Annotated in this window: 52 protein-coding genes and 6 tRNA genes (1 of these 58 cut by a window edge); 26 read left to right on the forward strand and 32 right to left on the reverse strand. The window is 66.2% G+C overall.

Going from position 1 to position 48,818, the window contains the following annotated elements:
• Window positions 1–1,453, reverse strand: partial view of a TonB-dependent receptor gene (locus tag AC07M7_RS06410; RefSeq protein WP_046985303.1) — the 5' portion only. It extends 878 nt beyond the left edge of the window; the window shows 1,453 of its 2,331 coding nt (coding positions 1–1,453); its start codon is at window positions 1,451–1,453; its stop codon lies beyond the left edge, outside the window.
• Window positions 1,454–1,633: 180 nt separating this feature from the next.
• A complete protein-coding gene (locus tag AC07M7_RS06415) occupies window positions 1,634–2,215 on the reverse strand; it encodes a TetR/AcrR family transcriptional regulator (RefSeq protein WP_253078198.1) in 582 nt (193 codons plus the stop codon).
• A gap of 101 nt (window positions 2,216–2,316) precedes the next feature.
• Here AC07M7_RS06415 and AC07M7_RS06420 point away from each other — a divergent pair, with 101 nt between their 5' ends.
• The 4 genes from AC07M7_RS06420 (at window position 2,317) to AC07M7_RS06435 (ending at window position 5,366) form a co-directional block, all read left to right on the forward strand.
• Entirely contained in the window at window positions 2,317–3,372 is a 1,056-nt protein-coding gene (locus AC07M7_RS06420) for a sugar phosphate isomerase/epimerase family protein (protein WP_495206972.1), read from the forward strand.
• Between the two features lie 20 nt (window positions 3,373–3,392).
• Complete coding sequence (locus AC07M7_RS06425; RefSeq protein ID WP_478473758.1) at window positions 3,393–4,286, forward strand: alpha/beta fold hydrolase; 894 nt, start codon at window positions 3,393–3,395, stop codon at window positions 4,284–4,286.
• Window positions 4,276–5,202, forward strand: a complete 927-nt coding sequence (locus AC07M7_RS06430) for an alpha/beta hydrolase (RefSeq protein ID WP_136639753.1) — start codon at window positions 4,276–4,278, stop codon at window positions 5,200–5,202. The genes AC07M7_RS06425 and AC07M7_RS06430 overlap by 11 nt, the downstream gene beginning before the upstream one ends.
• Before the next feature lie 88 nt (window positions 5,203–5,290).
• Window positions 5,291–5,366, forward strand: a tRNA-Ala gene (locus AC07M7_RS06435).
• Between the two features lie 61 nt (window positions 5,367–5,427).
• Here AC07M7_RS06435 and AC07M7_RS06440 read toward each other — a convergent pair.
• The gene (locus AC07M7_RS06440) at window positions 5,428–5,601 is read right to left on the reverse strand and encodes a hypothetical protein (protein ID WP_495206973.1); all 174 of its coding nucleotides are present in this window, start codon (window positions 5,599–5,601) and stop codon (window positions 5,428–5,430) included.
• A 160-nt stretch (window positions 5,602–5,761) separates the two neighbouring features.
• Here AC07M7_RS06440 and AC07M7_RS06445 point away from each other — a divergent pair, with 160 nt between their 5' ends.
• Window positions 5,762–6,247, forward strand: a complete 486-nt coding sequence (locus tag AC07M7_RS06445) for a hypothetical protein (protein ID WP_495206974.1) — start codon at window positions 5,762–5,764, stop codon at window positions 6,245–6,247.
• Between the two features lie 6 nt (window positions 6,248–6,253).
• Here AC07M7_RS06445 and AC07M7_RS06450 read toward each other — a convergent pair whose 3' ends face one another.
• Entirely contained in the window at window positions 6,254–7,015 is a 762-nt protein-coding gene (locus AC07M7_RS06450) for an SDR family oxidoreductase (RefSeq protein WP_495206975.1), read from the reverse strand.
• Between the two features lie 132 nt (window positions 7,016–7,147).
• Here AC07M7_RS06450 and AC07M7_RS06455 point away from each other — a divergent pair, with 132 nt between their 5' ends.
• On the forward strand, window positions 7,148–7,990 hold the full coding sequence (locus AC07M7_RS06455) for a bifunctional transcriptional activator/DNA repair enzyme AdaA (protein WP_495206976.1): 843 nt from the start codon (window positions 7,148–7,150) through the stop codon (window positions 7,988–7,990).
• A 71-nt stretch (window positions 7,991–8,061) separates the two neighbouring features.
• Here the strand turns inward: AC07M7_RS06455 and curA are convergent, their stop codons facing one another.
• A complete protein-coding gene (gene curA, locus AC07M7_RS06460; protein WP_495206977.1) occupies window positions 8,062–9,087 on the reverse strand; it encodes an NADPH-dependent curcumin/dihydrocurcumin reductase in 1,026 nt (341 codons plus the stop codon).
• Window positions 9,088–9,422: 335 nt separating this feature from the next.
• Between curA and AC07M7_RS06465 the strand changes: the two genes are divergently transcribed.
• The 7 genes from AC07M7_RS06465 to dxs all read left to right on the forward strand — a co-directional run bounded on the left by AC07M7_RS06465 (window position 9,423) and on the right by dxs (window position 15,921).
• Window positions 9,423–9,498, forward strand: a tRNA-Phe gene (locus tag AC07M7_RS06465).
• A gap of 73 nt (window positions 9,499–9,571) precedes the next feature.
• Window positions 9,572–9,647, forward strand: a tRNA-Phe gene (locus AC07M7_RS06470).
• A gap of 159 nt (window positions 9,648–9,806) precedes the next feature.
• A complete protein-coding gene (locus AC07M7_RS06475; RefSeq protein ID WP_495206978.1) occupies window positions 9,807–10,358 on the forward strand; it encodes a lipocalin family protein in 552 nt (183 codons plus the stop codon).
• 162 nt (window positions 10,359–10,520) lie between these two features.
• On the forward strand, window positions 10,521–10,997 hold the full coding sequence (locus AC07M7_RS06480) for an LEA/WHy family protein (RefSeq protein ID WP_006380397.1): 477 nt from the start codon (window positions 10,521–10,523) through the stop codon (window positions 10,995–10,997).
• Window positions 10,998–11,057: 60 nt separating this feature from the next.
• Window positions 11,058–12,848 carry an acyl-CoA dehydrogenase C-terminal domain-containing protein gene (locus tag AC07M7_RS06485; RefSeq protein WP_495206979.1) on the forward strand — a complete coding sequence of 597 codons (1,791 nt, stop codon included), beginning with the start codon at window positions 11,058–11,060 and terminating at the stop codon, window positions 12,846–12,848.
• Window positions 12,849–13,242: 394 nt separating this feature from the next.
• Window positions 13,243–13,908, forward strand: coding sequence for an HNH endonuclease (locus AC07M7_RS06490; protein ID WP_046985953.1), 666 nt, complete (start codon window positions 13,243–13,245; stop codon window positions 13,906–13,908).
• A gap of 105 nt (window positions 13,909–14,013) precedes the next feature.
• Window positions 14,014–15,921: a 1-deoxy-D-xylulose-5-phosphate synthase gene (dxs, locus tag AC07M7_RS06495; RefSeq protein WP_046985954.1), complete on the forward strand. Its 1,908-nt coding sequence runs from the start codon at window positions 14,014–14,016 to the stop codon at window positions 15,919–15,921.
• A gap of 109 nt (window positions 15,922–16,030) precedes the next feature.
• Here the strand turns inward: dxs and AC07M7_RS06500 are convergent, their stop codons facing one another.
• The 3 genes from AC07M7_RS06500 to AC07M7_RS06510 all read right to left on the reverse strand — a co-directional run bounded on the left by AC07M7_RS06500 (window position 16,031) and on the right by AC07M7_RS06510 (window position 17,292).
• Window positions 16,031–16,234, reverse strand: a complete 204-nt coding sequence (locus AC07M7_RS06500; protein WP_005417823.1) for a hypothetical protein — start codon at window positions 16,232–16,234, stop codon at window positions 16,031–16,033.
• A gap of 166 nt (window positions 16,235–16,400) precedes the next feature.
• Window positions 16,401–16,955, reverse strand: a complete 555-nt coding sequence (locus tag AC07M7_RS06505) for a DUF3011 domain-containing protein (protein ID WP_136639968.1) — start codon at window positions 16,953–16,955, stop codon at window positions 16,401–16,403.
• A gap of 133 nt (window positions 16,956–17,088) precedes the next feature.
• Entirely contained in the window at window positions 17,089–17,292 is a 204-nt protein-coding gene (locus AC07M7_RS06510; RefSeq protein ID WP_046983951.1) for a hypothetical protein, read from the reverse strand.
• A gap of 395 nt (window positions 17,293–17,687) precedes the next feature.
• Here AC07M7_RS06510 and AC07M7_RS06515 point away from each other — a divergent pair, with 395 nt between their 5' ends.
• From AC07M7_RS06515 to AC07M7_RS06530, 4 genes are all read left to right on the forward strand, one after another.
• Window positions 17,688–17,972, forward strand: a complete 285-nt coding sequence (locus AC07M7_RS06515; protein WP_430765901.1) for a hypothetical protein — start codon at window positions 17,688–17,690, stop codon at window positions 17,970–17,972.
• Window positions 17,973–17,984: 12 nt separating this feature from the next.
• The gene (locus tag AC07M7_RS06520; protein ID WP_046983954.1) at window positions 17,985–18,218 is read left to right on the forward strand and encodes a DUF1653 domain-containing protein; all 234 of its coding nucleotides are present in this window, start codon (window positions 17,985–17,987) and stop codon (window positions 18,216–18,218) included.
• 90 nt (window positions 18,219–18,308) lie between these two features.
• On the forward strand, window positions 18,309–18,881 hold the full coding sequence (locus AC07M7_RS06525) for a TetR/AcrR family transcriptional regulator (protein ID WP_046983955.1): 573 nt from the start codon (window positions 18,309–18,311) through the stop codon (window positions 18,879–18,881).
• A gap of 13 nt (window positions 18,882–18,894) precedes the next feature.
• Entirely contained in the window at window positions 18,895–19,227 is a 333-nt protein-coding gene (locus AC07M7_RS06530) for an SMR family transporter (RefSeq protein ID WP_136639966.1), read from the forward strand.
• A 22-nt stretch (window positions 19,228–19,249) separates the two neighbouring features.
• Here the strand turns inward: AC07M7_RS06530 and AC07M7_RS06535 are convergent, their stop codons facing one another.
• On the reverse strand, window positions 19,250–19,423 hold the full coding sequence (locus AC07M7_RS06535; protein WP_006380555.1) for a DUF1328 domain-containing protein: 174 nt from the start codon (window positions 19,421–19,423) through the stop codon (window positions 19,250–19,252).
• A 94-nt stretch (window positions 19,424–19,517) separates the two neighbouring features.
• On the reverse strand, window positions 19,518–20,159 hold the full coding sequence (locus AC07M7_RS06540; RefSeq protein WP_136639965.1) for a LysE family translocator: 642 nt from the start codon (window positions 20,157–20,159) through the stop codon (window positions 19,518–19,520).
• Window positions 20,160–20,301: 142 nt separating this feature from the next.
• Here AC07M7_RS06540 and AC07M7_RS06545 point away from each other — a divergent pair, with 142 nt between their 5' ends.
• Window positions 20,302–21,006, forward strand: coding sequence for an aspartate/glutamate racemase family protein (locus AC07M7_RS06545; RefSeq protein WP_308518121.1), 705 nt, complete (start codon window positions 20,302–20,304; stop codon window positions 21,004–21,006).
• A 24-nt stretch (window positions 21,007–21,030) separates the two neighbouring features.
• On the opposite strand, the gene AC07M7_RS06550 is transcribed toward AC07M7_RS06545, so the two are convergent.
• Entirely contained in the window at window positions 21,031–21,426 is a 396-nt protein-coding gene (locus AC07M7_RS06550; protein ID WP_046983958.1) for a hypothetical protein, read from the reverse strand.
• Window positions 21,427–21,667: 241 nt separating this feature from the next.
• On the opposite strand from AC07M7_RS06550, the gene AC07M7_RS06555 reads away from it, so the two are divergent.
• From AC07M7_RS06555 to AC07M7_RS06565, 3 genes are all read left to right on the forward strand, one after another.
• Window positions 21,668–22,177 carry a DUF3011 domain-containing protein gene (locus AC07M7_RS06555; protein ID WP_495206980.1) on the forward strand — a complete coding sequence of 170 codons (510 nt, stop codon included), beginning with the start codon at window positions 21,668–21,670 and terminating at the stop codon, window positions 22,175–22,177.
• Window positions 22,178–22,265: 88 nt separating this feature from the next.
• Window positions 22,266–22,619, forward strand: coding sequence for a DUF6713 family protein (locus tag AC07M7_RS06560; RefSeq protein ID WP_428709614.1), 354 nt, complete (start codon window positions 22,266–22,268; stop codon window positions 22,617–22,619).
• A complete protein-coding gene (locus tag AC07M7_RS06565; protein ID WP_495206981.1) occupies window positions 22,616–23,056 on the forward strand; it encodes a GNAT family N-acetyltransferase in 441 nt (146 codons plus the stop codon). The genes AC07M7_RS06560 and AC07M7_RS06565 overlap by 4 nt, the downstream gene beginning before the upstream one ends.
• 65 nt (window positions 23,057–23,121) lie before the next feature.
• Here AC07M7_RS06565 and AC07M7_RS06570 read toward each other — a convergent pair.
• The 9 genes from AC07M7_RS06570 to thrS all read right to left on the reverse strand — a co-directional run bounded on the left by AC07M7_RS06570 (window position 23,122) and on the right by thrS (window position 30,930).
• Window positions 23,122–23,198 (reverse strand) — tRNA-Pro (locus AC07M7_RS06570).
• Window positions 23,199–23,266: 68 nt separating this feature from the next.
• Window positions 23,267–23,623 (reverse strand): MerR family transcriptional regulator, encoded by a 357-nt coding sequence (locus AC07M7_RS06575; protein ID WP_005410431.1) that lies wholly within the window; start codon window positions 23,621–23,623, stop codon window positions 23,267–23,269.
• Entirely contained in the window at window positions 23,604–23,903 is a 300-nt protein-coding gene (locus AC07M7_RS06580) for an integration host factor subunit alpha (protein WP_005410432.1), read from the reverse strand. Before AC07M7_RS06580 ends, AC07M7_RS06575 begins: the two co-directional genes overlap by 20 nt.
• A 27-nt stretch (window positions 23,904–23,930) precedes the next feature.
• Entirely contained in the window at window positions 23,931–26,312 is a 2,382-nt protein-coding gene (pheT, locus tag AC07M7_RS06585; protein ID WP_495206982.1) for a phenylalanine--tRNA ligase subunit beta, read from the reverse strand.
• Between the two features lie 83 nt (window positions 26,313–26,395).
• Entirely contained in the window at window positions 26,396–27,391 is a 996-nt protein-coding gene (locus AC07M7_RS06590) for a phenylalanine--tRNA ligase subunit alpha (protein WP_012511694.1), read from the reverse strand.
• Window positions 27,392–27,583: 192 nt separating this feature from the next.
• The gene (gene rplT, locus AC07M7_RS06595; RefSeq protein WP_006380762.1) at window positions 27,584–27,943 is read right to left on the reverse strand and encodes a 50S ribosomal protein L20; all 360 of its coding nucleotides are present in this window, start codon (window positions 27,941–27,943) and stop codon (window positions 27,584–27,586) included.
• 11 nt (window positions 27,944–27,954) lie between these two features.
• Window positions 27,955–28,152, reverse strand: a complete 198-nt coding sequence (rpmI, locus tag AC07M7_RS06600; protein WP_005410436.1) for a 50S ribosomal protein L35 — start codon at window positions 28,150–28,152, stop codon at window positions 27,955–27,957.
• Window positions 28,153–28,436: 284 nt separating this feature from the next.
• On the reverse strand, window positions 28,437–28,979 hold the full coding sequence (infC, locus tag AC07M7_RS06605; RefSeq protein WP_136639961.1) for a translation initiation factor IF-3: 543 nt from the start codon (window positions 28,977–28,979) through the stop codon (window positions 28,437–28,439).
• 49 nt (window positions 28,980–29,028) lie between these two features.
• Window positions 29,029–30,930: a threonine--tRNA ligase gene (gene thrS / locus AC07M7_RS06610; protein WP_046983963.1), complete on the reverse strand. Its 1,902-nt coding sequence runs from the start codon at window positions 30,928–30,930 to the stop codon at window positions 29,029–29,031.
• A 428-nt stretch (window positions 30,931–31,358) separates the two neighbouring features.
• On the opposite strand from thrS, the gene AC07M7_RS06615 reads away from it, so the two are divergent.
• From AC07M7_RS06615 to AC07M7_RS06625, 3 genes are read left to right on the forward strand one after another with little or no spacing between them, the layout of a single operon-like run.
• A complete protein-coding gene (locus AC07M7_RS06615) occupies window positions 31,359–31,655 on the forward strand; it encodes a hypothetical protein (RefSeq protein WP_046983964.1) in 297 nt (98 codons plus the stop codon).
• Complete coding sequence (locus AC07M7_RS06620; protein ID WP_046983965.1) at window positions 31,655–31,918, forward strand: hypothetical protein; 264 nt, start codon at window positions 31,655–31,657, stop codon at window positions 31,916–31,918. Before AC07M7_RS06615 ends, AC07M7_RS06620 begins: the two co-directional genes overlap by 1 nt.
• A 10-nt stretch (window positions 31,919–31,928) precedes the next feature.
• Window positions 31,929–33,488, forward strand: a complete 1,560-nt coding sequence (locus tag AC07M7_RS06625) for a PepSY-associated TM helix domain-containing protein (protein ID WP_495206983.1) — start codon at window positions 31,929–31,931, stop codon at window positions 33,486–33,488.
• 24 nt (window positions 33,489–33,512) lie between these two features.
• On the opposite strand, the gene AC07M7_RS06630 is transcribed toward AC07M7_RS06625, so the two are convergent.
• Both AC07M7_RS06630 and AC07M7_RS06635 read right to left on the reverse strand, forming a co-directional pair.
• Complete coding sequence (locus tag AC07M7_RS06630; RefSeq protein ID WP_482997752.1) at window positions 33,513–33,914, reverse strand: VOC family protein; 402 nt, start codon at window positions 33,912–33,914, stop codon at window positions 33,513–33,515.
• Window positions 33,915–34,004: 90 nt separating this feature from the next.
• Window positions 34,005–35,195, reverse strand: a complete 1,191-nt coding sequence (locus tag AC07M7_RS06635) for a glycoside hydrolase family 18 protein (protein WP_495206984.1) — start codon at window positions 35,193–35,195, stop codon at window positions 34,005–34,007.
• 215 nt (window positions 35,196–35,410) lie between these two features.
• Between AC07M7_RS06635 and AC07M7_RS06640 the strand changes: the two genes are divergently transcribed.
• Together AC07M7_RS06640 and AC07M7_RS06645 are read left to right on the forward strand one after the other, a co-directional pair.
• Entirely contained in the window at window positions 35,411–36,397 is a 987-nt protein-coding gene (locus AC07M7_RS06640) for a tetratricopeptide repeat protein (RefSeq protein WP_495206985.1), read from the forward strand.
• Window positions 36,398–36,508: 111 nt separating this feature from the next.
• Window positions 36,509–37,573: a serine hydrolase domain-containing protein gene (locus AC07M7_RS06645; RefSeq protein WP_482997751.1), complete on the forward strand. Its 1,065-nt coding sequence runs from the start codon at window positions 36,509–36,511 to the stop codon at window positions 37,571–37,573.
• Here the strand turns inward: AC07M7_RS06645 and AC07M7_RS06650 are convergent.
• The 10 genes from AC07M7_RS06650 to AC07M7_RS06695 all read right to left on the reverse strand — a co-directional run bounded on the left by AC07M7_RS06650 (window position 37,542) and on the right by AC07M7_RS06695 (window position 48,818).
• Window positions 37,542–39,092, reverse strand: coding sequence for a winged helix-turn-helix domain-containing protein (locus tag AC07M7_RS06650; protein ID WP_495206986.1), 1,551 nt, complete (start codon window positions 39,090–39,092; stop codon window positions 37,542–37,544). The genes AC07M7_RS06645 and AC07M7_RS06650 overlap by 32 nt on opposite strands.
• Before the next feature lie 137 nt (window positions 39,093–39,229).
• The gene (gene pnp, locus AC07M7_RS06655; protein WP_046983968.1) at window positions 39,230–41,338 is read right to left on the reverse strand and encodes a polyribonucleotide nucleotidyltransferase; all 2,109 of its coding nucleotides are present in this window, start codon (window positions 41,336–41,338) and stop codon (window positions 39,230–39,232) included.
• A 151-nt stretch (window positions 41,339–41,489) separates the two neighbouring features.
• Window positions 41,490–41,750, reverse strand: coding sequence for a 30S ribosomal protein S15 (gene rpsO, locus AC07M7_RS06660; protein WP_005410445.1), 261 nt, complete (start codon window positions 41,748–41,750; stop codon window positions 41,490–41,492).
• 173 nt (window positions 41,751–41,923) lie between these two features.
• A complete protein-coding gene (gene truB / locus AC07M7_RS06665) occupies window positions 41,924–42,832 on the reverse strand; it encodes a tRNA pseudouridine(55) synthase TruB (protein ID WP_495206987.1) in 909 nt (302 codons plus the stop codon).
• A 42-nt stretch (window positions 42,833–42,874) separates the two neighbouring features.
• A complete protein-coding gene (gene rbfA, locus AC07M7_RS06670; protein WP_012511702.1) occupies window positions 42,875–43,258 on the reverse strand; it encodes a 30S ribosome-binding factor RbfA in 384 nt (127 codons plus the stop codon).
• A 124-nt stretch (window positions 43,259–43,382) separates the two neighbouring features.
• A complete protein-coding gene (infB, locus tag AC07M7_RS06675; RefSeq protein WP_046983970.1) occupies window positions 43,383–46,028 on the reverse strand; it encodes a translation initiation factor IF-2 in 2,646 nt (881 codons plus the stop codon).
• 92 nt (window positions 46,029–46,120) lie between these two features.
• On the reverse strand, window positions 46,121–47,632 hold the full coding sequence (nusA, locus tag AC07M7_RS06680; protein WP_006381058.1) for a transcription termination factor NusA: 1,512 nt from the start codon (window positions 47,630–47,632) through the stop codon (window positions 46,121–46,123).
• Window positions 47,633–47,636: 4 nt separating this feature from the next.
• Window positions 47,637–48,227: a ribosome maturation factor RimP gene (gene rimP / locus AC07M7_RS06685; protein ID WP_006381060.1), complete on the reverse strand. Its 591-nt coding sequence runs from the start codon at window positions 48,225–48,227 to the stop codon at window positions 47,637–47,639.
• 356 nt (window positions 48,228–48,583) lie between these two features.
• Window positions 48,584–48,660 (reverse strand) — tRNA-Met (locus AC07M7_RS06690).
• 82 nt (window positions 48,661–48,742) lie between these two features.
• Window positions 48,743–48,818 (reverse strand) — tRNA-Met (locus tag AC07M7_RS06695).

Here is a 48,818-nt window from a genome sequence, read left to right on the forward strand (position 1 = left end):
CGCCGGCGGCAGTGTCAGCGGTCTTCAGCAGGCGCGTGTGCTTCTCGTCCTTGGTCTGGCGCAGGCCGGCGGTGACGGTGAACTTGTCGGTGAACGCGTAGCTGAGCTGGCCGAAACCGGCCCACGAGGTGTTCTTGTTGCGCAGGCGCACCCAGTTGTTCGGGTTGCGCGCAGCACCGTTGAGGAACCAGGCGCGCTGGTAGAAATCGGTGGTGTCGCTGCCATTGAAGTAGAACGCACCGGCCTGCCACTGCAGGGCGCTGTCGTCATGGCTGGCCAGGCGGAATTCCTGGGTCCACTGGTCCAGATCACGGATGCGGCCCATCGACTGGCCGTAACCGTTCGGTACGCCATTGACCGGGAAGTTCACCGCAGCGCCGCCGTCGGTGTCACCGCGGCTATAGCCGGAGGTGGTCTCGTAGGCGGTGATCGAGGTGAAGTCGATCGCGCCGAAATCGTAGCGTGCCTTCACCGAGCCGCCGTAGGTCTTGTAGGCCTGCGGGTTGTTGCCGGCTTCGTCGTAGGCCACCTGGTCACGCGGCACGTCGGTCTTGTTCGAGCCCTTGGTCAGCGCACCGCGCAGGAACAGGGTCGAGGTGCCTTCGTAGTCACGGGCGTGGGCCGAGGCCAGGATCGAGAACTGGTCGCTCGGGGTCAGCAGCAGCTGTGCGCGCACGTTGCGGTCATCGAAACCGCCCATGGCGTTCTTCTTCGGGCTGACCGTGCCGTCCGCACTCGGGCCCTTGTAGGTATTGTCGACGTAGTCGTCGCGGTGCTGGTACAGGGCCGACACGCGGAACGAGGCGATGTCGTTGATCGGGCCACCGAAGCCGCCGTCGATCGACACGCTGTTGTAGGTCGCGTAGCTGGCGCTGACGCGGCCGCTGTACTCCTGGGTCGGCTTCAGGGTGTCGAACTTGATGATGCCGGCGGTGGTGTTGCGGCCGAACAGCGAGCCCTGCGGGCCGCGCAGCACTTCCACCTGGTCCACGTCATAGACCGGGTTGGACTTCAGCACTACATGCTCGAGGACTACATCGTCCTGGATGATCGACACCGGCTGCGAGGCACCCAGGTAGAAGTCGATGTTGCCCAGGCCACGGATGTAGAAGCGCGGGAAGATGCGGCCGGTGGTGGTTTCCGCATACAGGCTCGGAACGCGGCCGGACAGCGCCAGCAGGGTGTCGTCACCCCCAGCGGTGAAGTCGCGCATGCGCTCGCCCTGCACCACGCCGACCGAGACCGGCACTTCCTGCAGGTTCTGCTCACGGTGTTCGGCGGTCACGGTGATGGTGTCCAGCCCGGTCGGGGTCGGCGCACTGTCCTGCGCCGAGGCGCCGAAGCTGGCAGCCAGGGCCACACCGGCACAGGCCAGCGCCAGCGGGTGGCGGCGGAAGGAAACGAAGGAAGACGACATACCCGACAGGCGGCGGGAATCGGTATGGGAGGGCATGGAATGCTCTGAGGAGGCGTCCGTGCGGCCTGCGCGGGCCGGGCGGCAAAAAGGAGGAGAACTGCGCAAGCCGCCATTATCCCCCAAATTGTTACGATTTCGTTGCGCGGCGCCCAAACACGGCGAAACAAGCGGTTTCGGCACAGTCACCGGGCATTCCGCACGCCCTGGAGGCTTGACTCAGGGCAGCGGGGTCAACGCCACATCGACCATCGCCAGCAGTCGCTCGCGGCTGATGCCGTCACGGGCCTGCACCGAAATGCCGTGCAGCACGGTGGCGAAGTGATCGCCCAACGCCTGCACCGCCACATCGTCGGCCAGCTGCCCTTCGGCCTGCGCCTGCTGCAGGCGCGCGATGATCGCCGCCGTGCGCTGGCGACGATGGCTGGCCAGCCAGTCCCGAACGCCCTCGCCATCAGGCGACACGCTGCTGGCCGAGGACACCACCAGGCAACCATGCGGGCGCCCGCGCCGGGTGTAGGTCAGCACCGCGTCACGCAGCATCGACCCGATCGCCTCGCGCAGCGTGGCCTGCTCCAGCGCGCGCGGCGCGAAGCCGCCTTCGCCTTCCTCGTACAGCGCAACGGCTTCGCGGAACAACTGCTCCTTGCTGCCGAACGCGGCATAGATGCGCGCCGATGCAATGCCCAGTGCTTCGACCAGTGCCGACATCGAGGTGCCTTCATAGCCGTGCTGCCAGAACAGCAGCATTGCCTTGCGCAATGCCTGGTCCCTGTCGAATTCGCGCGGTCGCCCTGCCATCTGCCTGCCTGCCGTTCTGAGGCGCGCAGTGTAACGCGGGTGTTGACCGCATCGATGGCCGCGCCTATTATTTGTTGATCGACAAACAATTGGAGCAACACATGCAGACCCTCAAGGGCCCCAGCCTGCACCTGGCGCAGTTCGCCGGCGACCAGGCCCCGTTTAACTCGCTTGCCAGCATTGCCGCGTGGGCGGCCGGCCACGGCTTCAAGGCGCTGCAGATTCCGGCCTGGGATGCACGCCTGTTCGACCTGGCCACCGCCGCCGACAGCCAGGACTACTGCGACGACATTCGTGGCACGCTGGCCGAGCACGGCCTGCAGGTCAGCGAGCTGACCACCCACATCCTCGGCCAGCTGGTGGCCGTGCATCCGGCCTACGATGAACTCTGCGACGGCTTCGCCCCCGCAGCACTGCGCGGCAACCCGAAGGCTCGCAGCGAATGGGCGCAGCAGCAGCTGCACCTGGCCGCCCGCGCGTCGCGCCGCTTGGGCCTGCAGGACATGGGCACCTTCTCCGGTTCGTTCGCGTGGCCTTACCTGTTCCCGTTCCCGCAGCGTCCGCCAGGCCTGATCGACGCGGCCTTCGATGAACTGGCACGACGCTGGCGGCCGATCCTCGATACCTGCGAGGACAACGGCATCAACCTCTGCTACGAGATCCATCCCAGCGAAGACCTGCACGATGGCACCAGCTTCGAGCGCTTCTTCGAGCGCGTCGGCCAGCACGAGCGCTGCCGCATCCTGTTCGATCCCAGCCACTTCGTGCTGCAGCAGCTGGACTACCTGCAGTACCTGGACATCTACCACCCACTGATCCGCATGTTCCATGTCAAGGACGCGGAATTCCGCCCCAGCGGCCGCCAGGGCATCTACGGCGGTTACGCCGACTGGACCGAGCGGGCGGGCCGCTTCCGCTCGCTGGGCGATGGCCAGGTCGACTTCAAGTCGATCTTCTCCAAGCTGGCCCAGTACGATTACCAGGGCTGGGCAACGTTGGAATGGGAGTGCTGCCTGAAGGACCAGGAGGCCGGTGCACGCGAAGGTGCCGCTTTCATCCGTGACCACATCATTCCGGTCACCGACAAGATCTTCGACGATTTCGCTGGTGCACCGATCAGCACCGCACAGATGCAGCAGATGCTCGGTATCGCCTGAGCCCCAACGGAGCAACCCCCATGAACACCCTTTCTTCCGCTGGCACTGCCGGCGACGATGCCCTGCGCCATCACTACCTGCGTATCGACGGCCAGCGCGTGCATTGCGTGTCGGCAGGCAGCGGCCAGCCCGTGCTGCTGATCCCTGGCTGGCCGCAGACCTGGTATGCCTGGCGCCATGTGCTGCATGCACTGGCAGCCGCCGGTTTCGAGGCCATCGCGGTCGACCCGCCCGGTATCGGCGAATCCGATCGCCCTGCGCACGGCTACGACACCGGCAGCGCCGCCGCGGTACTGCACCAGACCATGCAGGCACTGGGCCACGAGCGCTATCAGGTGGTCGGCCATGACATCGGCATGTGGATCGCCTATGCATTGGCCAGCGACCAGCCGCAGGCCGTGCAGCAGCTGGCCGTCACCGAAGCAGTCATCCCCGGGCTGGCGCCGGAGCCGGGCATCTTCGCTGCGCCGGCCGACAACATCTTCCTCTGGCACTTCATGTTCAACCAGGTGGCCGACCTGCCGGAAGCACTGATCACCGGACGCGAGCGCGCCTATCTGGAATTCATGTTCGACCGCTGGTCGTACCGCCGTGATGCTGTTGCCGCCGATACCTACATTGCCGCCTACAGTCGGCCCGGTGCACTGCGCGCCGGCTTCGCATGGTACCGCGCGATTCCGGAAACGATCCGCCAGAACAAGCTGCGTGCGCAGCGCCGGCTCGCAATGCCGGTGCTGGCGATCGGCGCGGAGCATGCCACCGCCGATGCACCGATGCTGACCCTGCAACCACACGCCGATGACCTGCGCGGCAGCATCGTACCGGGCTGTGGCCACTTCATCATGGAGGAAGCACCGCAGGCGTTCCTGGAACAGCTGCTGCCGTTCCTGCAGGAGGCGCGTCATGCCGCTTGAACCCGCACTGCAGCAGTTCGTCGATGCAGTCGCGGCCCATCCGCTGCCCGAGGACCTGCGCGAACTGCGTGCGATCAGCGAGACCGCACTGCCGCAACTGCAGGGTGCACCGCAACCGGTCGCACACGTGATCGAGCACAGCGTGGCCGCACGTGACGGACAGCCGCTGGAAGTGCGCCTGTATACCCCGGACGGGCTACCCGACGGACCGGCACCGGCCCTTTTGTTCGCGCATGGCGGCGGCTGGTTCCAGTGTTCGCTGGCGGTCTATGACGGTCCTTGCCGTGCGCTGGCCAATGCCAGCGGCTGCGTCGTGGTGGCGGTCGGCTACCGCTTGGCCCCGGAGCATCCGTTCCCGGTGCCGCTGCAGGATGTAGCAGACGCCTGGCAGTGGCTGCAGATCAACGCCGCTGGCCTGGGCCTGGACCCGCAACGACTGGCGATCGGGGGCGACAGTGCCGGTGGCAATCTCGCTGCCGCCTGCTGCCTGCTGCTGCGTGATCTCGGCCTGCCGCAGCCGCACCACCAGCTGCTGCTGTACCCCGCGCTGGATGCCGGCATGGGCAGCGACTCCTACCGCGAGTACGCCAGCGGCTACTACCTCAGCGCCGAACTGATGCAGCGCTGCTGGCAGGCCTATCTGGGCGACATGGATCCGCCGCCCGCACTCGCCTCGCCGGCCCACGCAACGGACCTGTCCGGCCTGGCACCGGCTTCCGTGCTCAGCTGCGAGCACGACCCGCTGCGTGATGAGGCCGAGCACTACGCGGCGCGCCTGCAGTCTGCGAACGTGGCGTGCACGCTGGAGCGGTTGCCCGGGATGATCCATGCCTGCATCCATCTGCACGGGGTGGTCACCTCCACGGACGCGGCGGTACAGCGCGCGGGCGCCCGGCTGCGTCAGGCTCTGGCCTGAACAGGTGGGCCGGTGGCGGGGCCAATACCGCCGCCCTGCCCTCCGCTTGGCAAGCCCCACAGGCAGCGCTACACTGAAAGCCTGCCGTGGGGCCATAGCTCAGCTGGGAGAGCGCGTCGTTCGCAATGACGAGGTCAGGAGTTCGATCCTCCTTGGCTCCACCACTATTCGGAAGAACCCGTAGATCCACGTGATCTGCGGGTTTTTTCTTTCCTGCATCCCGGTTCAGGCCGGCTCCTTGCCTCCGTCCTTGCGCTGCGGGCTCCGCGAGTGCGTATCGCGCACCTGTTGATCGCGCTGCCCCGGCCGCTGCTTGGCCACATCGTCCTGCTTCCTGTCCTGGCGGCTTTCCTGCACGCCCTGCTTCGGGTCGCCGTGGTCTTTATCGTGCTCGCTCATCGAAAACTCCCTCGTCGGCGGGGGCCGACGCTGCCTCCACGCTAGAGCGCATCGGGTAAGCCGCCAGTCAGTTCGGTGCGAACGCTATGTGCAGCCCGCGGCTTGCAGCCATCGGCAAGGTACATCCAGAATCCGACGCACTATGCATACCGGGTGCACCATGCCCTCTTCCGTCCAGCACGCAGCACACGCCGTGCCGATGATCCTCGATGCGACCGACGGCAGCCTCCGTCTCGGCAATCTACCGGCCTTGATCTGCCCCACCCTCTCACTGGATGAAGCGCGCGTCGCCTTTGCCGCCTTGGTAAGTGGGGAGCGTGATGTCGGCACCGGCTATCACTGGTTGAGCCTGCACCGGCTCAGCCTGGGCGGTGCGCCCGCTGGCATCGGCCTGTGCTTCCACGGGCAACAGCTCGACATGGTGACGATGAGCGTCAGTCTGCCTGGTGCGACGTTGGAAGACGGCTGGCCGACCCAGGTGGCGATCGACGCCGAGGTCGCCTTCATGCGCCGCACACTGGGCGCGGCGTTGGGTCGCAAGCTGGCCGGTGGCCACGCCCGGTTCGACTGGGGCGAGGCCTGGGCCAGCTTTGATCCGAAGGGATTCATGGCCAGCAGCGGTATCCGCTACCTGCCACGCCGATGACCCCACTCAGGTGCGTGTGATCGACACGCCGCCCTCGACGCGCATCGCGCTGCCGGTGACGAAACTGCTTTCATCGCTGGCCAGGAACAGCGCCGCGTTGGCGATCTCCTCCGGCTCGGCCATGCGCTTGAGTGCGTGCAGCGAGCGCACGAAGTCGCGGGCATCGCCAGTCGGTGCCGCCTGCCGCCCCATTTCGGTATCGGTGCCGCCGGGCAGCAGCACGTTGCTGCGTACGCCGCGCGCGCCGTATTCGGCGGCGATCACCTGGCTCAGGCCGATCAGCCCGGCCTTGCTCGACGCATAGGCCGCCATGCCTGGGAAACCGACGGTGTGCCCGACGAAGGTGCCGACGAACACCGTCGAGCCACCGCCGCGCGCCAGCATCGCCGGCAACTGCGCGCGTGCAGCATGGAAGGCGGCATCCAGGTTGGTCGCCATCACCTCGCGCCAGGCGTCCACCGGGAACTCCGCGGCCGGCACGCCCGGGCCGAGCATGCCGGCATTATTAAGGGCGATGTCGAGGCCACCGAATGACTGCTGGGCGAGATCGACCAGCGCCTGCGCCGTGCCCGGATCAGCCACATCCGCCGCATGCACTACCACCTCGCCACCAGCGGCGCGGATCTGCTCGGCCAGTTCCTGCAGCGGCTCCGGCCGCCGTGCGTTGAGCACCAGCTTTGCGCCTTCAGCGGCGAAACGCAGCGCGCTGGCGCGACCGATGCCGGCACTGGCACCGGTGATGAGAGCGATCTTGTTGTTCAGGCGCATGGTCGTGGTACCGGTTGTGAAGTGGCCGCCACGATGCCGCGCCTTCGGCCTGCCAACACTCCGTTTCCGGGCCTGACCCGTCGGTGCAGGAAACGGAGTTTCCGCAGAACCGGCACGTGCCAGAATCCAGCCATGGACAGTACCGCCACCACCGCCCTCGATGCCCGCGTAGAACGGGTCTGCCGCCACCTGCAGACCAGCCTCGACGAACCCTCGCTGCAGGAGCTGGCCGACATCGCTGGCTGCAGCCCGACGCGCCTGCATCGCCTGTTCAAGCAGGCCACCGGGCTGACCCCCAAGCAGTACGCCGCCGCGCCGCGCGCCGACCGCCTGCGCACCGGGCTGGAACAACAGCAACGCATCACCGACGCCTTCCACGATGCTGGCTTCGGTTCCAGTGGACGCTTCTATGAGAACGCACCTAAGTTGCTGGGCATGACTCCCAAGCAATGGCGCGCAGGTGGTCGCGGCGAAGTCATCCACTTCGCGCTTGCCGAAAGCTCACTGGGCAGCGTGCTGGTGGCCAGCAGCGGGACCGGCGTGGTCGCGATCCTGCTCGGCGACGATCCGGAGACCCTGCTGCAGTCGCTGCAGCAACGCTTCCGCCAAGCCGAACTGGTCGGCGCCGACCAGGGCTATGAGCAACTGGTGGCGCAGGTGGTGGGCCTGGTCGAGGATCCCTCACGCGGCGCCACGCTGCCGCTGGATATCCGCGGCACCGCATTCCAGCAGCGGGTGTGGCAGGCGCTGCAGCAGATCCCACGTGGGCAGACCGCGTCGTATGCGGATGTTGCCGCGCGCATCGGCGCGCCCCGCTCGAGCCGTGCCGTAGCACGCGCATGCGCAAGCAACCCGCTGGCGGTGGCCGTACCCTGCCACCGCGTAGTGCGTCGAGATGGCGACCTGTCCGGCTACGCCTGGGGTGTGGCCCGCAAGCGCGAACTGCTACGCCGCGAAAAGGCCTCGACTGCCTGAGGTGGGTGCCGACCTTGGTCGGCGCCCAGCTTCCGGTAGGTGCCGACCTTGGTCGGCACACCGCCAAGCCCTCAATCCAGCTTCACCACCAGCTTGCCGAAGTTGCGCCCCTGCAACAGCCCGAAGAACGCCTCCGGTGCATTCTCCAGTCCTTCCACCACATCCTCGCGGTACTGGATGCGGCCTTCGCGCAGCCACTGCGGCATCTCGCGTTCGAAGTCCGGCCACAGGTGGTTGAAGTCGTACACGATGAAACCGCGCACGGTCAGGCGCTGGCGCAGGATCTGGCTGAACAGTGCCGGCAGCCGGTCCGGACCGGGCTGCTCGACGCCGCGGTCGTTGTAGGTGGCAATGGTGCCGCATACCGGAATGCGAGCGAAGTCGTTGAGCAGTGGCAGCACCGCATCCAGTACATGGCCGCCGACGTTCTCGAAGTAGACGTCGATGCCCGCAGGCACCGCCGCGCGCAGCTGGTCCGCAAAATCAGCGGCGCGATGGTCCAGCGCCACGTCCACGCCCAGCGTCTGCAGGTAGGCACGCTTGGCCTCACCGCCGGCGATGGCGACCACGCGTGCGCCCTGCAGCTTGGCCAGCTGGGCCACGGTCGCCCCGACCGGGCCGCTCGCTGCGGCGACCACCAGCGTCTCGCCCGGCTTCAAACGGGCGATTTCATGCAGGCTGGAATAGGCAGTGAATCCGGGCATGCCGTACACGCCCAGCGCCGTGCTCAATGGCAGGCCGGCGGGATCGAGTCGACGTGCCAGCGCAGTCGCAGGCAGCACCGCGTGGGTCTGCCAGCCACCTGGCGCCAGCACCAGATCCCCCACCGCTACCCCTTCGGCGTTGGACTGCAGCACCTCGGCCACGGTCTGACCCTCCATCACCGCGCCGACCGCCACCGGCGGGGCGTAGGACGGGCCTTCGTCCATGCGTCCGCGCATGTAAGGGTCCAATGACAGGTAGCGGTTGCGCAGCAACACTTCGCCCGGCCCGGGCGCCGGCAGCGTGGCCTGCTCCAGACGGAAATTGCCGGCGGTCGGTGCGCCCTGTGGACGCGAGGCCAGCACGATGCGGGAAGTAGTCGAAGAAGCGGTCATGGCGACGGACTCTGCTGTTGCCAGCATCAGGAAAGGAGCGTCGACACTACGCCGCTGCGGGCGGCGCCAGCGGCCACGAAAACAGCGTTCCATTGCCCGTACCCGCGCGGGTCCGGCGCAACCCTTGCCCTTGCAGCTTTGGCGATCGCGGCGACCTGCTGATTTCCACCGCAGACGATGATCGATTGGCCACGCCCCGCCCCACAAAGGAGGATCAAGCACTTGCGAGCGCGCAGACGGCAATGTGAAGAAATCTTGGCAAAACGCTTGCCGAAGGCAGCCGACCTCCGTAATATACGCGTCCTTGGCAGCGACCTCGCTGCAACGAAACATGTGGCCGAGTAGCTCAGTTGGTAGAGCAGGGGATTGAAAATCCCCGTGTCGGCGGTTCGATTCCGTCTTCGGCCACCATTTTCGAAGACCTGCAGAAATGCGGGTCTTTTTTTTCCGGAAACCGGGTTTGATCACGGTTGCCGCACAATTTGGCCGAGTAGCTCAGTTGGTAGAGCAGGGGATTGAAAATCCCCGTGTCGGCGGTTCGATTCCGTCTTCGGCCACCATCTTTCGAGACCTGCAGAAATGCAGGTCTTTTTTTGTCTGCGATCTGCCATCCTCGCAAGGCGTGGATCCAGGCCCGGCCAGCGCCGCCTGGTTGACGAAACATTTACACCACCTCGCGCCGTGCCACCTACGCTCCAGACTCCTGTCTGGAGCCGCCCATGCATCTTCGCCCTGCCCTGCTCGCCTGCCTGCTGCTGGCCACCCTGCCGGTGATCGCCGCCGAGCCGGTGCGCGCGGTCGACACGCTGGACATCGATCGCTATGCCGGTCAGTGGCACGAGATCGCGCATCTTCCGGTGTCGTTCCAGAAGCAGTGCGTCGGCGAGATCACCGCCAACTACGGGCTGCGCCGCGATGGCCGCATCAGTGTCACCAATGCCTGCCGCAACGGCGACGGAGAGCGCGTTGTTGCTGAAGGCGTGGCACGCCCGGTTGCCGGCCATCCCGGCCAGTTGCAGGTGCGCTTCGTTCCCGACTGGCTGAGCTGGGTGCCCCTGGTCTGGGCCGATTACTGGGTGCTGGCACTGGACCCGGATTACCAGTGGGCGCTGGTCGGTGAACCCGACCGGAAATACCTGTGGATCCTTTCGCGCCTGCCGGAAATGGATCGCAGCCGGTTCGAAGAGTTGAAAGCGAAGGCCGAAGCAATGGGCTACGACCTCAAGCCGCTGCGCTTGATGGCCCCCCTGCGCGACACGCCTGCCGACTGAATCGCCCCGCATACGGCGCACTGCGCGCGACCGATCCGGCGCCACGCACGCCCGGCCGCCATCTTCACGCGCTACCCTCTGCGACGGGTCGCCACAGGCGATCCAAACGACCATACGCCGTAGTATGCTTATCCAACGCACCCCTTCAGAGGACCTGCGCCCATGCTCCACCGTTTCCGTATCGCCTTGATCGTCCTGTGCACCCTCGCCCTTGTTGCCTGCAACAACGGCATCGTCAAGCGTGTTTCGGAACCGGCGGCCAGCCTGCAGCAGCTGACCGTGCGCGCCGACGGCAACTGGACCGTGGCCCTGCGCCTGCAGAACTACAGCTCGATGCCGATGACCTTCGATGACGTCTCCCTGGCCCTGACCGTCGGCGACACCGAAGCCGGCACCCTGCAGGCCAAGCCCGGCATCTCCATCGGCGGCACCTCCGCCGACGTCATCAATGTCGACCTTGTGCCCAGCTCGGCCGCACGCCTGGTGGTGGCCGATGCGCTGGCTGGCAATCGCACCCTCGCTTATGGCCTGAAGGGTTCGGTGGCGGCCACGCCGCAGGAAAAGAAGCAGCGCAGCTTCGACATCAGCAGCCGCAGCACCCTCAACCAGGCCCCGGGCCTGCCGGGCGTGCTGCGCTGACTCCACTTTCCGCCGCGGCGCCTGCCGCCGCTCCCCCTGTCCCTGATCGAGACGTACCTGATGAGCAGCTACACCGCCCCGCTTTCCGACCTCCGTTTCGGCCTGCACGACGTGCTCAAGGTCGAACCCCTGTTCGCCCGCCTGGGCTTCACCGACGCCACCGCCGACGTGGTCGATGCCGTGCTGGAAGAAGCCGGCCGTTTCAGCGCCACCGTGCTGGCACCGCTCAACAGCGTCGGCGATGAGATCGGCTGCGTGCTCGACCAGGCCAGCGGCGAAGTGACCACCCCGCCCGGCTTCAAGCAGGCCTATGACCAGTTCGTGGACGGCGGCTGGACCGGCCTGACCGCCGCACCGGAACTGGGCGGACAGGGCCTCCCGCACACCCTGGGCGTGCCGCTCAACGAAATGATCAATGCCGCCAATCTCGCCTGGGGCAATTTCCCGCTGCTCTCGCACGGCGCCATCGAAGCACTGAAGCAGCACGGCGAAGCATGGCAGCACGAGGCCTTCCTGAAGCCGCTGATCGAAGGCCGCTGGACCGGCACCATGTGCCTGACCGAACCGCACTGCGGCACCGACCTGGGCCTGCTCAAGACCAAGGCCGAGCCGAACGCCGACGGCAGCTATTCGATCACCGGCACCAAGATCTTCATCACTGCCGGCGAGCACGACCTGACCGGCAACATCGTGCACCTGGTGCTGGCCAAGCTGCCTGATGCGCCCCCGGGTGCGAAGGGCATTTCGCTGTTCGTCACCCCGAAATTCAAGGTCGACCGCGATGGCGACGTCGGCGAGCGCAACGCGCTGCGCTGTGGCTCGATCGAACACAAGATGGGCATCAAGGGTTCGGTCACCTGCGTGATGAACTTCGATGGTGCACAGGGCTACCTGGTTGGCCAGCCGCACAAGGGCCTGCAGGCCATGTTCACCATGATGAACACTGCGCGCCTGGGTGTCGGCCTGCAGGGTATCGGCCTGTCCGAGCGCGCCTATCAGAACGCACTGAAGTACAGCCGCGAGCGCCTGCAGTCGCGTTCGCTCAGCGGCGCCAAATTCCCGGACAAGCCGGCCGATCCGATCCTGGTGCACCCAGATGTGCGGCGCATGCTGCTGACCATCAAGTCGCTGGTCGAAGGCAGCCGCCTGCTGGCACTGCACGCGGCCACCCTGATCGACGTCGCCCACCATGCCGACGATGCCGCCGAGCGTGAGCGCGCCGACACCCTGGTGAGCTTCCTGACCCCGATCTCCAAGGCCTGCCAGACCGAATGGGGCATCGAGAACACCTACAACGCCCTGCAGTGCTTCGGCGGCCACGGCTACATCCGCGAACACGGCATGGAGCAGCTGGCCCGCGATGCGCGCATCACCACGCTGTATGAAGGCACCACCGGCATCCAGGCGCTGGACCTGATCGGCCGCAAGACCGCGTCCAGCCAAGGCGCCGGCCTGAAGCTGATGCTGGCCGAGATCGAGGCGTTCGCCAAGGCCAACGAGGGCAACGAAGCGCTGGCCGAGTTCATCGGCCCGCTGCGCGCCAAGGCCGCCGAATGGGGCAAGCTGACCATGGATGTGCTGCAGCGCGCGGCCGCCAACCCGGACGAACTGGGCGCAGCCAGCTACGACTACCTGTTCTATTCGGGTTACGTGGTGCTGGCCTACTGGTGGGCCCGCAGCGTGGCCGCCGCCGATGCCAGCGCGCATGGCGCCGCCTTCGCCCAGGGCAAGCGCGAGACCGCACGGTTCTACTTCACCCGCGTGCTGCCGCGCACGCTCAGCCACGCCGCCGCGATCCAGGCCGGCGCCGCACCGCTGATGGCGATGGACGACGAACGCTTCGGCGCCTGAGCCGGGCGGCGCCCGGCACCCGCGGTAGTGCCGGCCGCTGGCCGGCAACCGCAACAGCAACAGCTGCATCCCGGTGGATGGCGGGACGGTATGGGCTGGCAGGACACGCCGTAAACCCATCCTTGGGGGCTCGATGGCGCCATCCATGGCGCCAACGGTCCTGCCAACCCACACCGCCCCGCCTCTGACAGTCCCCCGCGATCTGCCGTAGATCCACGCCACGCGTGGATGGAAACCACCGGAATCCATCTGGAGAAAAGCCCCCCTTTGTTAAGGGGGGCGCGCCAACGGCGCGGGGGATAGGAGGAATGCGTGGACCTGAATCTTGCGATTTGGGTATCGCCCTCCAGGCGATACCCAAATCGCAATGATTCAGGTATAAGCTGTTCTCCCGATGGAGACAGACACTACACGCTTGGGTCTGATCGAAGCCGGAGCTCCGATTTCTGCTCCGGGCGCCGAAGCATCGCCCAACGCCACGACGCTGCATCGCCCCGGTTCGGTCCGGCTGCTCTCGCTTGATGCCCACGGACGCGTACTGGACTGGATCACCTGGCAGGATGCTGCCTGCCTCTACGCCCGCGAAGCCGTCGCCTGGACACTCGGCGATCCCTGCCTGCACATCCACGGCGGCACCAACCGCTTCAGCGGCCTGCAGAGCGGCATGGACCTGCACCCGATCATCGCCGCCCGCGGTCACGCCCGCTCCCGCGCGATCGATCCCACACCGAACCTGACCAACCCGGCCCTGTTCGCCCGCGACGCCCACCTGTGCATGTACTGCGGCCAGCAGTTCGGTCGCCCCACGCTCACCCGCGACCACGTCATGCCGCTGTCCAAGGGCGGCCTGGACTGCTGGGAAAACGTGGTCACCGCCTGCTTCCACTGCAACTCGCGCAAGAGCGACCGCACGCCCCAGCAGGCCGGCATGCCGCTGCTGGCGGTGCCCTACCGGCCCAGCTGGATCGAGCACCTGATCCTGTCCAACCGCAACATCCTGGCCGACCAGATGGCCTTCCTGAAGGCGCAATTACCCAAGCGGTCAAAACTGAGCACCTGAATCGCCGAAAATGCAACCCTCACCGTCCTGTCACGGACGGCGGCGTTTGCTTGCCCCACCCCCGTTTGAGGGCGAAAATGGGCGTTCAGAACAAGTGCGAACATGATGATCGACTCTGCCCGCTATCCCCGCCTCGCGCGCATCCAGACACCGGATGACCTGCGCACGTTCGACGAATCCGAATTGACGGCGGTCGCCGATGAACTGCGCGCCTACCTGATCGAATCGGTGGGCAAGAGCGGCGGCCACTTCGCCGCCGGCCTGGGCGTGATCGAACTCACCGTGGCCCTGCACTACCTGTACCAGACCCCGGTCGATCAGCTGGTCTGGGATGTCGGTCACCAGACCTATCCGCACAAGATCCTCACCGGTCGCCGCGACGAGATCCATACCGTCAAACAGAAGGACGGCGTCGCGCCTTTCCCGAAGCGCGAGGAAAGCGAGTACGACACCTTCGGCGTCGGCCACTCTTCGACCTCGATCTCGGCCGCGCTCGGCATGGCCATCGCCCGCCAGTCCGAAGGCGACGACCGCAAGGTCGTGGCGGTGATCGGTGACGGCGCGATGACCGCCGGCATGGCGTTCGAGGCGCTGATGCATGCCGGTGGCATGGAGCCCGAGCCGAATCTGCTGGTGATCCTCAACGACAACAACATGTCGATCTCCGAAGCGGTTGGCGGCCTGACCAAGATGCTCGGCCGCGCCACCGGCAGCCGCACGCTCAACGCACTGCGAGAAAGCGGCAAGAAAATCCTGGGCGACAAGAAGAACAATCCCGCGCGCTTCGTGAAGCGCTGGGAAGAACACTGGAAGGGCATGTTCGTGCCGTCCACGATGTTCGAGGAAATGGGCTTCCACTACACCGGCCCGATCGATGGCCACGACCTGCCGGCACTGCTGTCTGCGCTGAAGACCCTGCGCGCCTCCAAGGGTCCGAAGCTGCTGCACGTGATGACCACCAAGGGCAAGGGCTACGAGCCGGCCGAAGGCGACCAGATCGGTTACCACGCAGTGGGTCCGTTCGATCCGGACAAGGGCCTGGTGGCCAAGGCCGGCGCCAAGAAACCGACCTACACCGATGTGTTCAGCGACTGGTTGTGCGATGCCGCCGCCGCCGAGCCGCGCCTGTACGGCATCACCCCGGCGATGCGCGAAGGCTCCGGCCTGGTGCGTTTCAGCAAGGAATACCCGCAGCGCTATTTCGACGTGGCGATCGCCGAGCAGCACGCGGTTACCCTCGCCGCCGGCATGGCTACCCAGGGTGGCAAGCCGGTGGTGGCGATCTATTCCACCTTCCTGCAGCGCGCGTACGACCAGCTGGTGCATGACGTGGCGATCCAGGACCTGGACGTGCTGTTCGCGATCGACCGCGCCGGCGTGGTCGGCCCGGACGGCGCGACCCACGCCGGCAACCTCGACCTGAGCTTCCTGCGCTGCGTGCCGAACCTGGTGGTAATGGCACCGTCCAACGAAGCCGAGTGCCGGCAGATGCTCAGCACCGGCCTGCAGCACCCGGGCCCGGCCGCTGTACGCTATCCGCGTGGTACCGGCACCGGCGTGGCCGCCGGCAACGACCTGTCCACGCTGCCGATCGGCAAGGGCGAGCTGCGCCTGCAGGGCAGCCGTATCGCCCTGCTCGCCTTCGGCAGCACCGTGGCTGCGGCCGAACAGGTCGGCCGCGAACTGGGCCTGAGCGTGGTCAACATGCGCTTCATCAAGCCGCTTGACCGCGAGCTGGTGCTGGCTGTCGCCGCCCAGCACGAGGGCCTGGTGACGATCGAAGACAACGTGGTGGCCGGTGGTGCCGGTTCCGGCGTCGGCGAGCTGCTCAATGCCGAGGGCGTGCAGCGCCCGATCCTGCACCTGGGCCTGCCCGACAGCTACCAGCACCACGCCAGCCGCGAGGACCTGCTGGCTGAAGCGGGTATCGATGCCGCCGGCATCCGCGCGGCAGTGCTCAAGCGCTGGCCGCAACTGGTGACCGGTACCCCGCCGCTGAGCGCGGCCGGCTGAGGCCGGCCAGCACCGCCTGGTGGATCCACGCACGGCGTGGGTCTACTGCGGACCGGAATATATCCACGCCATGCGTGGATGGCGGAACCCCGAAAACGCGCCCCGGCCCTCAGCCGTAGCTGACCGCCTCCACGAATGCACCACTGGCCTCCACGCGCACCGCCGCGCGCTGCCCGGTATCGACAAAGTGCAGGCGTGCGAGGGTTTCGGCGAAATCGTAGGCGCGGGCGCCATCACGGAACTCGATCGGCTCCGGCCTGTCCGGGTGCAGCACGCGCCATTGGCGCTGTTCGCATTGCAGGCGGATCAACATGCGGCTCACTCCTTGAGGCAGCGTATCGACGTTGGCGTACGACCGCACCGATAACGGCACGGACTGTCGTTGCAGATCAGGGACACCCGAAGACTCCCTGATCGCAGAAGATACGTTGTTCAAAATGTGAGCTGTATCAGATTATTCTGATTTTCGAGGGGGACGCTCAGTTCACCTGGAACTGGGCCCGGCAACCATTGCTGACCCAGATGCCGCGACGGTCCCAGCCCCAGGTCTGGCCTTCGATGCAGGCGCTGCGCGAATCCTGGCGGACCATGCGCACGCCACGGCGGATGCGGGCTTCGCAGTACTCCTGGCGGTGGCCGTTGGAATGGCAGGTGACGACCTCGCCGCCACCCCAACCGTTGCCGTTGCCCCAACCGCCGCCATTGCCCCAGCCCCCACCGCGGCGGTATTCGCCGACAAACTCGGCACGGCAACCTTGGGTGACCCATATCCCGTAGCGCGATTGGCCCCAGGTCTCACCCTCGACACACGGCGAACCCGACAACTGGCGGATCATCCGGGCCCGGCCTTCCAGACGGCACTCATTGCTGCGGTTCTTGATCGACTCGCAGCGCACGATGCCACTGCCTTGGCGACCGCCATAGCGATCATCGTCATAACCGTAGCCATAGCTCTGCGCCTGTGCGCCACCGGCGGCTGCCAGCATCGGCAACAGGGTGCAGGCCAGGGTGCGCCAGGGGAGTGCCTTGCCCATCGATATCTCCAGATGAATACGATGGCGCAAGCATCAGTGATTCCCGACGCGGCGCACAGGGGGCGCGCAAAGACGGTTCTTTCCCCATTCAAACAACCCAACCGCGGCTGACCGCACCGGCGTCGCCTGGGCGTCATTCGACGATGAGCGCGTCCACGGCATTACCGAGTGCTTCGACCCGCACCCGACTGGGCTGGCCGGTACGACGGTGGTGCTCCAGGGCCAGTGCGGCGGCGGCGTCGAACGCGTCGGCACCGCGCGCATAACGGGCGGCATCAGGCGCGTGCGGGTCCAGCACGGACCAGTGCTGGTGGTTGCATCGGATAGTAATGACCATGAAAGGCTCCCGGGGGTTCGAAGATCCGTCGGCGGGTCCTACCGCCAGTATCCCGTCAGGCTAGCGAGCGCCTCAGGAATGGCCTATCAGATTTGTACGAAAATGCCTCGGGATTCGGTCGGTCACCCCTGCCCTCACATCGCTGAGTCCATTTACCGAATTCATTTCGTGATCCTTGTCACGGAGTCAGCACGGCTTCACACTACTGTCACCAACAGGGGCCCCTTCCACATGCGCACCTTCTTTTTCCAGCAGCGTTCAACGCTTCTTAAGTTCTACTTCGTGGCCAGCTATCTGGTGCTGATCGAGGAACTGATCCGCGCCGTCGTGTAGAGAGCGCTTGCTGAAGGGTTATTTGCGACAGACACTGTCGCTTTAGGCACGGAGCCAGCCCGATGAAAGCACTTCTCCTGATTCCCGTCCTGATGCTCCTGGCCGCCTGCGCGAGCCAGGACAAGGCAGCTGCGCGCGCTGACGCGGCAGCGGCCGCGCCGGCCACACCGATGGTCGGCGGTGACCGCGACGCCCACGGCTGCATCGGCTCGGCCGGCTACCAGTGGTGCGAACACAGCCAGCGCTGCGAGCGTCCGTGGGAACTGGCCAAGGCCCACGGCCTGGCCAATACCGCCGAGGCCATCGATACCTACTGTGCGAAGCCGGCCAGCCCGGCCCGCAAGTGAGCCGCAGGCGCCATGGCTGAGCTGAGCCCACTGCCGACCCTCGCACCGGGTCGCTATCGCCATTTCAAGGGCGGCGAGTACGAAGTGATCGACATCGTCCGCAGCAGCGAGACGCTGGAGCCACTGGTGCTGTATCGCGCCCTTTATGGCCAGGGCGGCCTGTGGGTGCGGCCGTACCCTATGTTCGTCGAACAGGTGCCCGGCGAACACGGGCCGCAACCCCGCTTCGCTCGGATCGACGATTGACCGGAAGCTGCCGGCCGCGGCCGGCAGCGCGGCGCGGCGCATCTGCAGGCCTGCGCTACAATCGTACCGTCCAGTCGGTTTCTTCCCATCATGTCCGCATCCCCCTCCCGCTCGCGCCGCAAGGCGCCCGACAGCGTGCGCCAGTCACTGCTGCAGGCCACCATTGAAGTGATCGGCCGAGATGGCCTGGCCGCATTGACCGTGCAGGACGTGGCCCACGCCGCCGGTGTCAGCAAGGGCGCGCTGTTCCACCACTTCAGCAGCAAGCAGGCACTGGTCGATGAAGCCATCGGCGCACTCATCGGCGAATTCGAAGCACGCGTGCGCGCCCTGCTGCTGCAGAGCGCACCTGGCCATGGCTGCTTCAGCCGTGCCTATGTGCAGGCCAACTTCGAACACCTGCTGCAGCAGGAAGAAGACAACGACATCGGCCTGACCCTCGGCAATCTGATGGAGCCGGCCCTGCTCGCGCACTGGCGCACCTGGAAGCGCGCCATGCTGGCCGAATTCCCTGACGAGGCCAACGATGCACGGTTGTATGCCGCGCGCTGCGCCGCCGACGGCTACTGGGCTACCGCCTACGGCCGGCCGCTGGACGAAGAAGAGCGCCTCAACGCGCTGGCCATGGCCGAGCAGGCCCTGAAGTTGTGCGACCCGTTGTGAGCCGGAGCCTGCAATGAGCCCTTACGCCTGTCTTGCCGCTGCGATCGTGCTGGAAGTGATCGCCACCTCGCTGTTGAAGGCGTCCGATGGCATGAGCCGCCTAGCACCGACACTGGGCGCATTGGTCGGTTACGGCCTGTGCTTCTATCTGCTGTCAGTGACGATGAAGTCGATCCCCACCGGCATCGCCTATGCGATCTGGTCCGGTGTCGGCATCGTGCTGATCTCGCTGATCGGGCTGGTGGTCTTCAAGCAACGCCTGGATGCACCGGCGCTGATCGGCATCGGGCTGATCTGTGCCGGTGTGCTGGTGATCAACCTGTTCTCGCACAGCAGCGCACACTGAGCACGCTGCTGCGCGGTCAACGCTAGCTGACCTTCTTCGCTACGGTCATGCCGAGCAGGAACAGCACCACGGCGATGATGATGCCAGCCCAGAACAGGAACTTGGCGATGCCGACCGCGGCGCCGGCAATGCCGCCGAAACCGAGCACGCCCGCGATGACGCCGATGATGGCGAAGATGATGGCCCACTTGATCATGTCAATCCTTTCCCCACGGGGACTGCGTACTGGATGATCAGGCTAGGCCGTGGCCGATGCGGCAGTCGTGAACAGGCCGCGTGCGCGGCGTGAATCAGCGCGGCCGGAAGCGCAGCAGCGCCACCGCGAAAGCCAGGAACACGCTGCCCACCAGCCGCTCGAACCAGCGCCGTGCGAAGGGCTTGGCCAACCAGCGGCGCAGGCCATGGCCTCCGGCGGCATACATCACGTACCAGAACAGCTCGCAGGCAGCGAAGGTGGTGACAAGCACGCTGTACTGCAGCGCCTGGCCGCGCGACGGATCGACGAACTGCGGCAGGAACGCCGCCGCGAACAGCAGCAGCTTGGGGTTGCTCAGGCCCACCAGAAGACCGCCACGGAACACCGTCCACGCACCATGTACCGGCATCGTCGGCAGTGCGGCATCGGTCGTCACCGGCGGTGCAGGCCGGCAGCTGTCGCGCCACGCCTTCAGGCCCAGCCACGCCAGGTAGGCCACGCCCAGGTAGCGCAGCACATCGAACAGCATCGGCGAGGAATGCAGCAGCGCACTCAGGCCGGCCGCGGACGCTGCCAGCACCAGCAGCATCGCCAGCAGGCAACCGGCCATCGCCGGCACGCTGCCGCGGAAGCCGAGCCCGACGCTGCGGCCAAGGATATGCAGCATGTTCGGGCCAGGTGTACCGCACAGCACAAAGACCGTGGCCAGGAACCACCACCAGGTATGCAGGGCCATTTCTTCAGTCGCTCCAGGAAACCCCGCCAGCTTAAGCGGTTGCCACCATCAGCGGCACATACAGCGCGGCGTGGATACAAGGGTTACAGATCCCGGCCATCGGCACCCGGACGCCATCTGTGCTGCAATGACGGCCCCTGGCATGGAGCTGCGCATGAAAACCCTGGGCCTGATCGGCGGTATGAGCTGGGAAAGCTCGGCGCAGTACTACCGGCTCATCAACGAGGAGGTGCGGCAGCGCCTGGGAGGCGCGCATTCGGCGCAGCTGCTGCTGTGGTCGGTGGATTTCGCCGGCATCAAGCAGCTGCAGCACGACGGCGACTGGGATGCACTGGGCGACCACATGGTCGACGCCGCACGGCGGCTGCAGGCCGGCGGTGCTGACCTGCTGCTGATCTGCACCAACACGATGCACAAGCTGACCGACCGTATCGAGGCCGCCTGCCCGCTGCCGCTGCTGCATATCGCCGACCCGACCGCATCTGCCATCGTGCAGTCGGGCATACGCAGGGTGGGCCTGCTGGGCACCGCCTTCACCATGGAACAGGACTTCTACCGCGGCCGGCTGCAGGATCGCTTCGGCCTGGAGGTACTGGTCCCCGATGCCGATGATCGTCGCAGCGTGCACGACATCATCTACCAGGAACTGATCGCCGGCGTGGTCAGTGATCGCTCGCGACAGGTCTATGTCGACGTGATCGCACGCCTGGTCGAGCGCGGTGCCGAAGCGATCATCCTCGGTTGCACCGAGATCATGCTGCTGGTGCGAACGGAGGACAGCGCCGTGCCGCTGTTCGATACCACCACCCTGCATGCGCTGGCCGCGGTGGACGCGGCACTGGCCTGAACCGATACCGGACAGGGCCCGGAATCAGTCCGCGCCCTGCACTTCCAGCGCGGTGATGAGCCAATCGACCACCGCCTGCGAATCACACAGGAAGAAGATGGCATCGCCGGAGCGCGCTTCGGTAAGCAGCCGATAGACGGTGATCGCCACCGCCGATTGGTTGGCGATGAACACTTCCGGACTGCGCGGTCCTTCGCTGTGGCCGGCCTCGGCGTGCAACGCCTTGCGCGCAGCCACGGTGGCAGCCGGGTCTGCGCTGCGGGTCAGTTCCGGCCCGCGCAGGCCCCAGGCGATGAACACATGCTTGCCCTTGAACGTGGTGTCCAGGACCCGCACCTCGGCGCCGCCTGCGTCGGCCGAGCGATGAATGACGGTACTGCTGATCAACGCAACCCCCTGTGGTCGTCGTGGTCCGCGCATCGTCCTCCGCAGGCCGCCCGCACGCCAGTGACGACAGCCACAGGCTGTGCCGACAGGCGTGGGAGACATGTAAGAAGGTGTAAGCCGATGCGATCGGATGTGCAGCGATGATACGGGATGTAAGCCCCTGCATGGGCTGGCGCGCACTACTAAATCCCCACTGAGCCATCGCCGGAACGATCCGTTCCGGCAGCCCCGGGCTGGGCCATTCTTGCCACCCGTTCCCCACCCGAGGCTCCACATGACCCATCGCCTGCTGCTGCCGATCGCCGGCACCGCCCTTGCCCTGCTGCTGGCCGCCACCGCCGTGGCCGCCCAGGACTACGACACCGATCACGTTCCACCGCTGCGCTGCGAATCCCAGTTCAACAAGACCCAGCAGTGCCCGATCGAGGGCCGCATGCGCCCGGCAAAGCAGCTCTCGGTCACCCGCTGCGTCGAGGACAGGAACTGGGGCCAGAGCCGTCGCATGCTGTGGGTCACCGATGGCTGCCGCGCCGAGTTCGTTGCCGACGAACAGGGGCGCGGACGCTGGCCCGGGCGCGGCCGGGACCGCGACGACGACGGCGAACGCCTGGTCTGCGAGTCCTATGAAAAGAAGGAAAAGGAATGCCGCATCCGTGTTCGTCGCGACGTGCGCCTGGTCAAACAGAAGTCGGTGACGACCTGCATCGAGGATCGCAACTGGGGCTGGGACCGCCACGGCGTGTGGGTGAGCGACGGCTGCCGGGCCGAGTTCCGGGTGTATTGACTGCCGAGCACGCGCTGGCTGCGGCGGGTAGGCATGCGTGTGGGACAGAGCCGATAGACTATGGCCTGTACATGGCAGGGAGCGCGACATGGAACGATGGTATCTGGCGACGCTGTTGGCGTTGATCCTGCATCAGATCGACGCTGCGTTCTGGCAGGAATGGGCCATGTTCCATGTGCCCGGTGGCATCCAAGGCTTCCTGCTGTTCAACCTGCTTGCGATCGGCTTCGTGCTTTGGGGTTATCGCCAGACCCTGCTGGGCACATCGTCGGCGCGCGGCCATGCGCTGGTTTGTGGCGCGCTCGGTATTGGCACGGCGCTGATCCATCTGGCGTTTGCCCTGTTCGGTCGCAATGAATTCCACCTGCCGCTGTCGATCGCCGTCCTGCTCGCCTGCTTTGTGTCGGGCGGCGGCCTGTTGCTGCAGCTGCGCCGGCGATGAACCGGACTTCCCACTCCGCACACCTGCGTGACGGCAGCATCCAGGACGCCGATGCCTTGATTGCGCTCGACAGCGTGGCCGCCATCGATCCAAGCCGGGCCATGCAGATCGGCGATTGGCTGGCACGCGGCGGCGTGCAGGTTGCCGAGCAAAACGGCAAGGCCGTCGGCTACCTGGTCATTCATCACCACTTCTTCGGCGAAGCCTTCATCGAAATGCTGATGGTGGCGCACGCACAGCGCGGCCAAGGCATCGGTACCGCACTGCTACTCCAGACCATCGCATTGCATGGCCGGCGCAAACTGTTCACCTCGACCAATGCCTCCAACATCGGCATGCAGCGTCTGCTCGCTGCGTCGGGCTTCATCGACAGCGGCATCGTACACGGATTGGACGAAGGCGACCCGGAGCTGATCTACCGCTTCGCGGGTGCATGATCGGCCTCTGCCACACGCACAAAAAAGCCCACGCATCGCTGCGCAGGCTTCTTGGTTCATCAAAGTGGTCGGGACGGCCGGATTCGAACCGACGACCCTCTGCCCCCCAGGCAGATGCGCTACCAGGCTGCGCTACGCCCCGACTGATGCTGCGATGTGCCCGCCAGTGCGGCGGGCCGTGAAGTATAGCGGATTACGATGGAAATGGGGTCAGCGGCGCAGCAACTGCAGCACTTCTTCCAGCTCCATGCGCACCTGCTTGATGATCTGGTTGCTCAATGCCGATTCCTCGCGGGCATCGGGGCCATCCAGACGCAGACGCGCACCACCGATGGTGTAGCCCTGTTCGTACAGCAGGCTGCGGATCTGCCGCACCATCAGCACGTCGTGGCGCTGATAGTAGCGACGGTTGCCTCGGCGCTTGGCCGGCTCAAGGCTGGGAAACTCGGTTTCCCAGTAGCGCAGGACGTGCGGCTTGACGTCGCACAGCTCGCTGACCTCACCGATGGTGAAGTAGCGCTTGGCCGGGATCGGCGGTAGTTCGCGGTTACTGCCCGGATCCAGCATAAGCTTCCACCCTCTCCTTGAGCTTCTGGCCCGGACGGAAGGTGACCACCGTACGGGCGGAAATCGGAATTTCCTCGCCGGTCTTGGGGTTGCGACCCGGGCGCTGGTTCTTGCGCCGCAGATCGAAATTACCGAAGCCCGACAGCTTCACCTGACGTCCCTGTTCCAATGCTTCACGCAGCACATCGAAAAACGCGTCGACGAATTCCTTGGCTTCCCGCTTGTTCAGACCGACTTCGTCGAACAGCTTTTCCGCCATCTCCGCCTTGGTCAATGCCATTGCCTGCTACCCCCGAGTGCTGCCCGCTCAGCCGCGGATCCGGGCGTGGTGTTCACGCTCGATGGCAGTGACCGCCTCGGCCACCACCGCATCCACGTCGCGGTCCGTCAGAGTGCGCGACTTGTCCTGCAAAATCAAGCCCATAGCGAGACTCTTGAATCCCGGCTCGACGCCCTGGCCGACATAGCGGTCGAACAGGTTCAGGTCGCGCAGCAGCGGCCCAGCGGCCTGGCGGACAGTCGCCGCCAGCTCGGCCCAGGCCACCTGCTCAGGCACCAGGAACGCCAGGTCGCGGCGCACCGCCGGGAAGCGCGACAGCTCGCCGGCACGCGGCAGGCGGCGGGCGGACAGCGGCTCCAGGTCCAGTTCGAAGGCATAGACATCGGCTTCGATGTCCATCGCCCTGGCCAGCCGCGGGTGGACCTGGCCGATCCAGCCGATCGCCACGCCGTCGCGGAACACCTCGGCCGAACGTGCCGGGTGACCGTAGGCACGGTCCGACGGGCGGAACTCCAGTACCGCGCCACTGGCGGCGGCCAGCGATTCCAGGTCGCCCTTCAGGTCATGGAAATCGACCTTGCGGGTCGGCAGGCCCCACTGCACCGCCTGCGCTTCACCGCAGACCGCAGCGGCCACGCGCGGGGTTTCCAGCGGTGCCGGTTGCCCGTCACCGGCCTGCCGGGCGAATACCCGACCAATCTCGAACAGGCGCACGCGGCCCAGCTGGCGGGCAGCGTTGCGACCGAGCGTGGCGACCAGGCCCGGCAGCAGCGACGGGCGCATCACCGCCAGTTCGGCCGACAGCGGGTTGGCCAGCGGCACCAGGTTGTCGCGCAGCTGCCACTGGGTCAGCAGCGCATCGTCGACGAAGGCGAAGTTCACGGTTTCCTGCTGGTCACGGGCGATCAGCTGGCGACACACGCTCAGCGCGTCCAGTTGGGTCTCGCTCGGCATCGCCACGCGCGAGGCACCGCCCGGCAGCGTGGTCGGAATCTGCTCGTAGCCGTGGATGCGGGCCAGCTCTTCGATCAGGTCTTCCTCGATGGCGATGTCGAAACGGCGGCTCGGCGCCGTGACCTGCCAGCCATCGCCGGTCGCAACGACGTCCATGCCCAGCGCGCGGAGGATGCGTTCGACTTCGGCATCGTCGATGGTGATACCAAGCACGCGGGTGATGCGGGCGCGGCGCAGCACGATCGTCGCCGGCTTCGGCAGGTCGCCGGCGCGCACGGCCTCGGTGACCGCTGCCGGGGTACCGCCGGCCAGGTCCAGCACCAGGCGGGTGGCGTATTCGATGGCGGTGCGCGGCAGTGCCGGGTCGACGCCGCGCTCGAAGCGATGGCCGGCATCGGTGTGCAGACCCAGCTTGCGACCGCGGCCCATGATCGCGGCCGGAGCGAAGTGCGCGGCCTCCAGGAACACGGCGGTGGTGGCGTCGGTGACACGGGTGTCGAAGCCGCCCATCAGGCCGGCCAGACCGACCGCACGATCGGCGTCGGTGACCACCAGGAAGCTGTCGTCCAGCGCGGCGTCGCGGCCGTCCAGCAGCTTCAGGCTCTCGCCGGCGCGCGAACGGCGCACGGCGATGCTGCCCTGCAGAGTACCGAGGTCGTAAGCATGCATCGGCTGGCCCAGCTCCAGCATCACGTACTGGGTGATGTCGACCAGCAGCGAGACCGGGCGCACGCCACTGCGGCGCAGGCGCTCGGCCATCCACAGCGGAGTCTTGGCGGCGGCGTTGACACCTTCGATGACACGACCGAGGTAGCGCGGCGCCTCGGCGCCGGCATCGAGCTGGATGGCCAACTCACGGCTGCCGACGGCGGGAATCGCCTCGGCGGTGAAATCCAGCACGTCGCTGCGGGTGGCCGCGGCGACGTCGTAGGCGATACCGCGCAGGCTGAAGCAGTCGGCGCGGTTCGGGGTCAGCTTGATCTCGATGCTGGCGTCCGGCAGGCCCAGGTACTCGACCAGGGTCTGGCCGACCAGCGCGTCGTCCGGCAGTTCCAACAGGCCGGAGGCATCGTTGTCCAGGCCCAGCTCCTTGGCCGAGCACAGCATGCCGTTGGACTCGACGCCGCGCAGCTTGGCCGGCTTGATCTTCAGCTCACCGATCTGCGCACCGACCATCGCCAACGGCGCGACCAGGCCCGGGCGTGCGTTCGGTGCACCGCAGACGATCTGCAGCAGCTCGCCCTGCCCGGCATCGACCCTGCACACCTGCAGGCGGTCGGCCTCCGGGTGGCGCACCGCTTCGACGATGCGTGCCACGACCACGTGATCAAGGCCTTCGCCCAGCGCAGTCACTTCCTCCACTTCCAGGCCGATGGCGGTCAGCACCGCGCTCAGTTCTTCGCGCGATGCGCTGGTCGGGACGTGGCTGCGCAGCCAGTTTTCGGAGAATTTCATGGTGTCACCCTGGTGGGCCCGGCGCATGCGCCTGGGCCTGCGTTGTTGAGTCCGCCGGGCATGGCCCGGCGCTACCTGGTGGTTTACGCGAACTGTTTCAGGAACCGCACGTCGTTCTCGAAGAACGCGCGCAGATCGTTGACGCCGTAGCGCAGCATCGCGAAGCGCTCCACGCCCATGCCGAAGGCGAAGCCGGTGTAGCGCTCCGGATCGATGCCGACATTGCGCAGCACGTTCGGATGAACCATGCCGCAGCCGAGCACTTCCAGCCAGCGGGTGCTGCCATCGGGCTGCTGCCAGGCGATGTCCACTTCCGCGCCCGGTTCAACGAACGGGAAGTAGCTGGGGCGGAAACGCATTTCGAAATCGCGCTCGAAGAACGCGCGTACGAACTCGGCCAGCGTGCCCTTCAGGTCGGCGAAGGTCGAATGCTCATCAACCAGCAGGCCTTCCACCTGGTGGAACATCGGCGAATGGGTCTGGTCGCTGTCGCTGCGGTACACCTTGCCGGCGGCAATCATGCGCAGCGGCGGCGCGTGGTCGCCCATGTAGCGCACCTGCACACCGGAGGTGTGCGTGCGCAGCAGACGGCCGTCGCCAAAGTAGAAGGTGTCGTGCATGGCGCGCGCCGGGTGGTGCGGCGGGAAATTCAGCGCCTCGAAGTTGTGCCAGTCATCCTCGATCTCCGGCCCTTCCGACAGCTCGTAGCCCAGCCGGCCGAAGATGCCGGTGATGCGCTCAAGGGTGCGGGTGATCGGATGCAGGCCGGCGCGCTCGGCGCTGCGGCCCGGCAGGGTGATGTCGATCGATTCGGCGGCAAGGCGCGCGTCCAGTGCGGCGTCTTCCAATACCGCCTTGCGCTCGCCCAGCGCGTGACTCAGCGCATCGCGGGCCTGGTTGATGGCTTCACCGGCAGCCTTGCGCTCGTCAGCCGGCAACGCGCCGAGCTGCTTGAGCTGCGAAGTGATGCTGCCGCTCTTGCCAAGCAGGGCCACGCGCAGCTGTTCCAGCACGTCGGGGCTCTGTGCGGCGGCCACATCGGCCAGCGCCTGGGTGGTGAGGGATTGGATGTCGCTCATGGGGGGCCGGAACTCCAGTCGATCTGCCATCGCGATGCGCGAAGGGCCGACCCCTGTCGCCACCGCCGTCCCCGCGCTGCCGCTGTGGCCACGCCGGGACCCAAAAAAGAATGGGGAAGGACTTGCGCCCTTCCCCATGCATTGCCTTGACCTGACACCGTTCCGAGGAACGGTTACGGCATCGGGAAGGACTTATGCCGCCAGCGCGCCCTTGGCCTTTTCGGCCAGTGCGGTAAAGCCGGCTGCGTCGTGCACGGCGATGTCAGCCAGGACCTTGCGATCCAGGGTGATGCCGGCCTTCAGCAGACCGTTCATGAAGCGGCTGTAGCTCAGACCATTGATGCGGGCAGCCGCATTGATGCGGGTGATCCACAGCGAACGGAAGTTGCGCTTCTTCTGCTTACGGCCGATGTAGGCGTACTGCTGTGCCTTGATGACCGCCTGCTTGGCAACGCGGAAGACCTTGCGACGGGCGTTGTAATAGCCCTTGGCGAGATCCAGAATTTTCTTGTGGCGGCGACGCGCCTGTACGCCACGCTTAACTCGTGCCATTTTTCAGTTCCTCAGAGGTAAGGGAGCATGCGGTCCAGACGGCCTGCGTCTTCTGCACGGACATGGCCCGTCTGACGCAGATTACGCTTACGCTTGGTCGCTTTCTTCGTGAGGATGTGGCTACGGTTGGCGTGGCCGCACTTGTACTTGCCCGAGGCGGTCTTGCGGAAACGCTTGGCCGCTGCCCGGTTGGTCTTGATCTTGGGCATTGCAATGTCCTTGATGGGATATGACCCTGGTTTCTGACTGATCTGGCGGCGGCCTGGGCCGCTCTTTCCGTCCTGCCATGATCGGCGTACGACCCGTCCTGGGTGGGTCGAGCCGGGCATGATACAGGCAAACAGGGGCCATCACCAGCCCCTGCCACCCATTTCACGCCGGTCTTCACATCGCAGGCGGCGGAGCCGCCCGCACAAAGGCAAAAGGGCGCCAGCGGCGCCCTTTTGCCTTTCCATTCAGCCGCCAGGCGCCCCGGAAGGCAGCCCGTCAGGCCTCAGGTCTTCTTCTTCGGCGCGATCATCATGACCATCTGACGCCCTTCCAGGCGCGGACGGGACTCGATGACGATGTCTTCACCCAGATCGGACTCGATCCGGTTGGCCATCTCGCGACCCAGTTCCTGGTGGCTCATTTCACGGCCACGGAAGCGGATGTTGACCTTGATCTTGTCGCCTTCTTCAAGGAAACCGCGCATCTTGCGCAGCTTGATCTGGTAGTCGCCCTCGTCCGTGACCGGACGGAACTTCACTTCCTTGATCTCGACCTGCTTGGTCTTCTTCTTGGCCTCGCTGGCCTTCTTCTGCGCTTCGAACTTGAACTTGCCGAAGTCCATGATCTTGCAGACCGGCGGGTCGGCCTGCGGCTGGATCTCGACCAGGTCCAGGCCCTCATCTTCGGCCATGGACAACGCTTCGTCACGCGTCAACACGCCGATCATTTCTCCGTCACTGCCGATCACGCGGACGCGCGGCACACGGATTTCCTGATTCTTGCGGTTCTGTTTGTTGTCAGGGGTACTGATATTGCGATCTCCCAAGGGTGTCGAACCCGGCCCGGGCGCCAATGCGCACGGGCCGGACCTTTGCTTACGCGCCCTCGGCCTGGAGCCGCTCGATGAAGGCCTGGAGGCTCATGCTGCCGAGATCTTCGCCAGAACGCGTACGCACCGCCACAGCGCCGTTTTCCTTCTCGCGGTCACCGATGACCAGCAGGTACGGCACGCGCTGCAGCGTGTGCTCGCGAATCTTATAGCCGATCTTCTCGTTACGCAAATCCGCGCTGACGCGGAAGCCTTGATCCGCAAGGGTTTTGGTCACGTCCGAGACGTATTCAGCCTGGGCGTCGGTGATATTGGCCACCACCACCTGGGTCGGCGCCAGCCAGGCCGGGAACTGCCCTGCATGGTGCTCGATCAGGATGCCCAGGAAGCGCTCCATCGAGCCGACGATGGCCCGGTGCAGCATGACCGGGTGCTTCTTCTGGCTGTTCTCGTCCACGTACTCCGCGCCGAGGCGGCCGGGCATCATGAAGTCGACCTGCATCGTGCCCAGCTGCCAGGTACGGCCGATGGCGTCCTTCAGGTGGTACTCGATCTTCGGGCCGTAGAAGGCGCCCTCGCCCGGCAGCTCCTGCCATTCCACGCCATTGCTGGACAGTGCCGAGCGCAGCGCGGCTTCGGCCTTGTCCCAGGTGGCGTCGTCACCCAGGCGCGATTCCGGTCGCAAGGCGATCTTGACCTGGATCTCATCGAAGCCAAAGTGCTGGTACACCGCCAGCGCCTGCTGGTGGAACGCGGTCACTTCGGCCTCGACCTGGTTTTCGGTGCAGAACACGTGCCCGTCGTCCTGGGTGAAACCACGCACGCGCAGGATGCCGTGCAGCGCGCCAGATGGCTCGTTGCGGTGGCAGGCGCCGAACTCACCATAGCGGATCGGCAGGTCGCGGTAGCTGTGCAGGCCCTGGTTGAACACCTGGACGTGGCCCGGGCAGTTCATCGGCTTGAGCGCGTAGGTACGCTTCTCCGATTCGGTGAAGAACATCGCGTCCTGGTAGTTGTCCCAGTGGCCCGATTTCTGCCACAGCGACACGTCCAGGATCTGCGGGCAGCGCACTTCGCCGTAGCCGGTGCTGCGGTACACCTTGCGCATGTACTGCTCGACCACCTGCCACAGCGCCCAGCCCTTCGGGTGCCAGAACACCAGGCCCGGGGCCTCTTCCTGCAGGTGGAACAGGTCCTGCTGCTTGCCGATGCGACGGTGGTCGCGCATCTCGGCTTCCTCGATGCGCTTGATGTACGCCTCGAGCTGCTTCTTGTCGGCCCAGGCGGTGCCGTAGATGCGCTGCAGCTGCTCGTTCTGCGCATCACCACGCCAGTAGGCACCGGAAATGCGGGTCAGCTTGAAGGCCTTCAGGAAACGCGTGTTCGGCACGTGCGGGCCGCGGCACATGTCCACGTACTCCTGGTGGTAGTACATGCCCATCGCCTGGATATCGTCGGACATGTCCTCGATCAGGCGCAGCTTGTAGTCCTCGCCACGGGCCTTGAAGATCTCGACCACCTCGGCGCGCGGCGTCACCTTCTTGATGACGTCGTAGTCCTGGGCGATCAGCTCGCCCATGCGCTTTTCGATCGCAGCCATGTCTTCGGGCGTGAATGGGCGCTCGGAATAGATGTCGTAATAGAAACCCTCGGCGATCACCGGACCGATCACCATCTTCACGTCCGGGTACAGCTGCTTGACGGCGTGGCCAACAAGGTGTGCACAGGAATGGCGGATGATTTCCACGCCCTCCTCGTCCTTGGCGGTGATGATGCGCAGGCTGGCATCGTGGTCGATGACATCGCTGGCATCGACCAGCACACCATCGACCGAACCGGCGATGGTGGCCTTGGCCAGGCCGGCACCGATCGACTGGGCAACGTCCATGACGCTGACGGGGTTTTCGAATTCGCGGCGGCTGCCGTCGGGAAGAGTAATGTTGATCATCGCAGTGGCTTCGTGCGGGGCCCGCGCGGGCGGGCTGGAAAGCGGTTCCGGGCCAGCGCCCGGGCAATAAAAAAGCGCCGCGAGGGCGCCGGGAACTCGGGCCTTCGGGGGCAGGTCAACAGTGGGCGGTGGTAGTGCTCATGTCGCACGCTCGGCCGGCGCTGGGCGCGGGCCACCTTGTTCCAGTCAGGATTCAACAATGATCTTAAACCAGCGCACGGGAAAGCCCAAGGGCTACCGTACGGCCCGCTGAATGGGCTTCGCTGGCGGCGTCAAATTGCAATGATTACCATGTCGGCGCAGGTCGCCCCGTGCCAGCCTGCCCGCTTCCCCCAGGACCCCGTGATGCGCCACCCGCTCCGACCGGCTCCCGCCGGCCCCGCCCGTGCCCCGCGTTCGCCCGCCCGCTGCGGCGCCGGTCGCGCGCAATGATCACCGTCGGCCTTTCCACGCTCGGCTTCTGCAGCCTGGGCATGCTGGCAGCGATGTTCTCGGCGCTGGCGTTCTATGCCGCCTCGACGCACTGCCGCTGGCCACGCCTGCGCCGCGCCGGCCGCCTCGGGCGGCAGATCGGCCTGGTCGCGGCCGTTGCCGCGCTGTGGCTGTGGATGGCCGAGCTCGGATTTGCTGCCGGCCTGGTGGCGATGCTGTGCACCTGGATGCTGGCGGCGATGCTGCTGCCGGCACTGGCCGCCTGGCATCGTCCCGGCACGGAGTCGCCCTGATGTGGCCGCGCGCCTTCGCCGGCATTGTTGCCGGCTTCTTCCTGGCAGCCGCTGTAACCGGCCTGCTGGCGTGGCTGCCGCCCGGCCCCTGGCAGCGTGCCCTGGTCCCCACCCTGATCGCTTTCATCCCGCTATGGATGCTGGCCGCCCTGTGGGCATTCAGCTTCCGCAGTGCGCTGCGCGCCTGGCTGGTGCTGGCGGGCAGTGCCGCCGTCGGCTTTGCCGCGCTCGGGCTGCTGCGCCTCACCGGCGCGGTGCAATGAGACACACCCCATGAAGTTCAGTTCGCAGACCCTGCGCACGTTCACCACCCTGCACACCTGGGTCGGCCTGGTCGCCGGCTTCGGCCTGTTCGTAGCCTTCTATGCCGGTGCACTGACCCTGTTCCACCACGACCTGCCGCTATGGCAGACCCCGGGCGCAGCCAGCGCATTGCCGGCAGGCCTGGACGACGCACAGTACCTGCTGGAAGACGTGCTGGCCGCGCATCCGGAGGCGCGCCGCCACATCGGAATGACCTTCCCCGGCGCTGAACACCCGCAACCGCTGGCGTACTGGCAGGCGGACGACGGCAGTTGGCGCTACGCCTGGCCAGGGCAGATCGCCGGCAGTCCGACGCCGCCGCAGACCGGGCTGGCCGAACTGGTCAACGAACTGCACTACAGCCTCGGCCTGCCGGTGGCCGGCATCTACGTCATGGGCATCGTCAGCCTGCTGTATGGCATGGCCCTGCTCAGCGGCCTGGTGATCCACCTGCCGAAGTTGTTCGGCGACCTGTTCGCACTGCGTCCCGGCCGCAATCTCAAGCAGTTGTGGCAGGACGCGCACAACGTGATCGGCGTGCTCAGCCTGCCCTTCCACCTGATGTTCGCGGTGACCGGCGCTCTGCTTTGCCTGGTATTCGTGCAGATGGCACTGCTCAATCCGTTGATCTACGACGGCAAGGCGCTGCAGGCAGTGCCGACGGCGATGGACACCGCACCGGTGCGCGAGGCCACTGGCGTCCCGGCGCCGCCGGGCAGCCTGCGCGTGCTGCATGCACGGGCACTGGAAGTCGCGCGGGCACAGGGTGTGGCCAGTTTCGAGCCGGCCTACCTGAAGCTGGCCAATGCCGGCGACGCCAACGCCACCATCGAGATCACCGGTGAATCCAGCGGCACCCTCGGCCCGCTCGGCGCGGTGGCGCTGGACGTGGCTACCGGCAACGTCCTGGCTTCCCAGCTGCCCGGCCAGCGCGACGCCAACCATGCCACGCTCAGCGCTGCCTATGCGCTGCACTTCGGCGAGTTCGGCAACGGCGTGGTGGTCTGGCTTTACTTCCTGCTCGGCCTGGGTGGCGCCTTCCTATTCTACTCGGGCAACCTGCTGTGGATCGAGTCGCGGCGCAAACGCCGCCAGCCGCAGCAGCCACGCGCCGGAGTGAACATGGCGCGGGCCACGGTCGGCGTCTGCATCGGCCTCTGCGTGGCGATCTCGGTCGCATTCGTCACCGCTCTGGTGCTGGAGCGGCTGGCCCCCTCCACGGTCGACCACGGCATCCGCTGGGCCTGCTTCGGCAGCTGGGTGTTGTGCGCGTTGTGGGCAGCACTGCGACGGCCGGCACAGGCCGCACGCGAGTTGCTGTGGGCCGCAGCGATCAGTACCGCGCTGGTGCCGGTCGTGCACGGCGCACTCAATGGTGACTGGTTGTGGCGCGCGGCCGCGCGCGGCCACTGGCCGCTGTTCTGGGTCGATGCGATCGCGCTGGCCATGGCCTTCGGCTTCGCCCGCCTGGCGGTGGCCAGCCAGCGCCGTGCCCGCCACGGCGATCCGAACAGCGTCTGGGCCGATTGAGCCTACGCCGGGCATGGCCCGGCGCTATCGAAAGTCCGCCGGGGCCGGGTACCGACTCACTTCGATCAGATTGCCATCCGGGTCGCGGAAGTACACCGATTCGATCGGTCCCAGCGCGCCGGTGCGTGCAACCGGCCCCTCCTCCACCGCGACGGACTGCGCCTGCAGGTGGGCCAGCACATCGACTGACGCCGTACGCGTGACCAGGCACAGATCGGCACTGCCCCGGGTGGGTCGTAACGCATGCGGCTGCAGCGGGGCACTGGCCGGATGCAGATTGATCTTCTGCTGGCCGAACTGCAGCGCGGTACGGCCTGCGCCGAAGCGCACGACCTGCATGCCGAGCACGCGCTGGTAGAAATCACAGCTGCGGTCGATGTCTGCGACGGTGAGGACCAGATGGTCCAAGCGTTCGAGATGGATCATGCCCGCAGCGTAACGCTGCAGGCATGGACATGCTGTGCGGGGTTGGGCCGATGGCGTTGCGGCATTGTGCCGGACATCGCCTGATGCAACTCAATCGCCGATGCGGGCCTTCTGCCACGGGCCCAGCATCGCGTTGAGCAGGCTGGCTTGTTCGTCGTCGCCGGTCAGCTCCCACATGAATACCCCGGCCAGGCCCTGCTCGCGGGCGAACTGCGCACGCAGGCCGATCGAGCGCGGGTCTTCATAGCTGATGAAGATCTTCTGCTCCGGGTTGTACAGCCAGGGGCTCTGCGCCTGCGGCTGCCAGTGCTTCGTCCAACCCGGCTGGTCGAGAAAACGCGCCTTGATCACCCGCCAGTCGCCAGCATCGGCCGGAGCACTGTAGGCCTGGTACAACCCGTCGGCAGCATCGCCGGTGACCTTGAAGCCGCGTCCGTAGAACGGCACGCCCAGCACCAGCTTGTCGGCCGGCACGCCGTGCTCGCGGTAGTACTGCACCGCGCCGGCCACGTTGTTCCAACGTCGCAGTTCCGGCGCCAGCGGGTCAGCCGACACCTCGTGCAGTGGCGCATTGAAGGTCGACACCGCCGAGAAGCCGGTGCCCATGTCGTAGCTCATCAGGTTGATGAAATCGAACACCCTGGCCAAAGCCGGCAGGTCATAGCTCGCCGCGGGATCGTAGGGGCCATCGGTCTGCAGGCGACCGGCCGCCAGCGCTGCAGTCAGCAGCATCGGCTGCCCCGCCTTGCGGCCGCCCGCGTCGAGTGCCGCGCGGAACGCCTGCGCGAGCTTGGTCAGGTTGGCGCGATCCTGCGGGCGGTGCGCCAGCTCCTTCGGCCCACCGCTGACCGGGAATTCCCAGTCGATGTCCACGCCATCGAAACTGCCAGCATGACGATCGAAGAACAGCGCCATGCACGAGTCGACCAGGCGCTTGCGGCTGGCCTCGGTCAGTGCTGCATCGGAAAACCCACCCGCGCCCCAGCCACCGATCGAAATCAGCGTGCGCAGGTGCGGATGCGCCTTTTTTAGTTCAGCCAGCGCGGCGAAGTTCTTCGGCGCTTCCGCACCAACCGTGCAGCGGCCGTCCTCGATGGTGGAGAACGCGTAGAACAGATGGGTCAGGCGCTCGGCGGGAATGCTCGACACCGGGTAGCGCTCGGCCGAACCACCTGGGTAGTAGGCACCGAAGATCGGCGGCTGCGCCGGCAAGGCGTGCGCGGCGATGGGCAAGGCACCGGCAATCAGCACGGCAAGGACGGCCACGGTCTGGCGGAACATGGGATCTCCCGGTTCAAAGGCGCAGCCACGTTAGCAAACCGATGGGGCTGTGGGACGGTTGTCGCGGCATGTCGTCCAGTGGACAGGCACACCCTGCCGAGTGACGACAACACGGTAGTCATGCAACGACCCTCATGCACTGCAGCAGGACACGCACCGACGCCGGCCCTCATGCATCGGCTAAGGTAGCTGCGGACCTTCAATCGCGCATGGACATGAGCACCGACCACGACACACTCGACGACGGCGACCTGCTGGACAACGAAATCCTCGACGAACGCCAGGCACTGGAGGCACGCGCCTACGCCCTCTTCCGCGAGGGCGACCTGCAGCAGGCGGTGGCGCTGTTCGGCGAGCTGATCGCGCTCGCTCCCGAAGTGCCGTACCTGCATTACACGCGCGGATTGGCGCACAAATACCTGCGCGACTGGGCTGCCTCACTGCAGGACAACCTGCAATCGGAACAGCTACGCGGCGAGTTCGATGAAGCCACCGCGTGGAATGCCGGCATCGCCGCCACCGGTGTCGGTGACTGGGCTGAAGCACGCCGCCAATGGGCCCGCTGTGGCATCACCCTTCCCGAGGTCGAAGGCCCGATCGAGGGCAACTTCGGCGTGGCCTGCGTGCGCTTGGCACCGTGGTCCGATGCCGAAGTGGTGTATATGAGCCGCATTGATCCGGTGCGTGCACGCATCGACAACGTACCCCTGCCCGAAAGCGGTTTCCGCTTCGGCGACATCGTGCTGCACGACGGCGCATCAACCGGCCATCGCACCTACGGGGAGCGCCAAGTGCCGGTGTTCAACGCGATGCAGCGCTTGCAGGCATCGGACATGGCGACCTTCACCGTGTTCGTGCAGTGTGATTCGGCCGATGACATCGCTGCCCTGGAGGCCATCACGCTGCCCGGCATCGGCATGGTCGAGGACTGGACGGCCACCGTGCGCCGACTGTGCCGCCGCTGCAGCTACGGCACGCCGCACCAGCATGGTGATGAGGCGCCAGATGAAGACCAATGGAGACGCGAACGTGACCTCGGCGTGGCCGCACAGGGCCGGGCTGCGGTGGAAAAGCTCATGGCGGTGTGGGTCGCTGCAGCCCCCGGCCGGGTGCTGGAGGCCATCGAACAGCGCGAGCACCCGATGAGCGACCCGAAGCCAGGCCAGGTCTGGTGGCTGGGGGAGGACGAAGAGGCCGAGTAGGGGCGAGCGCCGGGCCTTGTCGCACAAGGCCTTCAGAATTCTTCAGGCCGGCTTCCAGCACTTCAGACGCAGCGCAGGCTCAATCGGGCTCCCTTTCGATGGAGTCCGACGATGCGTTCGATCCTGTCTGTCCTCACCCTGCTCTACGCGGTCTGCACCCTGCCCTTCGCGGCCCGCGCCACACCCCCCGATCCGGCCCGTCTGCAGGCGCTGCAGCAGGCCATCGCCAGCGATGAACTGAAACAGATCCGCAGCGTGCTGCTGCAGGTCGATGGCAATGTGGTCTACGAGGGCTACTTCAACGGCGCCGACGCGCAGACCCTGCACGACGTACGATCGGCCAGCAAGGGCGTGACCGCGCTGCTGGTCGGTGCCGCCATTGGCGATGGCACCCTGCCCGGCGTGCAGGCCCGGGTGTACGACTACTTTCCGACCTTCACTGCCCGGCACGCGGTCGACCCCCGCCTGCGCGCCACCACCGTGCAGGACCTGCTGACCATGAGCAGCCTGTGGGAGTGCGATGACGAGAACCCGTTCTCGGCCGGCCACGAGGAACGCATGTACGTGACCGAGAAGTGGCTGGACTTTGCACTGAGCTTGCCGGTGAAGGGCTTCGCGCCGTGGATGCAGCGGCCGCAGCACAGCCCGCACGGGCGCGCGTTCGCTTACTGCACCGCCAACCCGTTCGTACTGGGCGCGGTGCTTGAGCAGGCCAGTGGGCAGTCGTTGGCCGATTACGCTGCACGGGTGCTGGAGCGCCCGCTGGGCATCATCCACAGCCAGTGGAACCGTTCGCCGGAGGGTATCGGCATGGGCGGCGGCGGCACCCGTTACCGCACGCGTGATCTGGCCCGCTTCGGCCAGCTCGTGCTCGATGATGGCCGATGGCAGGGTCGCCAGCTGGTCCCCAAGGACTACATCGAGGCGATGGTGCAGGCGCAGGCAACCACTTCCGATGGCAGCGACTACGGCTACCAGTGGTGGGGCCTGAAGCTGGGCGTACAGGGTTCACCGCGCACGGTGTGGGCGATGTCCGGCAATGGCGGCAACTATGTGTTCGTGGTGCCGGAGCAACGCGTGGTCGTGGTGGTCACCAGCCAGGCGTTCAACCGCAGCTTCGCCCATCCACAGTCGCGACGGATCCTCACCGAGTTCCTGCTGCCGGCGCTGCACTGAGCGCGGCCAGGTCGTCCGGCCGCCAGCTGGCGGCCAGCACCCGCGCACGTTGCCGGGCGATGTCGGCATCCAGCCGCTGCAGCAGGGCCGGCCAGCCGGGCGCGCTGCGCAGTGGCACGAACAGAGGCGTGGCACGCAGCCACGCTACGTCGCGGAAACCGTCATCGACCGCCTGCTGCAGTGCAGCCACAGCGTCGCCTGCACGGCCCCGGGCCTGCAACAGCAGCGCCCGTTCCAGCGCCGCATCGGGCCAGCCGTCGCCGGCGCCTGCGTTGGCAGCGAGCTGCTGCAGGCGTTGGTCGATCCACGCGCCGTCTGCCGCCCCCACGCCGTGCAACAACGCCAGGGTCTGGCCCAGCGACTGCTGCGGCCGTAGCTGGCGACCACGCTCGAACGCGTCGCCGGCCAGCAACGCTAGTTCGCCCTGCAGGCGCAGCAGTTGCGGATGCGGCGTGCCACGCGCCAGCGCCTCGTCCAGCGCCTGCCTGGCCTGCTGCGGCGCGCCGGCCAAGTACAGGCTGCGCGGCCAGGCGATGTTGGAAAAGACGTTGTCCGGGTACAGCTGGAAATTGCGCGCGTGGCGAAGCGCGGCCGCCCGGGTGAAGCCCAGCAGTTCCAGCTCGCGCGCGACCTGCACATCACGGAAGCGGATGCGCTCGGGGGCCTTCAAGGACAGGTTGGCCTGCAGCGCTGTGGCGAGCTGGCCGCGCTCCTGCTGCAGGTAGGCCAGCGATGCGCGACTGCGCTCGTCGCCGGGCTCGAGTTCGATGGCACGGCTGTAGCCGGTGATCGCCTGCCGCATATCGCCCAGACAGTCCTGCGCATACCCCCACAGGGCGTGCGCAGCAGCATCGCGAGGCGCGCGCTGGCGTTCCTGCTCGGCCAATGCCAGTGCTTCGCGCAACTGCTCGGGCGTGCCGTTGAACAGACAGCCCTGTGCAGCCAGCGCACGGGACAGGCCACGCCGGGCCAACACGGATTCCGGATCAGCCTGCAGGGCCTGCCGGTACAGAGTGATGGCCACGCGGTTGTTGTTGGCCTGGCCGATGCTCGCGTAGTAATCGGCACGCTGCAACAGCGACTGCCCCGCGCTCTGCGGCGTCGACCGAGGCAACAGCAACAGTGTGGCGGCCATGCCCAGCACCGCGACAGCCGCCACACCCCAACCGAGCCTGCGGGCGCGCGATGATCGCTTGGGCGACGCGCTGGCCGGCCGTGGCGGCGCGCACAGCTGGTAGCCGCGACCACGTACCGAGCGGATGTAGCGCGGACGCCGACTGTCATCGCCGAGGGCCTGGCGCAGCAGCTTCACCCGCTGGCTGACCGCAGCTTCGCCGACCACCGCAGGGGCCCAGACCTGCGCGGCCAGCGTGTCGAAATCCACAACGTCGGTGCCGTGCGCAAGAAGCACATCCAGCAGGGTCCAGCTGAGGCCGCTGACCGGCAGTGCTTCACCGTTGCGACTGACGCGCTGCGCCGGGCGATCGATTTCAAGGTCGAGCAGGCGCAGGGTGTCCATGGCCGAAGCATAGCGGCTGGAGCGCACGGGATGACAGGCAAAGAAAAAGCGGGCCGAAGCCCGCTTTTTCATTCCAGCGATGTCAGCGGTGGTGTGTCAACCAAGGTTGACACCTACCGTGATCAGCCGTTGGCCGATTATTCGGCGCTGACGGCGTCTCCTTCTTCAACGGCCTTCATCGACAGGCGGATACGGCCCTGCTTGTCCACTTCCAGCACCTTGACCTTGACCACATCGCCTTCCTTCAGCACGTCGCCGACCTTCTCGACGCGGTCGCTGGAGATCTGCGACACGTGCACCAGACCATCCTTGCCCGGCAGGATGGTGACGAACGCACCGAAGTCCATGATCTTGGCGACCTTGCCTTCGTAGATGCGGCCCGGCTCGACGTCCGAGGTGATCTGCTCGATGCGGGCCTTGGCAGCCTGCGCAGCGATGGCGTTGACCGAAGCGATGACGATGGTGCCGTCATCCTGGATGTCGATCTGGGTGCCGGTTTCCTTGGTGATGGCCTGGATGGTCGAACCACCCTTGCCGATCACTTCGCGGATCTTGTCCGGGTGGATCTTGATGGTCAGCAGGCGCGGCGCGTAGTCCGACAGCTCTTCACGCGGAGCGGTCAGGCCGTGGGCCATTTCGCCCAGGATGTGCAGACGGCCAGCCTTGGCCTGCTGCAGAGCCTGCTTCATGATCTCTTCGGTGATGCCTTCGATCTTGATGTCCATCTGCAGGGCGGAGATGCCCTCAGCGGTACCGGCAACCTTGAAGTCCATGTCGCCCAGGTGATCTTCATCACCCAGGATGTCGGACAGGACGACGAAGCGATCGCCTTCCTTGACCAGGCCCATGGCGATACCGGCAACCGGGGCCTTCACCGGCACGCCGGCGTCCATCAGGGCCAGCGACGAACCGCAGACCGAGGCCATCGACGAGGAACCGTTCGACTCGGTGATTTCCGAGACGACGCGGATGGTGTACGGGAACGACTCCAGCGACGGCATCACTGCCAGCACGCCGCGCTTGGCCAGACGGCCGTGACCGATCTCGCGACGCTTCGGGCCCATCATGCGGCCGGTCTCACCCACCGAGTACGGGGGGAAGTTGTAGTGGAACAGGAAGTTTTCCTTGTACTCACCGGAGACGGCATCGATGACCTGGCCATCACGGGCGGTGCCCAGGGTGATGGTCACGATGGCCTGGGTCTCACCACGGGTGAACAGCGAGGAACCGTGGGTACGCGGCAGCACGCTGGTCTTCACCGCGATCGGGCGGACGGTGTCCAGCGCACGGCCGTCGATGCGGACCTTGGTGTCCAGCACCGAGTTGCGCATGGTGCTGTATTCCAGCTCGCCGAATTCCTTCGACAGCTCGGCCGGGTTCCAGCCTTCGGCGGCAACGCGGCCGGCCAGCGACTCGACCACGTCCTTCTTGATCGCCGAGATGGCGTCACGGCGCTGCAGCTTGTCACGCACCTGGAAGGCTTCGCCCAGGCGCGGGCCGACCGCTTCCTGCACGGCGCTGATCAGCGCGGTGTTCTTGGCCGGGGCTTCCCAGGTCGACGGCTTGGTGCCGGCTTCGACGGTCAGCTCGTTGATGGCGTTGATGACCTTCTGCATTTCGCGGTGACCGAAGGTCACGGCGCCCAGCATCACGTCTTCGGACAGCAGCGCGGCTTCGGATTCCACCATCAGCACGGCGTTGGCGGTACCGGCAACAACCAGCTCCAGCTGCGAATCCTTCAGCTCGGACACGGTCGGGTTGAGGATGTACTCACCGTCCTTGTAACCGACCTTGGCGGCAGCGATCGGGCCCTTGAACGGGGTGCCGGCCAGCGACAGCGCGGCCGATGCACCGATCAGTGCCGGGATGTCACCGTCGATCTCCGGGTTCAGCGACATCACCGTGGCGATGATCTGGACTTCGTTCTTGTAGTCTTCCGGGAACAGCGGACGGATCGGACGATCGATCAGGCGCGAGATCAGGGTTTCCTTCTCGGTCGCGCGGCCTTCACGCTTGAAGAAGCCACCCGGGATGCGGCCACCGGCGTAGAACTTCTCCTGATAGTCGCAGGTCAGCGGGAAGAAGTCCTGGCCCTCACGCGCGCTCTTGGCGGCAACGGCGGAGACCAGCAGCACGGTGTCGTCGAACTTGACGATGACGGCGCCACCGGCCTGGCGGGCGATTTCGCCAGTCTCAAGCGTGACGGTGTGCTTGCCGTACTGGAAGGTTTTGGTGATTTTTGCCACGGATGGATGTCCTTGGGGATGCTGTCTGCGAATTGGACCGTCGGCGACCCTTGCCGCCAGCGGGTGACCGGATCGTTCCGGCCTGAATCGGGGATTGCGGTGCTACAAAACAAAACCGCGGCGCATCGCTGCGCCGCGGGGGATTCGTTGCTTAGCGACGCAGGCCAAGCTTCTCGATCAGGGCCTTGTAACGCTCGACGTCCTTCTTCTTCAGGTAGTCGAGCAGGCTGCGACGGCGGTTGACCATCTGCAGCAGGCCGCGGCGGCTGTGGTGGTCCTTCTTGTGGGTCTTGAAGTGGCCGGTCAGCAGTTCGATGCGGGCGGTCAGCAGTGCAACCTGGACTTCCGGGGAGCCGGTGTCAGCCGAGCTGCGCTTGTTGTCTTCAATGACCTTCTGGGTGTCGATCGACATTTCTTTTTTCTCAGTGATGCGTGGCCGGCAGGAACGCGCTTCGCGCACCGCCAGGCTCGCCGTGGACTACGAGGATGAAACCTGCGCAAGGCAGGCTGCCGGAAAACGGCCGCGAAATTGTAACGGCCAGGGGGCTCCGGGACAAGGTCCGGGGCTGAACCGGCCTGCCCGGGTCAGAGGTTGAAACGACGCTGCGGCGCCAGCAGCCCGCTGTCATCGACCTGGCCCAGTCCCTGGACAACAGCGTCCGGACCAAACACGGCAACCAGTCCGCGCGGCCAGGACGGATCGCGCTGGCGCTGGCCGACACAGAAGCGGTGGACCTGGTCGGCATCCAGCTCAACCCGTGGGTATTCAGCCAGGCCGGCAGCCAGCGGCAGCAGCAGCGCGTCCATGCCGGCCTCGTCGCCCGCCTCGACCATCGCCCGCAGCTGGTCCAGGGTGACCATGGCCGGCTGATGGAAGGGCTCAACCCAGAGCCGGCGCAGCGCACTGATGTGGGCACCGCAGCCCAGGCTTTCACCGAGGTCACGGGCCAGGCTGCGGATGTAGGTGCCCGAGCCACAGGTCACGCGCAGGCGCAACCGCTCCGGCTGCTGCTCCAGCACCTCGATGGCGTGCACCTGGACCTCGCGCTCGGGTGCCTCGATGGCATCCCCGCGGCGGGCCTTCACGTACAGCGGTTCCCCCCCCTGCTTCAGCGCCGAATAGATCGGGGCACGCTGGCGGATGCTGCCGGTCAGCGCTGCAAGCGCGGCCTGCAGCGCCTCGGCACTGATCTGCGGCACCGGCCGCTGCAGCAGCACCTGGCCCTCGGCATCGTCGGTGTCGGTGGTCTGGCCAAGCACGATCTCGGCGTCATAGGCCTTGGCCGAGCCCAGCAGCAGGCCGGCAATCTTGGTCGCCTCGCCGAAGCACAGCGGCAGCAGGCCGGTGGCCAACGGATCCAGGCTGCCAGTGTGGCCGCCCTTCTCGGCACGGAACAGGCGGCGTGCCACCTGCAGGGCGGCGTTGGAGCTCATGCCGGCGGACTTGTCGAGCAGCAGGATGCCATCCAGGCGGCGGAACTGAATTCGGGTCATGACAGGTACGGGTAGCGCCGGGGCATGCCCGGCGTCGCGCGGTTATTCGTCGTCGCCTTCGCGACGCTTCTCCGCGGCCAGCGTATCGGGCAGGTCGCGCAGGATGTTGTCGATATGCTCACCGCGATCGACCGAGTCGTCGTAGTGGAAATGCAGCTCAGGCACATGGCGCAGCTTCATCGCCCGGGCCAGGTCCATGCGCAGGCGATAGCCCAGCTCCTTCAGGCCGGCGACGGCTTCGGCCGAACGCTCGGGCATCAGTGCGGTGACGAACACCTTGGCATGGGCCATGTCGCGGGTGATTTCCACGTCGGACACGCTCACCGAGGGCAACCCATGCTCGCGCACGGCGTTGTGCACCAGGGTGCCGAGTTCACGGCGCAGCTGGGCGGAGACACGGTCGGTTCGGTGGAAAGTCTTGGGCACGAGGGACTCTTGGTTCAGTTGTCGCCCGACCAACGGTCGGGCGCTACATCTACATGGTACCCGACCGTTGGTCGGGTTCTACATCATGGCAGGGCCCGACCGTTGGTCGGGCCACTGCACAGCATTACAGGGTGCGCGGCACTTCGATACGCTCGAAGCACTCGATCTGGTCACCCGGCTTGACGTCGTTGTAGGCCTTCACCGCGATACCGCATTCGGTACCGTTGCGGACTTCCTCGACGTTTTCCTTGAAGCGACGCAGCGATTCCAGCTCGCCTTCGAAGATCACCACGCTGTCGCGCAGGACGCGGATCGGCTTATTGCGCTTGACCACACCCTCGATGACCATGCTGCCGGCCACGGCGCCCAGCTTGGAGCTGCGGAACACGTCGCGGACCTCGGCGATACCGATGATCTCTTCGCGGATCTCCACGCCCAGCAGACCGGAGGCCACCTGCTTCACCTGATCGATCACGTCATAGATGATCGAGAAGTAACGCAGATCCACGCCGTTGGATTCGATGATGCGGCGGGCCGAAGCATCCGCACGCACATTGAAGCCGATGACGGTGGCCTTCGAAGCGGCCGCCGAATTGGCGTCCGACTCGGTGATGCCGCCCACGCCGGAGTGAATCACGTTGATGCGGATGTCTTCGTTGGACAGCGCGACCAGTGCCTGGCTCAGCGCCTGCACCGAACCCTGCACGTCGGCCTTGATGACCAGGTTGAGGACCTGCTGGCCCTCGCCCTTGCCCAGGGTCGCCATGATGTCTTCCATGCGGCTGCCAGCGGTGGCGACCAGGCGCGATTCACGGCGCTTGGTTTCACGCTGCTGGGCAACGTCCTTGGCCAGGCGCTCGTCGTCGACGACGACGAAGTCGTCACCGGCTTCCGGCACGCCGGACAGGCCCAGGACCTGTACCGGGATGGACGGTCCGGCAAACTCCGGCTGCTTGCCGGTTTCGTCGAACAGTGCACGCACGCGGCCATACTGGATGCCGCACACCAGGTAGTCGCCCTTCTTCAGGCGGCCCTGCTGCACCAGCACCGTCGCGACCGGGCCGCGGCCCTTGTCCAGCGAGGATTCGATGACAACACCATTGGCGCGACCTTCGTCGACAGCCTTCAGTTCCAGCAGCTCGGCCTGTACCGACACCGCGTCCAGCAGGTCGTCGATGCCCAGGCCGGTCTTGGCCGAGATCTCCACCATCTGGATGTCACCACCGAAGTCTTCGGCCACGACCTGCTCGGACAGCAGTTCGTTCTTGACCCGCATCGGGTCGGCGCCGGACTTGTCGATCTTGTTGATGGCCACGATCAGCGGCACACCCGCCGAACGGGCGTGCTGGATCGCTTCCTTGGTCTGCGGCATGACGCCGTCGTCGGCTGCAACCACCAGCACCACGATGTCGGTCAGCTTGGCACCGCGGGCACGCATCGAGGTGAACGCGGCGTGGCCCGGGGTGTCCAGGAAGCTGATGACGCCCTTCGGCGTATCGACGTGGTAGGCACCGATGTGCTGGGTGATGCCGCCGGCTTCGCCAGTGGCGACCTTGGTACGGCGGATGTAATCCAGCAGCGAGGTCTTGCCGTGGTCGACGTGGCCCATGATGGTGACCACCGGCGGACGCTGCACGGCTTCGCCCTGGTTCTCGCCAGCGGAGGCCAGCAGTGCGTCTTCGGCATCGTTGTCGTTGGCACGAATGGCCTTGTGGCCCAGCTCTTCGGTGACCAGCGCGGCGGTGTCATGGTCGATGGACTGGGTGATGGTGGCCATCACGCCCATCTTGAACAGCGCCTTGACCACCTCGCCGCCCTTCAGCGCGAGCTTCTGCGCCAGGTCGGCCACGGTGATGGTCTCGCCGATCGCCACTTCACGCACTACCGGTGCGGTCGGACGCTCGAAGCCGTGCGGACCGGCGTTGTTGCCACCGCGCGACATGTCACGACGGCCACCGGCCTGGTTCCGGCTACCCGGACGACCACGGTTGTTGCTGTTGTTGCTGTTGCCACGACGCGCACGGTCGGCCGCCGACAGATGCATCTGGCCGGCGAAGCGGTCGCCCGGGCCGCGCTCATTGCGCGGCGCGCTGCGGTTGTTGCGATCGTCGCTGCGCGGCGGCGCACCACGCGGCGCGGCCGGGGCTGCAGCGGGCGCACGCGGCGGGCGCGGCGCGGTTTCATCGATGGGTGCACGCACCTTGGGCTGGCTGGCAGCGAGCGCTTCGGCCGCCTTGGCGGCAACCGCAGCTTCCTCGGCCGCCTTCTTCTCGGCCTCGGCACGTTCCTTGGCCGCGACTTCTTCCTCGCGGGCGCGGACGATGGCCTCGTCACGCAGGCGGTCCTTCTCGGCCAGCGCCTGCTGCTCGGCAAGGTTGCGCGCACGCGACTCTTCCAGCTTGCGCAGGATGTCGGCGCGCTCTTCGTCCGGGGTCATCGCGCGACCACCATCAGCCTTGACGTAGGTACGCTTCTGGCGCACCTCGACGTTCACGGTCGTCTTGCTGCGACCGGAATTGACCGTCACTTCCTGCTGCTTCCGACGGTTGAGCGTGATCTTCTTTGCAGACTGATCAGTCTCTTCCGGGGCCTGCTCGGGCTTGCCGTGCGAACGACGGAGGAAGCCCAGAAGCTTCACTTTTTCAGAACTGGTCACGACCTGGTCGGGACCGCTGAACTTCATGCCGGCACCGGCCAGCTGTTCCAGCAGTTTTTCGACCGGCGTGTTGACCAGTTCGGCAAGCTTGCGGATGGTGGTTTGCTGCGACATTCGGATCCTATGATCTTGTGGGCGCCCCCCCGCATCTGGAGGTGGCGCGGATTCTACGCCCTGATCGGCTCAGGGCCCTGTTCATTGCCGGCTCATTCGCCGCGTTCCAGTCGGGCGATCTCCTCGGCACGCGCGGCCAGGATCAGCGCAGCGGCGCGCGCCTGGTCCAGCCCTTCGATGCCGAAGTCCATGACCTCGTCGGCGGCCAGGTCGGACAACTCCTCGCTGGTACGCACGCCGTGGCCGGCCAGCGCATACGCGGTGGCTTCGTCCATGCCCTTCAGGGACAGCAGGTCCTGCGCCGGCTGGCCGTCTTCAAGGCCTTCCTCGACTGCCAGGGCCTCATTGAGCAGCGCATCGCGGGCACGAGCGCGCAGCTCTTCGACGATGTCCTCGTCGAAACCTTCCACGGCCAGCAGTTCGCCGACCGGTACATATGCGATTTCCTCGACGGTGCCGAAGCCTTCGCTGACCAGGATGCCGGCGATTTCCTCGTCCACTTCCAGCTTGTCCATGAACAGCTGGCGGGCCGAAGCCTGCTCGGCCTCCGACTTGGCGGTGACCTGGTCCTGGGTCATCACGTTGAGCTGCCAGCCGGTCAGGCGGCTGGCCAGGCGCACGTTCTGGCCGCCCTTGCCGATCGCCTGGGCCAGGCGGTCTTCCGCCACGGCCAGGTCCATCGAATGCTTGTCTTCATCGACGATGATCGACTGCACTTCAGCCGGTGCCATCGCATTGATGACGAAGTTGGCCGGATTGTCGTTCCACAGCACGATGTCCACGCGCTCGCCATTGAGCTCGTTGGACACGGCCTGCACGCGCGAACCGCGCATGCCGATGCAGGCACCGATCGGATCGGTGCGCTGGTCGTGGGCGAGCACGGCGATCTTGGCGCGGTCACCCGGATCACGGGCACAGGCCTTGATTTCCACCAGGCCCTGGCCGACTTCCGGCACTTCCAGCTTGAACAGCTCGATCATGAATTCCGGGGCGGCGCGGCTGATGAACAGCTGCGGGCCACGCGGTTCCGAGCGCACTTCGGCCAGGTAGCCGCGCACGCGGTCACCGGCGCGCAGCACGTCGCGCGGAATGCCCTTGTCCTTCGGAATGAAGCCTTCGGCGTTGCCGCCCAGGTCGACATAGATGTTGCCGCGCTCGGCGCGCTTGACCACGCCGGTGATCAGCTCGCCGACACGGTCCTTCCATGCATCCACGACCTGCTGGCGCTCGGCTTCGCGCACGCGCTGCACGATCACCTGCTTGGCAGCCTGGGCGGCGATGCGGCCGAAATCCGGGTTTTCGATCTGCTCTTCGATGTAATCGCCGACGTCCACGCCTTCGGCTTCGTCGACGGCATCCATCAGGCGGATCTGGCGATCCGGCGATTCCATGACCACGTCATCGGCCACCACTTCCCAGCGGCGGAAGGTTTCGTAGCTGCCATCCTTGTGGTCGATGACCACGCGGGTCAGCACTTCCTCGTCGGGATAGCGCTTCTTCGCTGCCGAGGCCAGGGCGGCCTCGATGGCATCGAAGATCACTTCACGCGGCACGCCCTTCTCGTTGGCGACTGCGTCGACTACCAGCAACAGTTCCTTGCTCATTGGCTCACTCCGCGCGCGGCTTCTTTGCCGCCGGCTCGTTGGAAGAAGAATTCGTTTTCGGCTTCGGACGCTTCGGTGCCGGACCGGTCGGCTTGCTCGGGGCGAGCCCCAGCGCGACCCAGTCGGGCATGATCCGTGCCTTGTCGATGTTGTCCGCCGACACGACCACTTCGGCCTTGTCGACAATGAAGGTGATGGCGCCCGCGGCTTCGTCGATCGCCTCGATGCGGCCCTGCAGGCGACGACGGTTGTCCTGCGGCAGCTTCAGCGTGACCTTGGCCGACTCGCCGAGGTGACGGCCGAACTGCTCCAGGTTGAACAGCGGACGATCGACACCCGGCGAAGACACTTCCAGCGTGTAGTTGCCGCTGATCGGGTCTTCGACGTCCATCTGTGCCGACACTTCGCGGCTGACCCGCTCGCAGTCGTCGACATTGATGATGCGCTCCGGCTGCTCAGCCAGCGGCACGTCGATGTAAAGGCGCAGGGTCGCACCGCCGGGGGCCGGCAGATACTCAACGCCCAGCAGCTCCAGGCCCAGCGACACAACGGTCGGGGCGAGCAGATTCGCGATGTCGGTTGCCTTGTCGCTCACAGCCTGCCTTGATCTCTTGGTTGGGTGCCGGCCTTGGCCGGCGTGGAAACATGACGCCCCGGAAACGACAAAGGGCCCGCTGGGCCCCTTTTCCGGAAAGACTCCGGTGACTGGATTCCGGTTGCAACCTGCATTGCCTGCCGGTTGCGGCCCTCCTTCCGGTGTGGACTCCCGCTGGGAGGCCGCCTTCAGGGGTACTGCTAGGCCGCTGATGATAGCGACTGCACCGCGCTGGTGCAAGGCTTGGACCACCCTTGAACCTGCCGCTGCGCTCGCCGGGCCATGCCCGGCGGATCGAGCGGAAGCACAAAAGAAAAACGCCTTCGAAGCAGGACTTCGAAGGCGCATTCTTTACTTGGTAGCGGGGGCAGGATTTGAACCTGCGACCTTCGGGTTATGAGCCCGACGAGCTGCCAGACTGCTCCACCCCGCATCAGAAGCGGAATTATGAGGCATAGCTTCAAAACATGCAAGCTTTTCCTCATTCATCAAACCGGTTGGCGCCGATATGAAGTTGGTAGCGGGGGCAGGATTTGAACCTGCGACCTTCGGGTTATGAGCCCGACGAGCTGCCAGACTGCTCCACCCCGC

Source organism: Stenotrophomonas sp. GW821-FHT09E08 (genome assembly GCF_059416125.1).

Coding starts and splice junctions, on each gene's coding strand:
- AC07M7_RS06525 (WP_046983955.1), top strand. CDS start 18,309: ATGTCCGCATCCCCCTCCCGCTCGCGCCGCAAGGCGCCCGACAGCGTG.
- AC07M7_RS06555 (WP_495206980.1), top strand. CDS start 21,668: ATGACCCATCGCCTGCTGCTGCCGATCGCCGGCACCGCCCTTGCCCTG.
- AC07M7_RS06480 (WP_006380397.1), top strand. CDS start 10,521: ATGCTCCACCGTTTCCGTATCGCCTTGATCGTCCTGTGCACCCTCGCC.
- AC07M7_RS06520 (WP_046983954.1), top strand. CDS start 17,985: ATGGCTGAGCTGAGCCCACTGCCGACCCTCGCACCGGGTCGCTATCGC.
- AC07M7_RS06505 (WP_136639968.1), bottom strand. CDS start 16,955: ATGGGCAAGGCACTCCCCTGGCGCACCCTGGCCTGCACCCTGTTGCCG.
- AC07M7_RS06530 (WP_136639966.1), top strand. CDS start 18,895: ATGAGCCCTTACGCCTGTCTTGCCGCTGCGATCGTGCTGGAAGTGATC.
- AC07M7_RS06425 (WP_478473758.1), top strand. CDS start 3,393: ATGAACACCCTTTCTTCCGCTGGCACTGCCGGCGACGATGCCCTGCGC.
- rplT (WP_006380762.1), bottom strand. CDS start 27,943: ATGGCACGAGTTAAGCGTGGCGTACAGGCGCGTCGCCGCCACAAGAAA.
- AC07M7_RS06440 (WP_495206973.1), bottom strand. CDS start 5,601: ATGAGCGAGCACGATAAAGACCACGGCGACCCGAAGCAGGGCGTGCAG.
- AC07M7_RS06635 (WP_495206984.1), bottom strand. CDS start 35,195: ATGTTCCGCCAGACCGTGGCCGTCCTTGCCGTGCTGATTGCCGGTGCC.
- AC07M7_RS06510 (WP_046983951.1), bottom strand. CDS start 17,292: ATGGTCATTACTATCCGATGCAACCACCAGCACTGGTCCGTGCTGGAC.
- AC07M7_RS06475 (WP_495206978.1), top strand. CDS start 9,807: ATGCATCTTCGCCCTGCCCTGCTCGCCTGCCTGCTGCTGGCCACCCTG.
- AC07M7_RS06625 (WP_495206983.1), top strand. CDS start 31,929: ATGAAGTTCAGTTCGCAGACCCTGCGCACGTTCACCACCCTGCACACC.
- AC07M7_RS06575 (WP_005410431.1), bottom strand. CDS start 23,623: ATGCTGGATCCGGGCAGTAACCGCGAACTACCGCCGATCCCGGCCAAG.
- dxs (WP_046985954.1), top strand. CDS start 14,014: ATGATCGACTCTGCCCGCTATCCCCGCCTCGCGCGCATCCAGACACCG.
- AC07M7_RS06420 (WP_495206972.1), top strand. CDS start 2,317: ATGCAGACCCTCAAGGGCCCCAGCCTGCACCTGGCGCAGTTCGCCGGC.
- AC07M7_RS06630 (WP_482997752.1), bottom strand. CDS start 33,914: ATGATCCATCTCGAACGCTTGGACCATCTGGTCCTCACCGTCGCAGAC.
- AC07M7_RS06560 (WP_428709614.1), top strand. CDS start 22,266: ATGGAACGATGGTATCTGGCGACGCTGTTGGCGTTGATCCTGCATCAG.
- AC07M7_RS06430 (WP_136639753.1), top strand. CDS start 4,276: ATGCCGCTTGAACCCGCACTGCAGCAGTTCGTCGATGCAGTCGCGGCC.
- AC07M7_RS06450 (WP_495206975.1), bottom strand. CDS start 7,015: ATGCGCCTGAACAACAAGATCGCTCTCATCACCGGTGCCAGTGCCGGC.
- AC07M7_RS06615 (WP_046983964.1), top strand. CDS start 31,359: ATGATCACCGTCGGCCTTTCCACGCTCGGCTTCTGCAGCCTGGGCATG.
- AC07M7_RS06445 (WP_495206974.1), top strand. CDS start 5,762: ATGCCCTCTTCCGTCCAGCACGCAGCACACGCCGTGCCGATGATCCTC.
- AC07M7_RS06545 (WP_308518121.1), top strand. CDS start 20,302: ATGGAGCTGCGCATGAAAACCCTGGGCCTGATCGGCGGTATGAGCTGG.
- AC07M7_RS06650 (WP_495206986.1), bottom strand. CDS start 39,092: ATGGACACCCTGCGCCTGCTCGACCTTGAAATCGATCGCCCGGCGCAG.
- curA (WP_495206977.1), bottom strand. CDS start 9,087: ATGACCGCTTCTTCGACTACTTCCCGCATCGTGCTGGCCTCGCGTCCA.
- AC07M7_RS06455 (WP_495206976.1), top strand. CDS start 7,148: ATGGACAGTACCGCCACCACCGCCCTCGATGCCCGCGTAGAACGGGTC.
- infB (WP_046983970.1), bottom strand. CDS start 46,028: ATGTCGCAGCAAACCACCATCCGCAAGCTTGCCGAACTGGTCAACACG.
- AC07M7_RS06580 (WP_005410432.1), bottom strand. CDS start 23,903: ATGGCATTGACCAAGGCGGAGATGGCGGAAAAGCTGTTCGACGAAGTC.
- thrS (WP_046983963.1), bottom strand. CDS start 30,930: ATGATCAACATTACTCTTCCCGACGGCAGCCGCCGCGAATTCGAAAAC.
- AC07M7_RS06535 (WP_006380555.1), bottom strand. CDS start 19,423: ATGATCAAGTGGGCCATCATCTTCGCCATCATCGGCGTCATCGCGGGC.
- truB (WP_495206987.1), bottom strand. CDS start 42,832: ATGACCCGAATTCAGTTCCGCCGCCTGGATGGCATCCTGCTGCTCGAC.
- rpmI (WP_005410436.1), bottom strand. CDS start 28,152: ATGCCCAAGATCAAGACCAACCGGGCAGCGGCCAAGCGTTTCCGCAAG.
- AC07M7_RS06415 (WP_253078198.1), bottom strand. CDS start 2,215: ATGGCAGGGCGACCGCGCGAATTCGACAGGGACCAGGCATTGCGCAAG.
- AC07M7_RS06640 (WP_495206985.1), top strand. CDS start 35,411: ATGAGCACCGACCACGACACACTCGACGACGGCGACCTGCTGGACAAC.
- pheT (WP_495206982.1), bottom strand. CDS start 26,312: ATGAAATTCTCCGAAAACTGGCTGCGCAGCCACGTCCCGACCAGCGCA.
- AC07M7_RS06540 (WP_136639965.1), bottom strand. CDS start 20,159: ATGGCCCTGCATACCTGGTGGTGGTTCCTGGCCACGGTCTTTGTGCTG.
- AC07M7_RS06500 (WP_005417823.1), bottom strand. CDS start 16,234: ATGTTGATCCGCCTGCAATGCGAACAGCGCCAATGGCGCGTGCTGCAC.
- AC07M7_RS06620 (WP_046983965.1), top strand. CDS start 31,655: ATGTGGCCGCGCGCCTTCGCCGGCATTGTTGCCGGCTTCTTCCTGGCA.
- rpsO (WP_005410445.1), bottom strand. CDS start 41,750: ATGTCGATCGACACCCAGAAGGTCATTGAAGACAACAAGCGCAGCTCG.
- AC07M7_RS06485 (WP_495206979.1), top strand. CDS start 11,058: ATGAGCAGCTACACCGCCCCGCTTTCCGACCTCCGTTTCGGCCTGCAC.
- AC07M7_RS06490 (WP_046985953.1), top strand. CDS start 13,243: ATGGAGACAGACACTACACGCTTGGGTCTGATCGAAGCCGGAGCTCCG.
- AC07M7_RS06515 (WP_430765901.1), top strand. CDS start 17,688: ATGAAAGCACTTCTCCTGATTCCCGTCCTGATGCTCCTGGCCGCCTGC.
- AC07M7_RS06550 (WP_046983958.1), bottom strand. CDS start 21,426: ATGCGCGGACCACGACGACCACAGGGGGTTGCGTTGATCAGCAGTACC.
- AC07M7_RS06590 (WP_012511694.1), bottom strand. CDS start 27,391: ATGAGCGACATCCAATCCCTCACCACCCAGGCGCTGGCCGATGTGGCC.
- AC07M7_RS06565 (WP_495206981.1), top strand. CDS start 22,616: ATGAACCGGACTTCCCACTCCGCACACCTGCGTGACGGCAGCATCCAG.
- AC07M7_RS06645 (WP_482997751.1), top strand. CDS start 36,509: ATGCGTTCGATCCTGTCTGTCCTCACCCTGCTCTACGCGGTCTGCACC.
- nusA (WP_006381058.1), bottom strand. CDS start 47,632: ATGAGCAAGGAACTGTTGCTGGTAGTCGACGCAGTCGCCAACGAGAAG.